58 protein-coding genes and 2 pseudogenes (2 of these 60 cut by a window edge) are annotated in these 55,669 nt (G+C 70.5%); 10 read left to right on the forward strand and 50 right to left on the reverse strand.

Features of this window, described 5'->3' with window-relative positions:
- The 5 genes from Q9Q40_06745 to hisS form a co-directional block, all read right to left on the reverse strand.
- Positions 1-792 carry the 5' portion of a hemolysin family protein gene (locus tag Q9Q40_06745; protein MDQ7006913.1) on the reverse strand. The gene continues 498 nt to the left of window position 1, outside the view, so only the first 792 of its 1,290 coding nucleotides appear in the window; the start codon lies at positions 790-792; its stop codon lies beyond the left edge, outside the window.
- Positions 789-1,232, reverse strand: a complete 444-nt coding sequence (gene ybeY / locus Q9Q40_06750) for an rRNA maturation RNase YbeY (GenBank protein ID MDQ7006914.1) — start codon at positions 1,230-1,232, stop codon at positions 789-791. The genes Q9Q40_06745 and ybeY overlap by 4 nt, the downstream gene beginning before the upstream one ends.
- Positions 1,229-2,263: a PhoH family protein gene (locus Q9Q40_06755; GenBank protein ID MDQ7006915.1), complete on the reverse strand. Its 1,035-nt coding sequence runs from the start codon at positions 2,261-2,263 to the stop codon at positions 1,229-1,231. Before Q9Q40_06755 ends, ybeY begins: the two co-directional genes overlap by 4 nt.
- A 91-nt stretch (positions 2,264-2,354) precedes the next feature.
- Positions 2,355-4,130: an aspartate--tRNA ligase gene (gene aspS / locus Q9Q40_06760; protein ID MDQ7006916.1), complete on the reverse strand. Its 1,776-nt coding sequence runs from the start codon at positions 4,128-4,130 to the stop codon at positions 2,355-2,357.
- 1 nt (position 4,131) lies between these two features.
- Entirely contained in the window at positions 4,132-5,403 is a 1,272-nt protein-coding gene (gene hisS, locus Q9Q40_06765; GenBank protein MDQ7006917.1) for a histidine--tRNA ligase, read from the reverse strand.
- Positions 5,404-5,498: 95 nt separating this feature from the next.
- Between hisS and Q9Q40_06770 the strand changes: the two genes are divergently transcribed.
- Positions 5,499-6,680: a PQQ-binding-like beta-propeller repeat protein gene (locus Q9Q40_06770; protein MDQ7006918.1), complete on the forward strand. Its 1,182-nt coding sequence runs from the start codon at positions 5,499-5,501 to the stop codon at positions 6,678-6,680.
- 694 nt (positions 6,681-7,374) lie between these two features.
- Here the strand turns inward: Q9Q40_06770 and Q9Q40_06775 are convergent.
- From Q9Q40_06775 to Q9Q40_06870, 20 genes and pseudogenes are all read right to left on the reverse strand, one after another.
- Positions 7,375-7,623 (reverse strand): hypothetical protein, encoded by a 249-nt coding sequence (locus Q9Q40_06775; protein MDQ7006919.1) that lies wholly within the window; start codon positions 7,621-7,623, stop codon positions 7,375-7,377.
- A 498-nt stretch (positions 7,624-8,121) separates the two neighbouring features.
- The gene (locus Q9Q40_06780) at positions 8,122-9,513 is read right to left on the reverse strand and encodes a DHH family phosphoesterase (GenBank protein MDQ7006920.1); all 1,392 of its coding nucleotides are present in this window, start codon (positions 9,511-9,513) and stop codon (positions 8,122-8,124) included.
- Positions 9,514-9,518: 5 nt separating this feature from the next.
- A complete protein-coding gene (locus Q9Q40_06785) occupies positions 9,519-9,896 on the reverse strand; it encodes a VanZ family protein (protein MDQ7006921.1) in 378 nt (125 codons plus the stop codon).
- A 36-nt stretch (positions 9,897-9,932) separates the two neighbouring features.
- On the reverse strand, positions 9,933-10,097 hold the full coding sequence (locus Q9Q40_06790) for a hypothetical protein (protein MDQ7006922.1): 165 nt from the start codon (positions 10,095-10,097) through the stop codon (positions 9,933-9,935).
- Between the two features lie 9 nt (positions 10,098-10,106).
- The gene (locus tag Q9Q40_06795; GenBank protein MDQ7006923.1) at positions 10,107-10,610 is read right to left on the reverse strand and encodes a hypothetical protein; all 504 of its coding nucleotides are present in this window, start codon (positions 10,608-10,610) and stop codon (positions 10,107-10,109) included.
- Between the two features lie 22 nt (positions 10,611-10,632).
- Positions 10,633-11,097, reverse strand: coding sequence for a 50S ribosomal protein L9 (gene rplI, locus Q9Q40_06800; protein ID MDQ7006924.1), 465 nt, complete (start codon positions 11,095-11,097; stop codon positions 10,633-10,635).
- A 14-nt stretch (positions 11,098-11,111) separates the two neighbouring features.
- Positions 11,112-11,357 carry a 30S ribosomal protein S18 gene (rpsR, locus tag Q9Q40_06805; GenBank protein MDQ7006925.1) on the reverse strand — a complete coding sequence of 82 codons (246 nt, stop codon included), beginning with the start codon at positions 11,355-11,357 and terminating at the stop codon, positions 11,112-11,114.
- On the reverse strand, positions 11,354-11,902 hold the full coding sequence (gene rpsF / locus Q9Q40_06810) for a 30S ribosomal protein S6 (protein ID MDQ7006926.1): 549 nt from the start codon (positions 11,900-11,902) through the stop codon (positions 11,354-11,356). Before rpsF ends, rpsR begins: the two co-directional genes overlap by 4 nt.
- Positions 11,903-12,044: 142 nt before the next feature.
- A complete protein-coding gene (locus Q9Q40_06815; protein MDQ7006927.1) occupies positions 12,045-14,156 on the reverse strand; it encodes a sodium-translocating pyrophosphatase in 2,112 nt (703 codons plus the stop codon).
- Positions 14,157-14,216: 60 nt separating this feature from the next.
- The gene (pth, locus tag Q9Q40_06820; protein ID MDQ7006928.1) at positions 14,217-14,804 is read right to left on the reverse strand and encodes an aminoacyl-tRNA hydrolase; all 588 of its coding nucleotides are present in this window, start codon (positions 14,802-14,804) and stop codon (positions 14,217-14,219) included.
- Between the two features lie 21 nt (positions 14,805-14,825).
- Entirely contained in the window at positions 14,826-15,482 is a 657-nt protein-coding gene (locus tag Q9Q40_06825; protein ID MDQ7006929.1) for a 50S ribosomal protein L25, read from the reverse strand.
- Between the two features lie 58 nt (positions 15,483-15,540).
- Positions 15,541-16,500 (reverse strand): ribose-phosphate pyrophosphokinase, encoded by a 960-nt coding sequence (locus Q9Q40_06830; GenBank protein ID MDQ7006930.1) that lies wholly within the window; start codon positions 16,498-16,500, stop codon positions 15,541-15,543.
- A gap of 177 nt (positions 16,501-16,677) precedes the next feature.
- Positions 16,678-16,935: pseudogene (gene spoVG, locus Q9Q40_06835) on the reverse strand (septation regulator SpoVG).
- A gap of 6 nt (positions 16,936-16,941) precedes the next feature.
- Positions 16,942-17,868 carry a 4-(cytidine 5'-diphospho)-2-C-methyl-D-erythritol kinase gene (gene ispE, locus Q9Q40_06840; GenBank protein ID MDQ7006931.1) on the reverse strand — a complete coding sequence of 309 codons (927 nt, stop codon included), beginning with the start codon at positions 17,866-17,868 and terminating at the stop codon, positions 16,942-16,944.
- A complete protein-coding gene (locus Q9Q40_06845) occupies positions 17,865-18,455 on the reverse strand; it encodes a hypothetical protein (protein ID MDQ7006932.1) in 591 nt (196 codons plus the stop codon). Before Q9Q40_06845 ends, ispE begins: the two co-directional genes overlap by 4 nt.
- Positions 18,452-20,386 carry a tetratricopeptide repeat protein gene (locus Q9Q40_06850; protein ID MDQ7006933.1) on the reverse strand — a complete coding sequence of 645 codons (1,935 nt, stop codon included), beginning with the start codon at positions 20,384-20,386 and terminating at the stop codon, positions 18,452-18,454. The genes Q9Q40_06845 and Q9Q40_06850 overlap by 4 nt, the downstream gene beginning before the upstream one ends.
- Positions 20,387-20,404: 18 nt before the next feature.
- Entirely contained in the window at positions 20,405-22,009 is a 1,605-nt protein-coding gene (locus Q9Q40_06855; GenBank protein MDQ7006934.1) for a protein kinase, read from the reverse strand.
- Between the two features lie 133 nt (positions 22,010-22,142).
- Positions 22,143-23,267: a S41 family peptidase gene (locus Q9Q40_06860; GenBank protein MDQ7006935.1), complete on the reverse strand. Its 1,125-nt coding sequence runs from the start codon at positions 23,265-23,267 to the stop codon at positions 22,143-22,145.
- 162 nt (positions 23,268-23,429) lie between these two features.
- Entirely contained in the window at positions 23,430-23,867 is a 438-nt protein-coding gene (locus Q9Q40_06865) for a universal stress protein (GenBank protein MDQ7006936.1), read from the reverse strand.
- A 6-nt stretch (positions 23,868-23,873) separates the two neighbouring features.
- Entirely contained in the window at positions 23,874-24,410 is a 537-nt protein-coding gene (locus Q9Q40_06870) for a CBS domain-containing protein (GenBank protein ID MDQ7006937.1), read from the reverse strand.
- Positions 24,411-24,545: 135 nt separating this feature from the next.
- Here Q9Q40_06870 and Q9Q40_06875 point away from each other — a divergent pair, with 135 nt between their 5' ends.
- Positions 24,546-25,889, forward strand: coding sequence for a glycosyltransferase (locus Q9Q40_06875; protein MDQ7006938.1), 1,344 nt, complete (start codon positions 24,546-24,548; stop codon positions 25,887-25,889).
- A gap of 16 nt (positions 25,890-25,905) precedes the next feature.
- Here the strand turns inward: Q9Q40_06875 and greA are convergent, their stop codons facing one another.
- The 3 genes from greA to Q9Q40_06890 form a co-directional block, all read right to left on the reverse strand.
- Positions 25,906-26,391, reverse strand: a complete 486-nt coding sequence (gene greA, locus Q9Q40_06880) for a transcription elongation factor GreA (GenBank protein ID MDQ7006939.1) — start codon at positions 26,389-26,391, stop codon at positions 25,906-25,908.
- Between the two features lie 209 nt (positions 26,392-26,600).
- Positions 26,601-27,332, reverse strand: coding sequence for a hypothetical protein (locus Q9Q40_06885; GenBank protein ID MDQ7006940.1), 732 nt, complete (start codon positions 27,330-27,332; stop codon positions 26,601-26,603).
- Positions 27,329-27,964: a TlpA disulfide reductase family protein gene (locus Q9Q40_06890; GenBank protein MDQ7006941.1), complete on the reverse strand. Its 636-nt coding sequence runs from the start codon at positions 27,962-27,964 to the stop codon at positions 27,329-27,331. The genes Q9Q40_06885 and Q9Q40_06890 overlap by 4 nt, the downstream gene beginning before the upstream one ends.
- Positions 27,965-28,150: 186 nt before the next feature.
- Between Q9Q40_06890 and lepB the strand changes: the two genes are divergently transcribed.
- Complete coding sequence (gene lepB, locus Q9Q40_06895; protein MDQ7006942.1) at positions 28,151-28,867, forward strand: signal peptidase I; 717 nt, start codon at positions 28,151-28,153, stop codon at positions 28,865-28,867.
- A gap of 48 nt (positions 28,868-28,915) precedes the next feature.
- On the opposite strand, the gene nadB is transcribed toward lepB, so the two are convergent.
- A complete protein-coding gene (gene nadB / locus Q9Q40_06900) occupies positions 28,916-30,493 on the reverse strand; it encodes an L-aspartate oxidase (GenBank protein ID MDQ7006943.1) in 1,578 nt (525 codons plus the stop codon).
- A 180-nt stretch (positions 30,494-30,673) separates the two neighbouring features.
- Between nadB and Q9Q40_06905 the strand changes: the two genes are divergently transcribed.
- The 3 genes from Q9Q40_06905 to Q9Q40_06915 are packed head-to-tail and all read left to right on the forward strand — an operon-like array spanning position 30,674 to position 34,429.
- Complete coding sequence (locus tag Q9Q40_06905; GenBank protein ID MDQ7006944.1) at positions 30,674-31,561, forward strand: hypothetical protein; 888 nt, start codon at positions 30,674-30,676, stop codon at positions 31,559-31,561.
- A 58-nt stretch (positions 31,562-31,619) separates the two neighbouring features.
- A complete protein-coding gene (locus tag Q9Q40_06910; GenBank protein ID MDQ7006945.1) occupies positions 31,620-33,026 on the forward strand; it encodes a tetratricopeptide repeat protein in 1,407 nt (468 codons plus the stop codon).
- Positions 32,996-34,429, forward strand: coding sequence for a DnaJ domain-containing protein (locus Q9Q40_06915; GenBank protein MDQ7006946.1), 1,434 nt, complete (start codon positions 32,996-32,998; stop codon positions 34,427-34,429). Before Q9Q40_06910 ends, Q9Q40_06915 begins: the two co-directional genes overlap by 31 nt.
- Positions 34,430-34,473: 44 nt before the next feature.
- Here Q9Q40_06915 and Q9Q40_06920 read toward each other — a convergent pair whose 3' ends face one another.
- The 3 genes from Q9Q40_06920 to Q9Q40_06930 are packed head-to-tail and all read right to left on the reverse strand — an operon-like array spanning position 34,474 to position 38,379.
- Positions 34,474-35,367, reverse strand: coding sequence for an alpha/beta fold hydrolase (locus Q9Q40_06920; protein MDQ7006947.1), 894 nt, complete (start codon positions 35,365-35,367; stop codon positions 34,474-34,476).
- Positions 35,364-37,766 carry a Smr/MutS family protein gene (locus Q9Q40_06925; protein ID MDQ7006948.1) on the reverse strand — a complete coding sequence of 801 codons (2,403 nt, stop codon included), beginning with the start codon at positions 37,764-37,766 and terminating at the stop codon, positions 35,364-35,366. The genes Q9Q40_06920 and Q9Q40_06925 overlap by 4 nt, the downstream gene beginning before the upstream one ends.
- The gene (locus Q9Q40_06930) at positions 37,756-38,379 is read right to left on the reverse strand and encodes a CDP-alcohol phosphatidyltransferase family protein (GenBank protein ID MDQ7006949.1); all 624 of its coding nucleotides are present in this window, start codon (positions 38,377-38,379) and stop codon (positions 37,756-37,758) included. Before Q9Q40_06930 ends, Q9Q40_06925 begins: the two co-directional genes overlap by 11 nt.
- Positions 38,380-38,482: 103 nt before the next feature.
- Here Q9Q40_06930 and Q9Q40_06935 point away from each other — a divergent pair, with 103 nt between their 5' ends.
- On the forward strand, positions 38,483-39,958 hold the full coding sequence (locus tag Q9Q40_06935; protein MDQ7006950.1) for a PilT/PilU family type 4a pilus ATPase: 1,476 nt from the start codon (positions 38,483-38,485) through the stop codon (positions 39,956-39,958).
- Between the two features lies 1 nt (position 39,959).
- On the opposite strand, the gene hfq is transcribed toward Q9Q40_06935, so the two are convergent.
- The 8 genes from hfq to folB all read right to left on the reverse strand — a co-directional run bounded on the left by hfq (position 39,960) and on the right by folB (position 45,528).
- Positions 39,960-40,190, reverse strand: a complete 231-nt coding sequence (gene hfq / locus Q9Q40_06940; protein MDQ7006951.1) for an RNA chaperone Hfq — start codon at positions 40,188-40,190, stop codon at positions 39,960-39,962.
- A 32-nt stretch (positions 40,191-40,222) separates the two neighbouring features.
- Positions 40,223-41,173: a tRNA (adenosine(37)-N6)-dimethylallyltransferase MiaA gene (gene miaA, locus Q9Q40_06945; protein MDQ7006952.1), complete on the reverse strand. Its 951-nt coding sequence runs from the start codon at positions 41,171-41,173 to the stop codon at positions 40,223-40,225.
- A gap of 3 nt (positions 41,174-41,176) precedes the next feature.
- Complete coding sequence (locus Q9Q40_06950) at positions 41,177-43,426, reverse strand: SpoIID/LytB domain-containing protein (GenBank protein MDQ7006953.1); 2,250 nt, start codon at positions 43,424-43,426, stop codon at positions 41,177-41,179.
- 19 nt (positions 43,427-43,445) lie between these two features.
- Positions 43,446-43,784 (reverse strand): STAS domain-containing protein, encoded by a 339-nt coding sequence (locus Q9Q40_06955; GenBank protein MDQ7006954.1) that lies wholly within the window; start codon positions 43,782-43,784, stop codon positions 43,446-43,448.
- Between the two features lie 43 nt (positions 43,785-43,827).
- Entirely contained in the window at positions 43,828-44,166 is a 339-nt protein-coding gene (locus tag Q9Q40_06960; GenBank protein ID MDQ7006955.1) for an STAS domain-containing protein, read from the reverse strand.
- A gap of 86 nt (positions 44,167-44,252) precedes the next feature.
- Positions 44,253-44,795, reverse strand: a complete 543-nt coding sequence (locus tag Q9Q40_06965; GenBank protein ID MDQ7006956.1) for a GTP cyclohydrolase I — start codon at positions 44,793-44,795, stop codon at positions 44,253-44,255.
- Entirely contained in the window at positions 44,792-45,154 is a 363-nt protein-coding gene (gene queD / locus Q9Q40_06970) for a 6-carboxytetrahydropterin synthase QueD (protein ID MDQ7006957.1), read from the reverse strand. The genes Q9Q40_06965 and queD overlap by 4 nt, the downstream gene beginning before the upstream one ends.
- Positions 45,151-45,528 (reverse strand): dihydroneopterin aldolase, encoded by a 378-nt coding sequence (gene folB, locus Q9Q40_06975; protein ID MDQ7006958.1) that lies wholly within the window; start codon positions 45,526-45,528, stop codon positions 45,151-45,153. Before folB ends, queD begins: the two co-directional genes overlap by 4 nt.
- Before the next feature lie 178 nt (positions 45,529-45,706).
- Here folB and trpS point away from each other — a divergent pair, with 178 nt between their 5' ends.
- Entirely contained in the window at positions 45,707-46,723 is a 1,017-nt protein-coding gene (gene trpS, locus Q9Q40_06980; protein ID MDQ7006959.1) for a tryptophan--tRNA ligase, read from the forward strand.
- Here the strand turns inward: trpS and Q9Q40_06985 are convergent.
- From Q9Q40_06985 to rpmG, 10 genes and pseudogenes are all read right to left on the reverse strand, one after another.
- The gene (locus Q9Q40_06985) at positions 46,706-48,229 is read right to left on the reverse strand and encodes a hypothetical protein (GenBank protein ID MDQ7006960.1); all 1,524 of its coding nucleotides are present in this window, start codon (positions 48,227-48,229) and stop codon (positions 46,706-46,708) included. The two genes, trpS and Q9Q40_06985, sit on opposite strands and share 18 nt — an antisense overlap.
- Positions 48,226-48,591 (reverse strand): hypothetical protein, encoded by a 366-nt coding sequence (locus tag Q9Q40_06990; protein MDQ7006961.1) that lies wholly within the window; start codon positions 48,589-48,591, stop codon positions 48,226-48,228. The genes Q9Q40_06985 and Q9Q40_06990 overlap by 4 nt, the downstream gene beginning before the upstream one ends.
- 8 nt (positions 48,592-48,599) lie before the next feature.
- Positions 48,600-49,868, reverse strand: coding sequence for a DUF362 domain-containing protein (locus tag Q9Q40_06995; GenBank protein MDQ7006962.1), 1,269 nt, complete (start codon positions 49,866-49,868; stop codon positions 48,600-48,602).
- Positions 49,869-49,945: 77 nt separating this feature from the next.
- Positions 49,946-50,521: a YkgJ family cysteine cluster protein gene (locus Q9Q40_07000; protein ID MDQ7006963.1), complete on the reverse strand. Its 576-nt coding sequence runs from the start codon at positions 50,519-50,521 to the stop codon at positions 49,946-49,948.
- A 29-nt stretch (positions 50,522-50,550) separates the two neighbouring features.
- Positions 50,551-50,832: pseudogene (locus tag Q9Q40_07005) on the reverse strand (DUF134 domain-containing protein).
- A gap of 126 nt (positions 50,833-50,958) precedes the next feature.
- Positions 50,959-51,189 (reverse strand): hypothetical protein, encoded by a 231-nt coding sequence (locus tag Q9Q40_07010; protein MDQ7006964.1) that lies wholly within the window; start codon positions 51,187-51,189, stop codon positions 50,959-50,961.
- A gap of 129 nt (positions 51,190-51,318) precedes the next feature.
- The gene (locus tag Q9Q40_07015; protein ID MDQ7006965.1) at positions 51,319-52,584 is read right to left on the reverse strand and encodes an arginine deiminase family protein; all 1,266 of its coding nucleotides are present in this window, start codon (positions 52,582-52,584) and stop codon (positions 51,319-51,321) included.
- An 82-nt stretch (positions 52,585-52,666) separates the two neighbouring features.
- Positions 52,667-53,086, reverse strand: coding sequence for an HIT family protein (locus Q9Q40_07020; GenBank protein MDQ7006966.1), 420 nt, complete (start codon positions 53,084-53,086; stop codon positions 52,667-52,669).
- A 7-nt stretch (positions 53,087-53,093) separates the two neighbouring features.
- Positions 53,094-54,719, reverse strand: coding sequence for an apolipoprotein N-acyltransferase (gene lnt / locus Q9Q40_07025; protein ID MDQ7006967.1), 1,626 nt, complete (start codon positions 54,717-54,719; stop codon positions 53,094-53,096).
- 213 nt (positions 54,720-54,932) lie between these two features.
- Positions 54,933-55,112: a 50S ribosomal protein L33 gene (gene rpmG / locus Q9Q40_07030; protein ID MDQ7006968.1), complete on the reverse strand. Its 180-nt coding sequence runs from the start codon at positions 55,110-55,112 to the stop codon at positions 54,933-54,935.
- A 198-nt stretch (positions 55,113-55,310) separates the two neighbouring features.
- Between rpmG and Q9Q40_07035 the strand changes: the two genes are divergently transcribed.
- Both Q9Q40_07035 and Q9Q40_07040 read left to right on the forward strand, forming a co-directional pair.
- Positions 55,311-55,568, forward strand: coding sequence for a MoaD/ThiS family protein (locus tag Q9Q40_07035; GenBank protein MDQ7006969.1), 258 nt, complete (start codon positions 55,311-55,313; stop codon positions 55,566-55,568).
- Positions 55,569-55,571: 3 nt separating this feature from the next.
- On the forward strand, positions 55,572-55,669 hold the start of the coding sequence (locus tag Q9Q40_07040) for a molybdenum cofactor biosynthesis protein MoaE (protein ID MDQ7006970.1). 361 nt of this gene lie beyond the right edge of the window; 98 of the gene's 459 nt are visible here — the first part of the coding sequence; the start codon lies at positions 55,572-55,574; its stop codon lies off the right edge, out of view.

A 55,669-nucleotide genomic window follows, 5' to 3' on the forward strand; every position in this document is an offset into this window, starting at 1 on the left:
CCCGCCGCCGGCGGAGGCCGGCACGAACCCCATCAGATCGCGGACACTGACCACGCCGACGATACGGTCGAGGCTGCCCTCGTAGACCGGCAACCGGGAGTGGCGGGACTCGACGAAGGTGCGCACCAGCTCTTCGAGGGGCGCATCGGCGCCGACCGCGTCGATCTCGGTGCGGGGGGTCATCACCTCCCGGGCGACGGCGTCGCCCACGTCGGCGATCTCCCGCATCAGCTCGGTCTGCTCGGCCTCGATCAGCCCCTCTTCCTCGGCGTCCCGGATCACTTCCTCGAATTGCTCTTCACGGGCGTCCTCGTCCTCGCTGGCGCGATGCCGGCGGTGGCGGGCCGCCAGGCTTTCATGGGTCCGCGCCAGGGGCATCAACAGGGCGCCGACGGTGCGGTCCAGCAAAGCCAGGGCCGGCACCGCCATCCTCAACAGCCCTTCCGGCGCCCGGGGAACGATCAGGGCGACGAGAACCCTTCCGAGGAGGATCAGCAACACCCCCACGCCGGTAGCGGGGAGGAAGCCGGGCTGGTGCCAGGGCCCGAACACCGCGGCGGCCCCGGAGGCCACCAGGGCCATGTGACGCACGAACTCCATCGCGCTCCAGGCCCGGGAATCGAAATCCAGCCCCTCGGGCAGACCCGACTCGTCCTCCAGGCGCTCGGCAGCCAGGCGGGAGACCGCCAGGCGCGCTCCCGCCACCAGGGAAAGCAACAGGTACACGGCCGCGGCGCCGCTGAAGACGATCACCGGGCCCACGGCGGAAACCGACCAAGCCAGCGAAGTCACGACCGCCCCCTCCCGGGCAGGGTTTCTCTCCGCAACCGCCGTTCGAGACGTTCCATGGTGCCGTCGTCGGTCTCGTGGTCGTAGCCCAGCACGTGGAGCAACCCGTGCAGGGCCAGCAGGGCGAGTTCCCGCTCGAGGCTGTGGCGCCGGCGGACGGCCTGGCGGCGCGCTACGTCGAGACAGATCGCCACGTCGCCCAGATGCGGTGGCGCACCGGGTTCGAGGGGCTCGCCGCCGGGAAAAGAGAGCACGTCGGTGGGACTGTCCCGCCGGCGGAAGCGATGGTTGAGCCGGCGCATCGCCTCTCCGTCCACGATGCGCAGAGCCAGGTCGCCGGGGCCCACTTCGAGCCGGCGGGAGGCTTCCCGCAGGGTGGCGCGCACGACCTGCTTGGCATCCGGCGGCACTTCGCCGGTAGCGTCGATGAGCAGGGTTCTCACCGCCCCCCCCCGTCTGCCGGGCCGGGTTCGTCCGCGCCCTGGGCGCGCAGCTTGTCGGCCACGGTCTTGCCCCGGCTCTCGTAGGCCCGCACGATGCGCTGCACCAGCTCGTGACGCACCACGTCGTGACGGTCGAAATGGATCATGGCGATACCGCTGAGCCCGTCGACCACGTCCCGGGCGTGACACAGCCCCGAGACCTTGCCCGGCGCCAGGTCCGTCTGGGTGATGTCCCCGGTGACGATGGCCTTCGAGCCCTCGCCGATGCGCGTGAGGAACATCTTCATCTGCTCGGGGGTGGTGTTCTGGGCCTCGTCGAGAATGATGAAGCTGTGGTTGAGAGTCCGGCCCCGCATGAAGGCCAGGGGGGCGACCTCCACCACGCCGCTGTCGATCATTTTCTGGGCCTTGTCGGCAGGCCACAGGTCGAAGAGGGCGTCGTAGAGCGGCCGCAGGTAGGGATCGATCTTCTGACTCAGATCCCCGGGAAGAAAGCCCAGGCGTTCGCCGGCCTCCACCGCGGGGCGGCAGAGGACCAGGCGTCGCACCGTCTCCTCGGCCAGGGCCTGCACGGCCGCGGCCACAGCCAGGTAGGTCTTGCCCGTTCCCGCGGGGCCGATGGCGAAGATCACGTCCCGGGCTCGAATCGCCTCGAGGTATTCCCGCTGCCGCGCCGTGCGCGGTACGACGCGCCGTCCCCCGCGACCGCCCACGCCGCTGCGCAGGAAATGCTCCACCAGCGACACGCCGGGATCTTCCCGGGCCAGGCGGCAGGCCAGTTCCACGTCCCGGGCCCGGAGCCGGAAGCCCTGCTCGAGCAGTTCGCGCACCTGCAGGAGGAAGCGATGGCAGGCGGCGACCGGGGCCGCCTCGCCCTGCGCCCGCACCTGCCCCCCCCGGGCCCAGATCCGAACGCCGAAGGTTTTCTCGATCCGTCGCAGGTTGGCGTCGCACTCGCCGAGCAGGGCGCGAAACCCCTCGGGGGGGAAATCGACCCGGGGCCCCTCGGGCTCGGCCCGGGAACCGCTCACCAGCGCGAGGGGGGCCGCCGGTCGCCACCGGCAGCGTGATCAGGCAGCATCTTGGTCATCGTCGGCAAGCTATCACCGGCCTTCCGAAGCGTCAATCCGTCTTCGCTTGCCGCAGCGCCAGGCCGAGCTGGCGCAACTGGACGGCGTCGATGGGGGACGGCGCCCGGGTCAACGGGCAGGAGGCGGAGGTGGTCTTGGGGAAGGCGATCACGTCCCGGATCGATTCCCTCCCGCAGAGCAGGGCCACCAGGCGATCGAGGCCCAGCGCGATGCCCCCGTGGGGCGGCGCACCGTAGTGCAACGCCTCGAGCAGGAAGCCGAAGCGCTCGCGGGCCTCCGCGGGGTCGATACCGAGGGCCGAGAAAACCTTCTGCTGCACGTCGGGACGGTGAATTCGAATGCTGCCCCCACCGATCTCCACCCCGTCGAGGACGATGTCGTAGGCCCGGGCCCGGACCGCCCCCGGGTCGCTTTGGAGCAGATCGATCTGTTCGGGCTCGGGCGAGGTGAAAGGATGATGGCAGGCGAACCAGCGCTGCTCGTCTTCGTCCCACTCGAGGAGGGGGAAGTCGGTCACCCAGCACAGGGCGTGAACGCCCTCAGGCACAAGGCCATGGTCCGCCGCGATTTCCGTGCGCAGCGTGCCCAGCACCCGGCGGGTCGTCTCGAGAGGACCGGCCACCACCAGGGCCAGGTCGTTTTCGCCGGCGCCGATCGCGTCGCAGAAGGCCGCCGCGCTCTCGGCGCCCAGAGCCTTGACCGCCGGGCCGCTGACCCCGTCGACCTTGACCTTGAACCAGACCAGCCCCGCCGCACCCAGGTCCCGGGCGCGAGCCGTGAGAGCGTCGAGCACCTTGCGGCTGAAGGCCGCCCCGCCGGGCACGGCCAGTCCGCGCACCACCCCGCCCTCCTCCACCGCCTTGCGGAAGACGACGAACTCCGACGCTGCGGCACGCTCGCTGACGTCGGCGATCTTCAGGCCGTAGCGCAGGTCGGGCCGATCCACGCCGTACGTGTCCATGGCCTCGAGCCAGGTCATGCGCTCGAAGGGCGCCTCGAGTTGCCAGCCCACCAGGGCCCCGACACGCACCAGCAGGCCCTCGACGACCCCCATCACGTCGTCCGGCTCGACGAAGGACATCTCGATGTCCACCTGGGTGAACTCCGGCTGCCGGTCAGCCCGCAGGTCCTCGTCGCGGAAGCAGCGGGCGATCTGGTAGTAACGTTCGACACCGGCGACCATCAGCAGCTGTTTGAAGAGCTGGGGCGACTGGGGCAGGGCGTAGAACTCGCCGGGATGGACCCGGGAGGGCACCAGGTAGTCCCGGGCGCCTTCCGGGGTGGAACGGGTGAGGATCGGCGTTTCCACGTCCCAGAAACCCTCTCCGTGCAGGTGATCCCGGACCAGGCGCACGACTTCCGACCGCAGGGCCAGAGCCTCGCGCATGGGAGCCCGGCGCAGATCGAGAAAACGCCAGCGCAGGCGGGTCTCTTCCTGGGGCAGCTGCGTACCCGCCGGCTGCAGGGGCAGGTCGTCGCACTCGGCCAGGATCGTCACCGCCTCGGCCCGCACTTCCACTTCGCCCGTAGGCATCTCCGGGTTGACGGCGTCGTCGCCCCGCGGCTGGACCTCGCCGAGCACTTCGATCACGGTTTCGGGGCGCAGGCCGGCGGCCCGGCGATGAAGTTCTTCAGCCTGGGGATAGAACACCACCTGCACGATGCCGCTGCGGTCGCGCAGGTCGACGAAGACCACACCGCCCAGGTCCCGCCGCCGGTGCACCCAGCCGCAGAGCCGGACCCGCCGGCCGACGCTGGCGGCCCGCAACTCGCCGGCGGCCGACCGCGGCGTTTTCTGATCGCTCATTTCAGCTCTGCTCCTCGCGGCGGCGGCGCAGCCACGCCGCCAGTTCACCGGGCTCCAGGGGCGCCTGGCTCTGCGCCCCGCTGGCCAGGTCCTTGACCGAGACCAGACCCCGCTCCAACTCATCGTCGCCCACCAGCACGGCAAAACGCGCCCCCGAGCGACCCGCCCGCTTCATCTGGCCCCCCAGGCCATGGCCCGCCGTATCCCAACCCACCCGGAGCTTCTCGGCGCGCAGATTCTGGGCCAGCAGCAGGGCGCCCTCCCGGGCCCGGGGCCCCAGGGTGACCAGGTAAACGTCGAGCAGTTCCCGGGAAGCGGCCGGATCCGCCCCGGCGGCCAGCAGCAGCCGCTCGATGCCCGCCGCCCAGCCGATGCCCGGCACCTGGCGGCCGCCGAGCTGGGCCACCAGCCCGTCGTAGCGCCCGCCCCCGAGCACCGTGTTCTGGGCCCCGAGTCCCTCGGCCTGGATCTCGAAGGTGGTGTGCACGTAATAGTCCAGGCCGCGCACCAGGCGGGGGTCCACTTCGTAGGCGATGCCCAGTTTCCCGAGCCCCTCCCGCACCGCGTCGAAGTGCCGCCGGGCATCCTCCGACAGGTGCTCGTCGATCCTCGGCGCGGCGGCGGTCAGCTCCCGGCAGGTCTCCACCTTGCAGTCGAGTACCCGCAGAGGATTGCGTTCGAGACGCGTGCGGCAGTCCCCGCAAAGCTGGTCCCGCACTGCCGCGAGGGACTCGACGAGAATCTTTTTATAGGCCGCCCGGGAGTCGGGATCGCCGATGGAGTTGAGCAGCAGGCGCGAGCCTTCCACGCCGGCAGCTGCGAGCGTCTCCAGACCGACGGCGATGACCTCCACGTCGGTCTCCGGAGCCGATTCGCCGAAGACCTCCACGCCCACCTGGTGGAACTGGCGCAGGCGCCCCTTCTGGGGCCGCTCCTTGCGGAAGGCGGGACCGATGTAGTAGAGGCGGCTGAGCCCTCGCCGGTCGAGGCCGTGCTCGATGTAGGCCCGGCAGACCTGGGCGGTCAGCTCCGGCCGCAGGGAGACCGAGTCGCCGCTGACCTCGAAGGTGAACATCTCCTTCCCGACGATGTCGGTGCCCTCTCCCACCGAGCGGGTGAAGAGCTCGGTCTTCTCCAGATGAGGCGGACGGATTTCACGAAAGCCATAGCGGGCCAGGGCCCGGCGGGCTTCGTCCTCGAAGGCCTGCCACAGCTCCGTCTCCCCGGGGAGCAGGTCGGAAAAACCCCTGAGGGACTGGTAGCGAACACCCAAATCGAGGCCCTCCTCGCGGGGCGCGACCCGCGGGCGACATGCGCGCCGGGCATTCTGCCACGTCCGCGCCCTTTGGGGTATTCTCCTCGGCGCCCATGAGCCGATCTCTCCTCACGTCGACCTCGCTCGTCACCCTGCTGGTCCTGCTGTCGGCCGCGACGCCCGGCCCGGCCTCCAAGGGCACCGCCACGTTCGCTCCGAGCGCGGCCTGGCAGGTCGTCCTCGATCAAGCACCTGCGCGCGCGCCCACCGAAGTGCTGTTGGGCAGCCGGTTGGCCACGCTCCTGGCAGGGCCCGGCGGCGTCGAAGTCCGGGCCCTGGACAGTGGCGCGCAACTCTGGAAAAGGAACGACATCGGTGCGGCGGGCCTGCAGACCGTACCGCCGGTGGGGGCTGACTCACTCCCCGTGGCCGGTTGGACCGGCCAGGACTCGGGCGGACATCCAACGCTGCGGGTGATCCACCTGGGCTCCGGCAAAGACCTGCTGACCCACCGACTCGCCCGACCGGCGCTGGCACCGCCCCTGCCCCGCCCCACCTCCGGCGGTCTGCCCCGCTGGAGCCTGCTGCTGGCCGGCGACGAGATCGTCACCCTCGACCGGGATGGCCGCCGCCTCGCCGGACAGGTCCTCGACGACCCCGTGTACCCGCGGCTCTGGAGCCTGCTGAGCCACCCCGCCACCCTGGGCCGGGAAAGCGGCCGCCTGCTGCTGCCCTTTCTGGCGGCACAGAAGCTGCGCCCCCGAGACCTGGAGGCGGAGACCCTCTCCTTCGACGGGCGCTGGCTGCTGGCCGCCGGGAAACGCTCCTTTGCCGCCTGGCGCTGCCGGGAGACGCGCCGCGGCCGGATCCGCTGCAGCCGCCAATGGCGCCAGCACCTGGGAGGCACCGTCACCGCTCCGGCCCGGGTGGCCGGCGAGACGATCCTCGTCTCCTGCCGGGATACCTTCCTCTACGCCTTCCGCCGGGACAACGGCCACCTGCTCTGGCGTCGCGCCACCGGCCGCCGCCTGGCGCTGACCGCCCTGGTGGCCGGCAAGCTGGTGATCACCGCCGTGGGCGACGCCGAGGTGCAGGCCTTCCACCTGGATACCGGCCAGCCCGCCGGCGCCCTCACCCTGCCCGCCGGCGAGCACCTCGCCGCCCCCCCGGGCCTGGCCGGCGGCTACCTGCTCGTCGCCACCCGCACCGTGCCCGAAAGCGTCGTACGGCTGCGGGCCTACGCTCTGAGCGCCAAGCAAGAACCCGGTGCCGAGAAAGAAAGCGCCCGCCGCTGATCGCGGTGAGAACAAGCCTCAAGCCGATTCTGGGAATGTGCAATCCGCCGAAGCTCGAAAAACCGCCTCTCTTCCACTTCTTGTCGGTCAGAACGGCCGGGTTTCTGGGCTCCACCTCACAGTGCGATCGCGATCCGCAGAAACCCGGCTAGTCGGCAACTGAGTATAGAAACCACCGATCTCCCAGCGTCTTTAGACGCTCGCGAACGCCCTCTTTCGAGCCCAATGGCAGGTTGTCGTCCACCGCACACGAACCCATCTTGCCCGCTATTGCAGCACACGGACCGCGAACGTCGCCCACGAACAAGTAGCCCTCGCGATACCTCGAATGGTAGCCCACGCTAGAAGCCTCAAGAAGAAACGCGCCACCAGGCAATGGCACAATTCTCATTACGCCTGTCTCATTGAGAAGCGTCTCGAATAAATCCTCCCTATCGCCTAGCAGGTCCTCCCCACTCTGCGTAGTGGCCCCTTGCCATCAGCTCGCCAAACCCGTCCAACTCTCCCCACAGCCAATTGGCTTGGGAGATTCCCTGCCTCCACGATCAGCCGATCAAACGCTCCGCGATGCGCAAGCCATCGGGATCGCATTGCAGACTCGCTAGCCCAGAAGTTGCCGCGGCAACTAGACGCAGAAAGGTTCATGCACACACTGAATACGAGAGCAAGCCTCGAGACCCTCACGACATCGCCCCTATCTTGAGTAGGGCCCGGTGACCTCCGAAAGCTGACCCAAATCGGTGTAGCTGTAGCGGGTGATCCAGCGGGCCCACCCCGCAGGATCGGCCGGATCCGCGGTCAAGGTCCAGTCGATCCACTGCTCGCGCATGGACAGCCGGCCCCTGAGGCCCCGGTAGACATAGCGCGTGATGGCGAAGACCCGGCCATCGTGACAGCTCTCCATGGTGGTCAGTTTGTCCTTGGAGCGGTCCGCACTCAACACCGCGTCACTGCATGAGGCATCGACCGCGCCGGACTCGCAGTGGGTCTCGCTGTAGTGCCAGAGCAGCCGCCACGATCAGGGCCTTGACGGCCCCGGCGAGAAGCAGCCGCGCCCATCTACCCGGTCGCCGGTCGCCGGTCGCCGGTCGCCGAAAAGCAAACCACGACCGGCGCGAGAAAGCGACACTCCCCTGCCCCTATCGTAAACCCTCGGCCAGTTCTCCATCTTGCCCCCCATCCCGCACCCGGAGCCAACAAGGCGCGACAACACTCTGCATCCCATGTCCTCCCCATTGGTGGGAATGACATTCAGCTTCTGCCACAGCCCGCTGGCGGGAGTCAAGACCCTGTTGACAGCGATCCATCTCGGGTTGCGTCCACAGGAAAGCAGTTGGCTGCTCCGCGAAGACAGCTTGCAGCGGCGGCTTCGGGCACCGCAACAGGACACAGGAAAGCGACGAGTGGCGAAAGGACGGCAGGACCTCGGCCGGGAGCCCCGCTAGCCCGCCCCCCGCAGCGCCTCGAGGAAGAGGTCCTCGATGTGGCGGTAAGTCTTGTCCGTGGGCAGGCTCTTGCGGCAGTGGGGGAGCTTGCCGAGGGGGATGATCGCCTTGGCCATCGAGCGGTGGCCGCCGGCGGCACCGAGCTTGCCGAAGGCGGCCTTGACCACCGTGCCGGCGGCCTGGACGAAGCCCACGTTGCGCAGGGACATCACCAACTCCCCGCCGATCACCCCCGAGACCGCCGACCAGTCCACCCCTTCCACTTGCAGGCAGAAGTCGGCGAGCTGGGGAATGATGTCTTCCCGGCTGACCTCGCCGAGGTGGGAGAAGATCACCTTGTCCTCGATGCGGGCGCGGCGCAGACCCTCGGCGAAGGAGGTCAGGGTCTCCCGGGGCAGGGCCGGGCGCTCGATGCGGCGGATCCAGTTGGTGTTGGCCCGGGGAAAGAGCCAGGTGAAGGCCTCCACGTCGGCGGGGGTGACCGGGCGGTCGAGCATCTGGGTATCGGTGCGCACGGCGTAGAGCAGGGCCGTGGCCAGACGCTCGTTGACCCGCACACCTTCACAGCGCAGGTACTCGACGAGAATCGAGGCCGTCGCGCCGTAGGAATTGCGCACGTCCTTGAAGCGGGCCTCGTAGCTGGTCTGCACCGGGTGATGATCGATCACCACGTCGACCTGGGGCAGCGGGTAGCGCAGGTGGGGGGGCTGGGTGTCGAGCATCACGATGCGGTCGTAGTGCTCGAGGTCCTCGGCGGTGATCAGCAGGGGCTCGAGGTCGAGCACCTTGCACATTTCGATGTTCTCCGGCCGGGTCACCGCGCCGAACGACCCCATCGGCATGCTGACCCGATTGCGGCCGAGCAGGGTGCGCAGGGCCAGGGCGCAGGCCAGACCATCGGGGTCGGGGTCGTCCTGCAGCAGCACCAGCACGTTCTTGGCGTCGTCGAGGGTCTCCCGCAGGCGCCGCACCTTGATCTTCGAACGTGAGAGGCGAATGTCCGAGCGCAGGGTGGTGGCGAAGCGCTCACCGACGGGAATGAAATGGGCCCAGGGGTAGTCCGCGGGGTCTACAGGGAGCTGATCGACGGGCCCGAGGGCCAGCACCAGCACGGGGGTGTCGCCGCGCTCCCGGCGCACGGCCTCGAGGACGGTGCGGAAACGGCGGCGGTCCTTGAGGGAGATCAGCAGCAGGTCGGCGGGCAGCAGGGCGCGGTAGAGGGCGCGGTCGCGAAAACGACCCCGCACCACCTCGCAGCCGTCGCGCTTGAGGGCCCGCTCGAGGGCCACCGCCTCGACGGCGAAGGCGGTCTCCTCGCTGCGGGCACCGAGGGACTCCCGCAACAGGTCGGCGTGGGAGCGACTCTGGCAGATGATTGCGTAGCGCATGGCTTTCAGCTCTCCGCCGGGTCCGCCGCCCGGCTGGCGACCCGCCAGCTCAGCAGGCCCACCACCAGCACGGCGCCGCCCAGGTCGGCCAGGGCATCGAGGGCCGAGGCCGTGCGTCCCGGCACGAACGCCTGGTGGATCTCGTCCAGCACGCCCCAGGCGGTGGTCACGCAGATCGCCAGCATGGCCCGCCCCCAAAGACCGCCTTGCCAACCGTCCAGCGCCCGCATCCAGAGGGCCGCCAGCAGGCCGAAGACCACGGCGTGGATGATCTTGTCCGATCCCCCGGTAGCCCCCACGGGCAAGTTGATGTGCGAGAGCGCGAAGATCGCCGCCATCAGCAGCAGGGCGGGCCAGGCCCGGCCAACGAAACCCCAACTCACGGCGCGCATCCCCTTCCCGGTCGAGTCATGACGGACCTAGCTGAACGGGTACATCAGCAGCGAGACGAGGATGCCCCCCCCGCCCAGCGCCGCCCAGAGGATCAACCCGTAGCGCAGCCGCCGCCCCGGCCTCCCCGCGATCAGGGCGAAGAAGGCACTGATCAATCCCGAGAAAAGGAGCATGTGGGCCATGTGAAACACGGGGGCGGGCTACTCCTTCCTGCCAATACCGATATCCCAGGCATCGAAAATCAGCAAGATGTTCATCAGGCCGGCGGCCAGCAGGTAGGACGAGCCGTAGAGGCTCCAGGGGCGCAGGGAGCGCTGGCGACGCTGCTCGAGGGCCGGCGGCAGTCTCGTGCTTCCCGGCCGAGGATTGCGATAGACCAGCTCGCCGTAGATCGCCTTGCGGGTCAGCGGCTCGATCGGTCCCAGGGAGAGATCGGCCAACACCTGCAGCTTGGTCAGCACCGGCGCCCGCAGATCGTCCACCACCGCGAGGTTACCGCCACAGGCCAGACCGACCCCGAAGGCCGCGCCCACCAGGACCAAAAAAGCCAACGCCCGCCGGCGCCGACCCAGGTACCAGTGCCCGAGACCGGGCAGCAACCAGGTCAGCGCTCCCGCGAGCAGGCCCCGCCCCATGGCGGCGGCGTCCAGGGGCGGCGGCTGGGGCGTCTTCTCGGCAGGCTGTTTTTTCGCGTCCCTGTTCATCGGGATGGAGAGGCGGGCCCCCTCAGGAGCCGGCGCTCTCCTCCTCGGGCTCCACCTCCACCGCGAGGGTGACATCGGTCTCGCGATAGACGTGGATCAGTACGTGGTGGGTGCCGATCCGCCGGATCGGCTCCTCGAGCCGAACGTTGCGACGATCGACCTCGATCCCGCGAGCCGCGAGTTCTTCCGCGATGTCCACGTTGGTCACCGAGCCGTAGAGGGAACCCGACTCACCGGCCTTGCGGCGGAAGCGGATCACCTGCAAGTCGCCGATCTTCGCCGCGATGCGGCCGGCCTGTTCGGCTTCCCGCGCTTCCCGCGCGGCCTTGGCCCGGGACTCGGTTTCCACCTGGCGGCGGACGCCTTCCGTCAGCCGGTAAGCGAGCTGCTTGGGAATCAGGAAGTTGCGGGCGAAGCCATCGGCCACCCGCACCACGTCCCCCCGCTGCCCGAGGTCCTTGACGTTCTCTCGAAGTATGACTTCCATCGCCTCGATCCCCTTCAGTCTGCCGTGTAGGGCAAGAGGGCCAGGTAGCGGGCTCTCTTGATCGCGGTGGAGAGCTGGCGCTGGTGCTTGGCGCAGGTCCCGGAAACCCGGCGGGGAAGGATCTTGCCCCGCTCAGGGATGTAGTTCTGCAAGGTGCGCAGGTCCTTGTAGTCGATGGTATCGACCTTGGCCTCGCAGAACTTGCAGTACTTCTGCCGGCGGAAGAGAAAGCGTCGGCCCCGACGTCTCGGTGTGCTCATCGATCTTCCTCCTCGGTGTCCTCGGCCGGCGCGGTCGGAGCCGCCTCGGATGGGTCAGCGGGCGTCTCCACTGGAGCCTCCGGCACGGTCTCGTCGGCCGCCTCGCTCTCCACGGGCGCGGCTTCCTCCTCAGGGGCGGCCGCAACGGCCGGCGCCGCAGCCTCGGCCTCGAGTTGAGCGGCCCGCTCCGCGGCGCGGCGCAGGTGCTCGCGCCGGGCCTCCACCAGGGCCTGCTTCTCCTCCTCGGTGGGCGGCTGCTGATGGTCCGCCCGCACGGTGAAGAAGCGCAGCCAGTGATCGGAGAGCTTGATCCGGCGCACCATCTCCCGCTCGAGTTCCGGCGGGGCGTCGAAGAGGAGCACCGTGTAGTTGCCTTCCAGGTGCTTGCGAATCGGATAGGCCAGCTTCCGCCGTCCCCAGCGGTCCACCTTGTGGACCACACCCTGACCTTCGCTGATCATCGTCTCGAACCCGGTGATCAGCCGGTCGTGGGCATCCTCGGGAATGGTCGGATCGGCCACGAGGACCATCTCGTAGCGTCGCATGTTGTTGTCCCTCCCGGACTGTTGGCCCCGACGTGCGCCGGGGCGAGGGTTGTGGTCTCGGCTCCCCGGGGAGCCGGACAGGGCAGCGCATGGTAGCACCGCCCCCCCGGCCCCGCCAGAGCCCCTGGAGGCTGGCCTCGACCTAGAGCAGCGGGGCGATGACCAGGGCCACCACGCTCATCAGCTTGATCAGGATGTTCAGCGAGGGACCCGCGGTGTCCTTGAACGGATCTCCCACCGTGTCACCGATCACCGCGGCGTGGTGGGCGTCCGAGCCCTTGCCGCCATGGTGACCTTCCTCGATGTACTTCTTGGCGTTGTCCCAGGCGCCCCCGGCATTGGCCATGAAAATCGCCATCAGCACGCCGGAGGCGGTGGTGCCCGCCAGCAGCCCGCCGAGGGCCGCCGGCGAGCCGAACATCCACTTGGAGCCGAAACCCACCACCACCGGGGAGAGCACGGCCAGCAGGCCCGGCACCACCATCCGGCGGATCGCCGCGGCCGTGGAGATATCCACGCAGCGGGCGTAGTCGGCCCGGGCCTTGCCTTCCATCAGCCCCGGAATGCTGCGGAACTGGCGGCGCACCTCCTCGATCATCTCGAAGGCGGCGGCGCCGACGGCCTTCATGGCCATCGCGGAGAAGACGAAGGGCAGCATGGCTCCCAGCAACAGACCGGCGATGATCTCCGGCTGGGCCAGGTCCATGCTCAGGCGCTCACCCCCCCGGGAGACCTGTGTCTGGAAGGCGCTGAACAGGGCCAGGGCGGTCAGCGCCGCCGAGCCGATGGCAAAACCCTTGCCGATGGCCGCAGTGGTGTTGCCCACCGCGTCGAGGTTGTCGGTGCGCTGCCGGACTTCCGGGGGCAGTCCGCTCATCTCGGCGATGCCCCCGGCGTTGTCCGCGATGGGACCGTAGGCATCCACGGCGAGTTGGATGCCGGTGGTCGAGAGCATGCCCAGGGCGGCGACGGCGATGCCGTAGAGCCCCGCCAGGCGGTGGGCCAGGAGAATCGCCATCACGATCCAGATCACCGGCAGGGCGCAGGAGGCCATGCCCACCCCGAGGCCGGAGATGATGTTGGTCGCCGCGCCGGTGACCGAGTCCTTGGCGATGCCCTGCGCCGGGGACCGATCCTTGGAGGTGTAGTACTCGGTGGTCAGCCCCACCAGGGCGCCGGCGATCAGGCCGCCGACAGTAGCTGCGAAGATGCCGCCCCAGCCCACCGGGTCCGCGCCCTCTCGGAAGACGATGCCCTCCTCGGGAACCAGGCCGCGAATCACGAAGTAAGCGGCAAGCACCATCAGGCCGCCGGAGACGAACATGCCGGTGTTCAGGGCCTTCTGGGGATTGCCCCCCTCTTTGACCCGGACGAAGAAGGTGCCGATGATCGAGGCGACGATGCCGACACCCGCCAGTCCCAGGGGCAGCATTGTCGCCTCCTTGAAGCCCACGGTGGCCGCCGCGCCGATCACCATCGAGCCGACGATGGCGCCCACGTAGGATTCGAAGAGGTCGGCCCCCATGCCGGCCACGTCGCCCACGTTGTCGCCCACGTTGTCCGCGACCACCGCCGGGTTGCGCGGATCGTCTTCAGGGATACCGGCTTCCACCTTGCCCACCAGGTCGGCTCCCACGTCCGCCGCCTTGGTGTAGATCCCGCCTCCCACACGAGCGAAGAGGGCGATCGAGGAGGCACCGAGGGAGAAGCCCGCGAGAATCGTCACCACGTCGGGCAGGCTGCGCCCGGCCATCGGCTCGACCCCGAGGATCGGCGTCGCCCAGTAGAGGACGAACAGGCCGCCGAGGCCCGCCACACCGAGACCCACCACCGAAAGGCCCATCACCGAGCCGCCGGTGAAGGCCACCGAAAGGGCGTCGTTGAGACTGCTGCGCGCGGCCTGGGTGGTGCGCACGTTGGCCGCCGTGGCGACCCGCATGCCGAAGTAGCCCGCCGCAGCCGAGCAGAGGGCCCCGACGACGAAGGACAGGGCGATCAGCGGGTGCCGGAAGTTGCCATCGCTGCTGCCGCCCAGGTTCCCCAGGACCAGCAGCACGCCCACTGCCACCACGAAGATCGCCAGCACCTTGTACTCGCGAGCCAGGAAGGCCATGGCGCCCTCGCGGATGGCAGCGGCGATCTCCGCCATCTTGCTGTCGCCCGCATCGGCGCGGTTGACTTTCAGGGTTCGCAGCCAAGCGAAAACCAGGGTCACCACGCCCAGGATCGGTACACCGTAGAGAATCACGTCCATTCTCGTCAAACCTCCCTCATCGAGCCGCCGCGGACCCTCCCGGTCACGACCTGCCGGGGCTCAATCCCCGGCCGGCTCGCTGGTCTTCTTCCTGTTGAACCGACCCATGGCCGCTTCCACGCCTTCGGCGAGAATCGCTTCCACGGCCGCCGCGCCGGTCTCCACCGCCTCGGCCAGCGCCGCTGCTTCCTCGGCGGAAGGCCGGCTGAGCACGTGGCGAGCCAGCTTCGCGCCGCCACCGGGCGGTCGTCCTATGCCCAGGCGCACCCGCAGGAAATCCCGGGTTCCCAGGTGCGCCGCAATGGAGGTCAGGCCGTTGTGACCGGCGAGCCCTCCGCCCGCCTTGATGCGCACCACGCCGGGAGCCAGGTCGGCCTCGTCGTGGACCACCACCAGGTCGGCGGGCTCCAACCCGTGGTAGGCGAGAAGCGGCCGGGCCGCCTCGCCGGAGAGATTCATGAAGGTCAAGGGCTCGGCCAGGATCACCGGAGTCTTCCCGATCCGGCCCTTGCCGTAACGTGCCCGGTGGCGCTGGCGGTCGATTTCGACGCCGTGCCGCCGGGCCAGTTCTTCGATCACGGCATAGCCCACGTTGTGACGGGTCCCGGCATACTCCGGTCCGGGATTTCCCAGCCCGAGAATCAACATGCCGGCCGCGTCACCCCGCCGCTATTCTTCCGCGGTCTCGGCCTCGGCGGCGGCGGCAGCCTCGGCTTCGGCCTCGGCGGCGGCGGCCGCTTCGGCTTCTTCCTCCTCGGAGGCCGACTTGCCGGCACACACGCAGATCGTCTCGGTCGGCGGTGTGACCAGTTCGACCTTCTCGGGCAGGGGCAGATCCTTGGCTTCCAGGTGCTGCCCCACGTGCAGGTCGCTGATGTCCACCGGCAGGTTGTCCGGGATCAGGCCCGGCAGGGTCTTGACCTGCACCTGGCGGTTGACGAAGTCGATCAGGCCGCCCTCGGTCTTGACGCCCACCGGGGTTCCGGTCAACTCCACCGGCACGCTGACCACGATCAGCTCGTCGAGTTCGACCCGGACGAAATCGGCGTGGAGCAGGGCCTCGGTGGCCGGATGCCGCTGGACGTCGCGCAGCATCACCATCCGCTTGAGTTCCCGGTCACCGACCTTGAGCTGGATCAGCGTGTTCCAGCCGCGAGGCGATTCGAGCACCGCCTCGATGGGGCGGGGATCGACCTGGACGCTGACGGGGTCCCGACCACCGCCGTAGACCACGGCAGGAATCTTCCCCGCCTTCCGCAGCCGACGCGAGGCGTTTTTGCCCGCCTCGTCCCTCTCGATGACTTCGATGTGGAGTTCCTGGCTCATGGTCAAAGCCCTTCCTCGAAACATGGCCGTCCCACCGTTCGTCCCGCGCCCCGGGGCCCTAGACGAACAGGGAACTGATCGATGAGTGCGTGTGGGTCCTCTTGATCGCCTCGGCCAGCAGCCAGGCCACCGAGAGAACCTTGATCTTTCCGCCCTCGCGCCGCCCCTCCCCGGGTGGGTAGGTGTTGGTCACGGCGATCTCGGCGACGGGGCATTCTGCCAGCCGCTCCATGGCTTTGCCAGAAAGAACCGCGTGGGTGAAGCAACCCCGGACCGAGCGGGCCCCGTTGTCCAGCAGGGAACGGGTGGCGCCGACCATGGTCCCGGCAGTGTCGATGATGTCGTCGACGATGATGCAGTCCCGTCCGGCCACTTCCCCGATCAGGTGGATCGACTCGGCCACGTTCGGCCCCGTCCGCCGCTTGTCGACGATGGCCAGCTCGGCCCCCAGGCGCTTGGCGTAGAAGCGGGCCCGCTCCACGCCCCCCGCGTCCGGCGAGACGATGGTGGGCGATTCGAGGGGCAGTTCCGACAGGTAGTCCACGAAGACCGGGGCGGCGTAGAGGTGGTCGACGGGAATGCTGAAAAAGCCCTGTATGGCCGGTGCGTGCAGGTCCATCGCCAGCACCCGGTCGGCTCCCGCCGATTGAATCAGGTCGGCCACCAGCTTGGCGCTGATCGGCACCCGGGGCTTGTCCTTGCGCTCCTGGCGGGCGTAGCCGTAGTAGGGCACCACCGCCGTGACCCGCGCCGCCGAGGAACGTTTGAAGGCGTCGAGCATCAGCAGCAGTTCGAGCAGGTTGTCCGCCGGGGGCGAGATGGGCTGGATCAGGAAGACGTCGGCCCCCCGCACGTTCTCCATCACCTGGCAGTGAATCTCGCCGTCGCTGAAGCGTCCGAGTTCGATCCGGCCCTCGGGCAGCCCCAGCACCTGGCAGATCTCCTGCGTCAGGGCCGGGTGCGCTGTTCCCCCGAAGACCTTCATGGTACCGAAGGCCGCGCTGTTGACCGTTTCCATCACTGAGTCTTTCCTTGGCGCCCGCGACTGGTGGGGCGCGATGAGTTAGATCCCCGGAATCCCGGGCCTCCCGCCGCTGCCGGTCGGCGCCTCCGGCAGGGGCCGGGAGGGGCCGGCCTGCGGCGCACCCAGGGGAGCGGTGGCCTCTTTCGGCCGGCGAATCCGCCGCGCGGCGCTTCCCGCCGCCAGAACCTCTTCGTACTTCGCCAGTACCCTCTCTTCGATCATCCGCCGGGTTTCACTGTTCAGCGGATGGGCCACGTCCCGGAAAGCGCCGTTCTTCCGCCGCTTGGAGGGCATGGAAATGAACAGCCCGCTCTGCCCGGCGATCACCTTGATGTCGGACACCATGAAACAGCGATCGAAGACGATCGTCACGTAGGCCTTGAGCTTTTCTTCGTCGACCGGGAAGACGCGTACGTCGGTAATCTCCATCGGAGCCTACTCCTCCCCCACCGGACTGTCAGTCACCCGCAGACGCTCCACCTCGGCACGTCGGAGCGTGCGGGAAATCTCGATCCAGCTTGCTTGACCACCCTCCTCCACCAGGTGCCCCGCAGCCTCGCGGGCGGAAGCCTCCGTGGGAAAGACTCCATAGACCACCGACCCGCTGCCGGTCATCGTGGCCCTCGCCCCTTCCTCCTCCAGCCGGCGCACCAACCCGCCAATTTCGGGGTCGAGCGCCATCGCCGCCGGCAGCAGTTGATTGCCGACCGGCGGCGGGCCCTGGGCCCCTTCCTGCAGGTAGCGCAGGAACCGCTGGATGTTAGGGGCTTTGCCCGCGGCCGTCAATCCCCTCCGGGCGCGCTCGAAAACGGTCGCCGTCGCCAGCCCCGCCCCCCCGGCCACCAGCACGAGAAACAGAGTGGCAGGTTCGTCCAGGGGACGCAGGCGGTCTCCCCGGCCCTCTCCGAGAGCCGTGCCGCCCTCGATCAGGAAGGGCACGTCCGCCCCCAACGCGGCCCCCAGCCTCGACAACCGAGCGGCCCCCAAGGGTCGGCCCGCCAGGCGGTCGAGGCCGTCGAGCACCGCCGCCGCATCGGCGCTGCCGCCCCCCAACCCCGCCTGGGCAGGAATCCTCTTGTCGAGGACGATCTCCACCGCCTCCGAACGTCCTGTCTCGGCCAGCCAGGCCCGGGCCGCGCGCAGCGCCAGGTTCCGCTCCGGGGCCACGTCCAGGGGCCGGCCCGCGAGACGCAGCGCCACCGACGGCTCCTCGGCGTCCCGCAGGCCCAGGATCACCCGGTCCGCCAGGTCGATAGTCTGGAAAACCGTGGCGATTTCGGTGTAGCCGTCGTCCCGGGGGCCGAGCAGATCGAGAACCCAATTGATCTTGGCGAAGGCCCGGACCTCGATCCGCCGCCTCATGCCCCCCCCTCCCCGGAGGACGCGGCGGCCCCGTCATCCAGCAGGCGCCATCCCGCAGGCACCGCCGGCCAGCGGAAGCCCTGTCCGGAGGGTCTTTGGCGCGTCTTCCACAGACGCAGCCGCCCGCCGGCTTGGGAGAGCACCTCCAGGTCGGCCTCGCTCTCCGGCACCCGGCGCCAGGTCCCGAGGGTCTCCGGCTCCCGTCCCCGCAGCAGATCCTCGAGCAGGGCCGCGGTCAGGGGCAGGCCGGTCCAGCGTTTCCAGGTCGCCTCCGTGTCGGCTCCGTCGACCACGACGCGCCGCCGGGGGAAGAGCAGCCGCAGGCGCCCCCCACCGGCGGCCCCCGCCAGCACGGCCCCGGCCACCCGGCCGCGCACCTCGAAGACGATGCCCCCGGACGGGCAGTGGCGCAGGGCGATGCGGGCGGTGGCGGATCGCTCCCCGGGGGGAGCCTCCCAGCGGGCCCGCAGGCGGTAGTCGATGCAGCCCCCGGTCTCGGGCGGGGTCGCAGCCCGGCGCGCTCCCGCACAACCGACGGCCCCCCCCAGCAGCAGCAGGACCCACAGTCCCGCCGCCCGTCGGCTCACGGTTCCTCCGGCGCCTGTTCCAGCGCTCGACGGATCCTGGCCCTCAGGCTCTCCCCGTCGGCGTCGGACAGGCCGAGCGCGGCCTTCCACTCGGCGACGGCCCGCTCCACCTGGCCCAGGGCCAGGAAGACCTCCCCCAGGTGCTCGCGCATCACGGGATCCGTGTTGTCGCCGCTGCCGTAGACCGCCCGGGACAGAACGTCGAGCGCCTCCCGGCTGCGGCCCGCACGATGCAGCGCCCAGCCCAGGGAATCGAGATAGGCCGGTTCTTCGGGACGAAGAGCCACGGCCCGCTCGCAAAGGTTCACCGCCTCGTCCAGGTTCCGACCCTGTTCGGCCAGCAGATAGCCCAGGTCGTTGAGCGCCGAATCGTCGGACGGCGCGGCCTCGAGCAGTCGCCTGTAAGCCTGCTCGGCCTCCTCGAAACGCCCGTCGGCGTAGGCCACGGCGGCCACCGCCCGCCACCATTCCGGTCCCGGAGCGCTGGTCGGCTCCACCCCGCCCAGCATTTCGTTGGCCAGGGCCGTGTGCCGCCAGCCGGCCAGAATGCGGGCCACGTCCGCCGTGGCCAGGTCGGTTGCGCCCTCGAGCAGCCGACGGGCCAGGGCCAGCGCCGCGGAAGCGCCCTCCCGCCGTTGCCGCCACTCGATGCGCGCCGCGAGCAGGAAGGGATCGGCCTGGGCGCTGGCCGCCACTTTTTCGAGCAGGGCGTCGGCCTCGTCCAGGCGCGCGAGCTCGTCGAGGGCCTCGAGCCGCAGCCGAATACCCAGGGCGGGATCACCGATCCGGTCGAGCTGGGCCAGGCAGCGCTCCGGCTCGCCGGCGGCGAGTCGATTCCGCGCCGCGCGCAGCCGCAGCGCGGGGCCGAAGGACTGGAGTGGTTCGCTGCCGAGGCGCTCGAGCAGGGCCTCGATCTGTTCCGCCGCCCGGGCGGCGCGGCCGGAGAGTTCCGCGGCCCGGGCACGCAGCAGCAACAGGCGGGGTGAAGCCAGGGAGGCGGGCACACCCTCGAGCAGGTCCCAGGCTTCCGCGCCCTGCCCGAGGGCGACCAGGGCCGCCCCCAGGTCCACCCGGAGCCGGGGGTCCCCCGGCCGCAGCGACCTGGCGTGACTCAGCACCTGCCGGGCGCCCCAGGGATCGGCGAGGTCCATCCGCACCAGCCCCAGCCGCCGGGCCAGTTCCGCTCGATCGGGCCGCAGCTCGAGCAGTTTCTCGAGAGCCGCGGCCTCGCCGGCCTTGTCCCCGGTCTGGGCCCTGAGGTCCGCCAGCAACTCGTAGATCGGCCCCGCCCCCGGACCTTCCACGCCCGCCCGGCTCAACACCTCGGCCGCCTCGGCCCGCCTGCCGAGACTCAGGAGTTGCCGGGCCAGGGAGAGCCAGGAGAGGGCCGGATCGAGCCCCGGAGTGCCGGAGGCCCGGCGAGCCACGGCCACGGCCTCGTCCGTGCGGTTTTCGGTGACCAGCAGCCGCACCCAGATCGACCAGGCCCAGCCATCGGCCGGCTCGATCCGCGTCGCCTCCTCCAGGTGGGCGAGCGCCGTCTCCAGCAGGGCCGCGTCATGACTTCCGCCGTATTGCCCGAGGGCCAGGCTGGCCAGCACCCGGTGAGCCTCCGCGTCGGCATCGGAAGCGGCCAGGGCGCGTCGCGCCTCGGCCTGAGCGCAGGCGTGGTCGGACTCCCGCAGGCACAGGCGCGCCAGGGCGGAGTGGACCGGGGCCGCTTCCGGATCCAACGCCAGGACCTCCTCCAGCTTTTTCCGTGCGGCGGCGAGCCGGCCGTCCCGGGCCAGGGCGGTGCCCTCGAGGAAAAGCCGGTAGGCCCGGGCGCGGGGGGGCGCCTCGGTGGGGCGGGGCCTCTCGCCCAGGACGCTGCCCATCAGCAGCGACAGGACGATGCACCCCGACGACAGGGTCTCGATTCTCGTGATCACACCGGGCATTCTACGGGCTCAGGGCGCGACAAGCTTCCAGCCTCCATCGCCGGCCACCAGGCGCAGGCGGCGCGGGTGGAATCCCCCCTCCCGGGAAGAGGTGTCCCACACCCGCTCGACCTCCACCCCCGCGCTGGCCGACAACAGGCGCAACTCGAAGTGGTGGCGGCCCGCAGCGACCTCGTAGGGGATCAGCACGGGCTCGGCAGGGCCGAAGGTCTCGCCCACTCCGATCCGGACCAACGCCCGGCGGCGGCCGTCGATACGCAGTTCCACCAGCCCTTCCCCGAGCGCATGGGAGACTTCCACCACACCCCGCAGGAGGAGCGGATCGGCGCCATCTCCGGAGGGCGGGAGGCTTTCCGGCGGACGCTCCCACCGGGCCGCGGCGGGTTCGGGTGCCGGCTTGTCGGGCGCCGCAACCCGGGGGACCGGCCGGGGGCCGGCCGCGGCGGCGCGGGCTTCCTCGGAAGGGGCCGACTTCCGCCCGTCACGGGCCGCGTAGCGCTCGAGCACCGCCCTGGGAGGCATCCGTGCCGGTCGCCAAGCCCGCTCCTCGCGGACGCCCCCCCTCTCACCGGCGCCCTGCGGCCGGTTCGGAAGGGCCGGAACCGGGGACCGGCTGACCGCCGCCGGGGGCGCGGCGACGCGGACTCCGTCGCCCCGGGGAGGCCGCCGCCCGGGAGCCACCAGCAGGAGTACGCCCGCGGCCAGGGCCGCGGCCAGCCACCAGGCCCGGCCGCCGGAACGCCGCCCCGGGCGGGGCAGCCGCTGCCAGGTCTGTTCGAGGGGACCCGCCGCGGCGGCCGGCTGCCCTCCCCGGCCGCATTCCAGGTTCTCGAGCACCACCTCCTCCAGGGCGTGGGCCACTTCCTCGCCGCCGGCGAAGCGCTCGGCGGGATCGCGGGCCAGCAGGCGGGCACAGATCCGGTCGAGACCGGCCGGCAGGCCCGGACGCAGGCGGGAGGGAGGTGGAGCCGGGCGGAACAGCGTGTTGCGGGCCAGTTCCTGCACGGTGGATCCCTGGTGAGGCCGCTGTCCGGTGAGCATCCGGAAAAACACCACGCCCAGGGCGTAGAGGTCGGAACGCGGATCGGCGGGAACGCCCCGCCAGCGCTCCGGGGCGACGTAGGCCGGCGTACCGAGGAACTCTCCTCCCTCGCCATCGTCCCGGCTGCACAGGGCAACCCCGAAGTCGGCGATCTTCAGGCCTCCGTCGGCCGTCAGCAGCAAATTGGCGGGTTTGATGTCCCGGTGGATCACCCCCTGGCGGTGGATCGCCGCCAGGGCCCGGGCGGCCTGGCAGGTCAGAGCGACCGCCTGCTCCACGTCCAGGGTGCCCTTCCTTGCGAGCAGCGCCTCGAGGGATTCACCGTCGACTCTTTCCATGACGATGAAGCTCCGTCCGGCCTGGCGAAACGTGTCGAGGACCCGGAGCACGCCCGGATGGCGCAGACGCCCGAGCACCTCGCCCTCGACGGTGCCCCGACAGGCCGCGGAACTCTCCCGCACCTCCTTGATGGCCACCTCGCACCCATCGATCAGGTCGCGTCCGGCGTAGACCACGCCGCTCCCTCCCCGGCCCAGCTCGGAGAGGATCTCGTAGCGGCCGACTCGTCTCATCCCGCTCTCCCGGCGAAGCACAGCTTCCCCGGAACTTCAATATAGGCAGCCGGGGACCGGGAATCGTCCGCTGCCAAAGGGACGGACGGGGACAAAACAACTTGGGCGTCAATGGCCGGACCGCAGACCGGCTTCAGGCGGCCTCGGCGGTCTCCGCCTCGACTCCCGAGAGGATCCACCGGCGGGCGGCGTCGAGCAGCGGGTCGGCCCCAGCTTCGTCCTCTCCCACGGGAAGGGGCAGCACCCGCTCGGGCTCGATCCCCTCACCGCTCCAGGCCGTCCCGCCGGGCGTGCGCATCTCCTGGGTGGTCAGCAGCACGCTGCCGCCCGCCTGGAGCCGGATCAACTCGGGAACGCCCGCCAGGCCGTAGGTCTTCCTGCCGCAGCTCCTGGCGCGGCGCGTTTCCACCAGCAGCGCGGCCAGCGCCTCCCCCACCCCGGCGGTGCTGGAATCGGTGAGCACGAAGAGCGCCTCGGGCAGGTCCACCACCGGTGCGGCGCCGGCGACGATGCGCTGGTCGGCCCCGCTCCGCCCGACGAGCTTCAGGCTCGCGCCGGCCGGCAGCAACCAGCCTCCGAAGCGCTGCACCAGGGCGGGATCCACGGCCACCACGCCCCGCAGATCGACGAGCAGCGGCGCGCCGGGATGAGCCTCGAGGGTGCGGGCCAGCAGGCCCCCGTCCCGGACGGGATCGACGCGGTCGAGGTCATGCAGTCGCAAGTGAATCACCCCGCCGTCGAGCCTTTCCAACTCGACCGCCGGTGGGGCGGTGGAGGCGCTCAGCGCCAGGCTGACCTCTTGCAGCTTGAAGGTGGACCCGTCGAGGATCTCCAGCTCGAGGGTCTGACCTTCGTCCCCGGACAGCAGGCGGGTCAGCAGGGACCAGGGCAGCGTGCGCGTGGGCCGCCCGTCGATGCGCCAGATCTGGTCGCCCCGGGAGAGCCCCGCCGCCTCGGCCGGCGAGCCGGGATCCACACGCACCACCACGGGGATCCCGCCGGACTGGAGAACCTGCAGGCCCGCGCGGGCCTTGCCGGGGGGGGCGGCGATCCGCTGCTCGTCCCCCGGGGAGAGGTAGCCGCTGGCGCTGTCGAGAGAAGCGAGCATCCCCCGGTAGGCGCCGTCGAGGAGTCGTGCCTGGTCGACCGGTTCGACATAGTTGGCCACCGTCAGGGACCAGACCTCCTGGAAGACGCTGAGATAGCGGTAGGCGCCGCGCTGATGGAAGCCCGCGGCCAGCGCCAGGGATGCCGCCACCACGACGACGAACAGAAAGGTAAGGACCGACCCGCGGCTGCGAAGGACTCTTGGAATGGGATTCACCATGACAGGGACAAGGATAAGGCCCGAATCCCCCCCCGGCCACGCCCCCGCGCCTGGCCAAGCCGCCCCCGGCCCCGCCCCCCGCGCCTGTACGCCCTACTTGAGCACCAGAACGGGACAGTGCGCGTGACGCACGACCTTCTCGGTGACCGAGCCGATCAGCAGGTGCATCGCGCCGGTGCGGCCGTGGGTCGGCATGACGATCAGGTCGACCCCCTCATCGGCGGCCACCCGGACGATCTCGGCGTGGGGAATGCCGAACTCCGTGCGGCAGCGCAGGTCGACATCCCGACCTTCGTCCTCCCCCAGCAACGCCGGCAGACTCTCCGCCGCCCGCGCCCGCAACGCCTCGACCATCTCGTCGTAGCGAAAGCCCGCCACGTCGGGCAGGAGCGCGGGCGGCGCATCCACCACCACGTGGAGCAGAACCAGGCGCGCCCGGTGCCGGCGCGCCAGGTCGCAGGCCACCTGCAGGCCCCGTCGAGAGTGATCGGAGAAATCCGTCGGGAAGAGGATGGTCTTCCACTCGCGCATGGCCGCTCAGCTCACCACGGTCCGGGCGGTGGACTCGACCCCGGGAATCAGCCGCAGCAGGTCCATGGCACTGACGATGCCCAACACGCGCAGCTCGCCGTTGACCACCACCAGCCGGTGGATGCCGTGCCGCAGCATCCGCGCCGCAGCCTCGATGGCGGAGTTTTCTTCGCGAATGGCGTGCACCAGGGGCGTCATTACTTCCTCCACCCTGGCGGTCCTGATGTCGGACAGGGGCAGGGTCTCCCTCTCCCGCTCTTCGCGCTCTTCCTGCTCGAGCGTGGGGTTCTCCTCGTCTTCGACTTCTCTCGGCGGCTGAAGCTGCGGCAGGTCGTAGAAACCGGCCCCGTCGATCCCGAGCTGGTAATGCCAGCTCACCAGGTCGGTCTGACTGACGACACCAACCAGGCGGTCGTTCTCGTCGACGACGGGAAGCCCATGGACGCGGTGTTCGATAAAGAGTTTCTCCAGTTCATGCACGTCCGCATCCCGGCGAACGGTCACGACCTCGGTAGTCATGAAATCCTTGACGGGCCGTCTCATCGTCTCGCTGTCCTGCGCGCTCGACGGGTTCGCACCCGCAGCGCTTCGTCCGGACCCTCCCCAAGTGTCGGGCCCTGGCCTATTCTAGCCCCAGGGCGAGGGGCGCGACACGCCCTCCCCGAGGAGTGAAGCCAAGTGAGTCCCCGGCCACCGGAACTGACGCTGTGCATGATCGTTCGCGACGAGGAGCGCTTCCTTCCCGCTTGCCTGGCCTCGGCCACGCCCCTGGTGGACGAGATCGTCGTGGTCGATACGGGCTCCAGCGACCGCAGCGTCGAGGTGGCCCGGGCCGCCGGGGCCCGGGTGATCGAAGAGCCCTGGCGCGACGACTTCTCCCGGGCCCGCAACGCCAGCCTCGAAGCCGCCCGGGGACGCTGGGTACTGGTGCTCGACGCGGACGAACGGCTCGAGCCCTGCACCCGCGCCCGCCTCGACGAGGCGATCGCCGCCTGCGGCTCCGTCGAGGCCCTGACGGTGGAGATCCGTTCCGACCTGGCGGGAGGGGCCAGCCAGTCGACCCACATCCTGCGCCTGTTCAGCCGGCGCCCCGAGCACCGCTACGAAGGCCGGATCCACGAACAGATCGCCGCCTCCATCGCCCGCCGCTGCGGCCTGCCCGCCATCAGCCCCCGGCGGTCGCCCCTGGTCGCCCGACACCTGGGCTACCGCCCCGATCTGCTCGCCGCCCGCAACAAGAAGCAGCGCAACGAGACCCTGCTCAGGGCCCAGGTGCGGGATGCGCCGGACGACCCCGCCGGATGGTACCTCCTGGGCCGCGAGCTGATGACGGCCGCTGGTGGCGATCTGCTGGCGTGCCCCGCCAATCGCGAGGCCCTCGCGGCCCTCGCGCGCGCCCGCCGCCTGGCCGGTGACGCCGAGCTGGCCCACCACCTGGACCGGGACCTGCGCGCCGCACGCCTCCACCTGCTGGCCGGCGACGCCGCCGCCGCCCGGAGCCTGCTCGACGCGCTGCCCCGGGAGGCCCGGGCGACCCTGCCGGCCCTGGCGGCGCGCGGCGAGTGGGAACTGGAGGCCGGCTCGAAGGCCCGCGGGCTGGAACTTTTCCAGCGCTGCCTGGAGGCGAGTCCGGAAGCCGGCCCCCTGGGCGACGTGGATCCGCGCTGGGCCGGAAGCTGGGCCCACGAACGGATCGGGCGCGCCCACCTGCGTGCCGGCCGGGTCGCCGCCGCCGCCGAAGCCGCCGCCCGGGCCCGGCGGACCGGCCCCACCGAAGCCGGCCCCGCTCTGCTCGAGGCCCGCATCGCGCACCGGGAAGGCGACTCCCGCGGGGCCCTGGCGACCCTCGTCCAGGCGGCGCGCCAGGCGCCCCACGACCCCCGGCCCCACCTGGCGATGGCCGAGATTCTCTTCGCCCTGCACATGAGCGACCCGGCGCGCACCGCGGCCCGAACGGCGCTGAAGATCGCCCCGGGCTGGGAGAGCCCCCGGGCCCTGCTCGAGCGCCATGGAGGCGGATGACAGCAGGCCCGGGGCCCTAGTCGTCGTCGATGTCCCGCTGATGCAGGGTGGTCAGCTCGAGGATCTCGAAGACCCGCTCGCCTCCCGGGGTGCGCACCGTCACCTCGTCACCCGGCACCCGACCCACCAGGGAGCGGCCGATGGGCGACGAGATGGAGATCTTCCCCGTGGCCGGATCTCCGTCGTCCCCGATGACCAGCTCGAAGGTCTTCTCCTCGCCGGTGTCCAGATCTTCCACCTTGAGAATCGAGCCGAAAGCCGCCCGGTCGGTGGGAATCGAGGAGATCCGAATGGTGGAGAGTTGGGAGAGACGCTGCTGGAGCTGCCCCACCCGCGCCTGGAGGTAGCGCTGACGCTCGAGGGCGGCGTGGTATTCGGCGTTCTCCCGCAGGTCACCGAGGGCCGTGGCCCGCTCGATCTCCCGGGGCAGTTCCACCCGCAGCTCCCGCTCGAGTTCCCGCAGTTCCTGTTCAACTCTTGACGTGATGCGTTTGAGCGGCACCGTGATCGATCTCCATCGGACTGTGAAACAAGTCGGACCGACAGGTTAGGGCCAGAACTCTTTTTTCTCCAACTCCGGAGGAAAACCCGTCCGGTGGCCGGATTCCGAGGACAAGAAGAACGGGGAGACCGGCAACCGAGCCGATCTCCCCGTGAGCAAGGGGGGTCATGAAGCGTCCACGGGAGAATCTAGGCCCCTGGCCCCGGGGGTCAAGTCTCCTTCTTCTTCGTTTTCTCCCGGGCCGGCGGGGCCGTGTCGAAGTAGCGGAAATCCACCGCTTCGATCCGCTCCCGGTGCTCTTCGAGCCAGCGCCGGGTCGCCGGATCGATGCGTTCGAGCACCCGCTTCTTGAACGCCTCGTCCATGTTGTAGGGGCGCAGGAAGCGCAACTGGTGCCTGACCGCGAGAAGGCGCTGTTCGAGTCGCTCGAGATCGCCCGCCTTCTCCGGAGGATTGTTGGCCAGGTGTCGCTCGAGGCCCACCTCCAGTTCCTGCAGCGCGCGGATCACGTCCACCTCGGGAGGCGGCCCTTCCCGGACGGCGCGCAGCCAGCGGCCGTAGACCAGGATCGTCATGCGCAGGAAGTCGCTCATGGTCAGGCCCCGCTCGGCCAGTCGCTGGTCGGTTTCACGACGCATGGACAACACGCCGAAGAGCGCGGGGCCGAAACTGGGCATGGTCCCCGCCTCCCGCAGGGCCCACTGCTGAATGCCGATCTGGTAGCGCCGATCGAAAACCAGGTGGGAGATGCTCTCCCGCACCTCGAGGAAGTGCTCCAGGCGCTCCGGCGTCTCGGGGCCCCAGGCCTGCGCCAGCAGCGCCAGGTGCATCTCGACGGGGGTTTCCCCCGACGCCTGCAAAGACGGCAGCAGGCACAGGCCGCCCAGCAACACCAGTCCGGCCCTCACGCCGCCCCGCAGCATCGTGCGCCCCGGCATCATCGGCTGGATACGGGAGCGGCGGACTCGGCCTCGCCCTCCGGCGTGGCGGTCTCCGCCCCGGTCGGATCGCCGGCGGCGGCCAGAACGCTCTCGATCTTCTCCGCGATCCGCTCGGTGCCGACGGTGCCCGACCAGGTCTCGATCACCGTACCCTCGGGATCGACCAGAATGACCAGCGGGTAGCCCATCACCGGCCCCCAGGCGCAGGCCATGGCCTCGCTGCCGTCATCCAGCAGCATCGGGTAGCTGACGCCCTTGTCCTTGAAGCCGTCGGCGCCGAGGGTGGTGGCGTTGCTGTCGGACATCACACCGACCACCACGAAGCCCCTGTCCCTGTACTTCTCGTAGAGTTCCTGCAAGTGGGGCATCGCCGCCACGCAGGGCGCGCACCAGGTGGCCCAGAGATCGACGAGAGCCACCTTGCCCTCGATCAGCGCATGGAGGGGTTGCGGCTTGCCGTCCAGGCCCACCAGGGTCACCTCGGGCGCCTTCTCGCCGGCCGTCACGAAGGTCGGCCGACAGTGCGATTCGGCCCCTCCCCCGCCGCAACCCGCCAGCGCCAGCAACAGCGCGACCATCACCACCGCTCCCGGCCGCCCCCGGACGACCCTTGCGACACTCTGCTCGTTCATCGTCTTTGGTCTCCCTCCGGCCGCCGCCCCCGCCGATCCCGGGGCGCCGCCGGCAGGGCATCATACCGGCCCCGCCCCCCCCGGGCACACCACGCTCGCCGCCGGCCGGAGATGCGGCGGCTGCCGACCTGGAGTACTTTCGGGGCGCAACCGCCTGCCCCGCAGGGGCGGGAAAGCGGAGAAACCATGGACGACACCCACGTTGCCGCGGCCTCCGGCGGCACCGCTCCCGCAGCCCTGGCCGGGCCCTGCCCCCGACCCAAGAGCGTGGTCCGCGAGTACGCGGAAACCATCGTCATCTGCGTACTGCTGGTGATGTTCCTCCAGGGCTTCGTGGTCATGCGCTCGAAGGTTCCCACGGGGTCGATGCTCAACACGCTCCTGATCGGCGACTACATCCTGATCAACCGCAACCTCTACGGCAGCCCGGGCCAGGAGCCGGCCCGGTGGCTCGGCCAGCGCAAGATCCGCCGGGGGGACGTGATCGTCTTCCAGAGCAAGGAAGATCCGGAGATCGACCTGGTCAAGCGGGTCATCGGTCTGCCGGGCGAGACCATCGAACTGCGCCGGGGGCGGATCTTCATCGACGGCCGGCTTCTCGACGAGCCCTACGTGCTCCCCGAGCACAACCTGGCCTTGCCCTCCATGGCGCCGCGGCTGATTCCCCACGACTCCTATTTCATGATGGGCGACAACCGGGACAACTCGCGGGACTCCCGCTACTGGGGGGCGGTGCCCCGCTCCCTGGTCAAGGGACGCGCCTTCCTGATCTGGTGGTCCTACGAAGAACAGCGCAACGACCACCTCAACACCGGCTTCAAGCGCCTGGTGTCCATCGCCCGCAAGATTCCCCACCTGGTCTCCAAGACCCGTTGGTCGCGGCTGTTTTCCCGCATCGAGTAACGGATCTCCGCCAGAACGCCCCCCCCGGCCCGTTCCTCCCAGGCTCCCTCACTCGGCCTGGAAGTCCACCGGCGCGGAGGTCACCTCACCGGCCAGGTCGACGCGGGAGTGGACACGAAAGCGCTCTTCGTCGGCGGCCGGGAAGTCTTCCCTCCGGTGAGCCCCCCGGCTCTCTTCCCGCCACAGGGCGCTGCGGGCCAGCGCCGAAAGCACGAGAACCATGTTGGCCACCTCCCGCGAGGGGCGCGGATCGCCCTCCTCGGCGTGACGATCGTTCTGCACGATGGACTCCAGCTCTTCGAGCACCCGCTCGAGCCCGGCCCGCGAGCGCACGATACCCAGGGAAAGCTCCGCCAATTCCTGGACCTGGGCCCGTCGCCCCGGATAGAGACGGGGAGAAGGGGGAGCGACGGGCGCCCGTGCCGGCACGGGCGGCCCGGCATCGCCGAGCATCGCCCGCGCCGCCCGGGCGCCGAAGACCAGCCCCTCGAGCAGGGAGTTGCTGGCCAGGCGGTTGGCCCCGTGCACACCGGTGGAGGCCACCTCCCCCGCGGCGTAGAGGCCGGGAAGGGTGGTGCGCCCCCACAGATCGGTGACCACGCCGCCCATGGCGTAATGCGCCGCCGGACGCACGGGGATCGGCGTCCGCAACGGGTCGAGACCGTAGCTGCGGCAGGCCGCCAGCACACCCGGAAAGCGCCGCTCGACGAAGCCTTCCTCGAGGCCCCCGAGATCGAGCAGGACCGGCCTTCCCTTCTGTCGGAGAATCTCCCGGGCGATGCCGCGGGCCACCACGTCCCGCGGTGCCAGTTCTCCCCGCGGATCGAAGCGACCGAGAAAGCGCTCGCCCTCTTCGTTCCGGATCACCCCTCCCTCCCCGCGCAGGGCCTCGGTCAGCAGGAAAGGGGGCGCGCCGGGCAGGGCCAGGGAAGTGGGGTGGAACTGGACGAATTCCAGGTCTCCCGCCAGGCAGCCCGCCCGCAGAGCCAGGGCCAGGCCGTCGCCGGTGGCCTCGGGGGGATTGCTGGTCACCGCCCAGCAGCAGCCCATCCCACCGGTCGCCAACAGGACCGCCCGCGCCAGCACGTCGAGGGGCTGTCCGTCGAGCAGGCGCAGGCGCGCTCCCACGGCGCGCCCGTCCTCCACCAGGATCGCGGTGGCCATCGCCCCGGGCAGCCGTTCGATCTTCTCTTCGGCCCGCACCCGACCCACCAGGGTGCGGATGATCTCCCGCCCGGTGGCGTCCCCGCCGGCGTGGAGAATACGGGCCGTGGAATGGGCCGCCTCGCGGGTCAGGTGATAGCGGTTGTCCTCCCGGTCGAAACGCGCCCCCCAGTCGATCAACCGGCGCACCTCCTCGCCCCCGTCGCGCACCAGCACCCTCACGGCGGTCCGATCACAGAGCCCGGCGCCGGCGCCGAAGGTGTCCTCTTCGTGGAGCACCAGGTCCTGTTCCTCACCGCTGAGGACCACGGCGATCCCGCCCTTGGCCTTCCCGGTGCTCGAATCCTCGGGTCGGTCCTTGGTGGCCACGCCGACCCGGGCCCCGGCCCGGGCCGCGGCGAGCGCCGCCCGCAGGCCGGCGACGCCGGCACCAATGACGAGGATGTCGAACCTGGCCTCCATCAGCAGCTCCCGCCGCGCAGTCCGCGCGGCACAAGCCTAGCAGCCCCCGGCGACCCGGCCGACACGGCCGCCCCCCCGGCGGCTTGCGCGCGGGCGGGGGGAGTTTTGTCCTATAATCGCCACGGAGCGTGAGTACGCGGTCCCTGGGGACGCACTGAGACGCACTGAGGAGGGTTCACCATGACTGACGATCAGCACAAGAGCGACGGCAAGCAGCACGACCCCCTCGACTCGGTCAGTGATGGCCAGCCGGCGGAAGAGCTGCGTTACGACGGACCGATCACCTTCGACGACGACGGCTTCGACGACGAAGACGACGCCCCCGCCCGGCGCACGTTTCTGACCACGGCCATCATCTTCGCCGCGGTGGTGGTGATCGTCGGGTCGGCGCTCTGGCTCCGTTCCCGCTCGTCGGACACCGCCGACGCCCTCGCCGGGCTGCATGGCATGACTCCGCCTCCGGCCGCCACCGACGGCCCGGACCCCGCCGGTGACCCCCTCGCCGCGCCGCGCGAAGAACCTCCGGCCCCCACTCCCGAGGCGGGCGAGACCGAGGCCGCGAACCTGGACTACCGGGCGGTGCCCGACATTCCCCAGGAAGTCGAACCGACCTTCGAAGCGCCGGTGGAAAGTCCGCCGCCGCCGGCTCCGGTCCCTCCCGCCATCGAGCGGCCGGCTCCCCGCCCCGCGGCCCTGACCGGGACCGGGGACGCGCCGGCGGGCGCCACGGCCGACCCCGCCGAGATGGCTCGCCTGGCCCGGGACGGCCGGGTGCCGGAGGCCGCCGCCATGGGGACGACCCTGGCTCGCTCCGGCAACCCGACCCAGTGGACCCTGCAGGTCTTGCTGGCCTGCCGACCCGAGACGGTCTCCCGCGCCTTCCAGAAGGTGCGGGACCCGGACCTTCGGGTCTACCCCACCACCTTCCGGGGAAAGAACTGCTACCGCCTCTGCTGGGGCCGCTTCGCCAGCGAGGCGAGCGCCCGCGACGCCATCGCCTCGGTACCCGCCTACTTCCGCGGCGCCGGCAAACCCCGGGCGATTTCGAACGCCCAGCTCATGCGCTGAGTTCGCCTCCCGACCGCGCTTCTGGCGGACCGCCCCCCCCGGCGGCATATTCGACGGCGTGACCTTTCTCCTGCGCCTCCTCGCCGCCCTGGCGGTGCTGGTCCCCGTCGGCATCGCCCGGACCGACGTCCTGCACCTGGTCGGGGGCGGAACCCTGCGGGTGGGCCAGTGGTGGGAGGAGGACGGCACTCTCTACTACCAGACCGACGCCGGCGTGATCGGCATTCCCCGGCGCGACGTGGTGCGCATCGAGGCCGATGCCTCCGACACCGATCCCAGCCTGCGGGCCGACGCAAACCCGCCGCCGGAACCCAGCGCCGCTTCTTCCCGCCGCGATCCCGCCCCTTCCGCAAAGGCTCCCGCCCCCAAGAGCCGTGAGCAGCTCAGCACGGCCATCGAACGGCTGGAGACCGAGCTGCTCCGGGCGGGCAGCACCGAACTCTCCGGGCGCATCGAAAGAGGCCTCGCCGATCTCCACGTGCTGCGCGCCCGGACTTACTCTCGCAGCGGCGACGTGGACCGCGCCATCGCGGACTACGAAGCCGCGCTCGCCCGGGTGGTTCAGCATCGGCCGGCCCGCATCGAACTGGGCTGGCTGCTGCTCCGGCAAGGCGATGTCCACGGAGCGCGGCGGGTGGTGGAAACGGGGCTGGCCGCCTACCCATCCGACAGCCACCTGCTCGAGCTGCAGGCGGAACTGCTCTATCGGGACAACCGGCTGGCCGACGCCCTCGAACGCTACCGGCAGGCGCTCGCCGCCCGCGGGAGCGATCCCCGCCTGGCCCGACGGATCGAAAAGATCCAGCGGGAAGCGGACTCCGAGCGCGGCTACCTGCGAGCGGACTCCCAGCACTTCGTGCTGCGCTACGACGGTGAGCGGGACGAACGCCTCGGACGCCTCTTGCTGGACGTGCTCGAGGAGAGCCTGCGCGAGTTGGGCGACGAGGTGGGGAGCTGGCCCGTCGAGCCGATCACCGTGATCCTCTACACCCGCCAGCAGTTTCACGAAACGACCCGCACCGGTCCCGAGGTGGCCGGCCTCTTCGACGGTAAGATCCGCCTGCCGGTGGGTGGCGTCACGACGATCACCGCCGGTCTGCGCCGGGTCGCCCGCCACGAGCTGGTCCACGCGCTGGTGCATCACCGGGGCCGCGGGCGGGTGCCGCGCTGGCTGCACGAGGGCCTGGCCCAATGGCTCGAGCCCCGCGCCCTGACGACGGTGCGTCCGGCCCTGGCGCTGGCCGTCGAGCGGGGGCGTGCCGTGGGCATCGAGCCCTTCGCGTATCCGACGGCCCTGGTCTTCACCGCCTTCCTCGACCAGCGCTACTCCCGCACGCGCCTGCTCTGGCTGATCGATCTACTGGCCGAAGGCCGCCCCGAGAACGATGCTTTCCTGGAAGCCTTCGGTGCACCCCGGGAGGAGTTGATCGAAGAATGGCGACGCTGGTTGAGCGACCGCAGCTGAAGCTCCGCTCCGAGGGTGAGTTGCGTCGGGACTCGTTGCCCGCGCTGCTGGCGGCCCTCGGCGTACTGCGGGCCACCGGCATGCTCGAGCTGACCCTCCAGCGGCTGGTCCGCCGCTTCGTCATCCAACAGGGCGAGTTGCAACTGTCGATCTCCAACGCCCGCGAGGACCGGCTGCTCGAGTGGCTGGTCGCCGACGAGCAGTGGCAGCCGGAAGATCCCACGCTCCTGGAGGCCACCGTCGCCCGGGCCGCCGACCATCCCCTGACCGGCGCCTGCCTCGGCGCCTCCGGGCTCGTCCCCGCAGACGCGGTCCCCGGCCTGCTCAAACGCCACCTCCGCGCCCTGCTCGGGGAGTGCGCCGGCTGGAAGGGCGCTCGCTACCGCATCCTGCCCGGCAAGGTCGACCTCGGACTCGAACCCGTGGCCCGGTGGCCCGCCCTGGCCGCCGCCCTCGACCTCGATGAGAAGACCGCGACCACCACGCCGCTGCCGGCCTGGCTCGTCGCCCGCCGGATCCCTCCCGAGGGACTCGAGGGACTCGACGCCGGGGGACGCCGGCTCTTCGATCGCCTGGCCCAACCCGTCTCCACCGCCGAACTCGAGGCTTCCGAGCGGCAATGGGCCGCGCGCTTCCTGCGCCTGGACCTGCTGGTCCCCGGCCAGGCCCCGGAAAAACCCGAAGCGGAAGACAGGGCCCTCGACCGAGAGGAGCTCGAGCGCTGGCTCGCCTGCGCCCGCCGGGAAGACCTGGCGGGCCTGCTCGGCGTCGAGCCCTCTTCCCCCGCGGAGCAGGTGCGCCGGGCCTACTACCGAGTCGTGCGACGGTTCCATCCCGATCGCTTCCGCCAGGGCCCGCTGGCTTCTTTCCACGAGCAGGTGGAAACCGCCTTCGCCCTGGTCCCTCAGGCCCTGGCCGTGCTCACCGACCCCGAAGCGCGCCGGGCCTGGGAAAACCGGCGCGCCCGTCCCGCCGCGGCGGACACCGGCAAGATGGCCGCCGACCTCGACGCCCGCGCCCGCCGCGCCGCCGCCCAGGGCCGCCGAGGCGACGCGGTCTCCCTGCTCGAGCAGGCCCTGGCCCTCGACGAGGACTTCGCCCTTCCGCGCTACCACCTGGCGCTGTTGCTCGCGGGAAACCCCCGACGCCGCAAGGAAGCCCTGACCATGCTGGAGACGCTGCACCAGGCGAATCCCACCGAGCCCGACTACCTGGCCGCCCTCGCCCTGGCCCTGTTGAGGGCCTCCCAGCCGACCCGGGCCCGGAAGCTGCTGGCCGAGGCGCGCACCCTGGCCCCCGACTCGCCCCTGGTGCAAGCGTTGGCGGGCTCCGCCCCCGCCCGGCGGAAACTCGAGCGCGATCCCTTCCTCGCTCCCCTGTTACGGGGCTTGTCGATCGACTGACCCACCCCGGGCGACGGGGCGACGACGGCGCGCCCTCCGTCGGGCTAATCGTCTTCGATGAAGTCCGCGATGGCGGTGGCCACGGCCTGGGGATCTTCCCAGACCACCATGTGGCCGGCGTGGGGAACGACGACGCAAGGGGCGCCGAGTTCGGCGGCCATTTCCCGCCCGGTCTCGAGGGGGATCAGCCGGTCACCTTCGCCCCAGATCACCAGGGCCGGGGGAACCATCGCGCCGAGCAGGCCCTCGAGCAGGTAGCGCCCGTCCGCGGCGGAGCGCAGCAGGTCCAGGCTGGTGCGGATCTCACGCCGGGAGGCGACCCAGAGAATCGGTCCCGGCACCCAGGGGGGATCGTCGAAGAGAAGCGGCAGTCCCCGCCGGGCCTCGTCCGTCGTGCGGGGCAGCAGCAGGGGGTAGGAAGGCGGCTCGAAGATGAATCCCGCCGCGCTGATCAGCACCACCCGCGAGTAGCGCTCGGGGTGTTCGAGGGCGGCGAGGGCCACGATCCAGCCTCCCATGGAGTGGCCGACGAGAGCCGGCCGCCGGGTACCGGGGACCAGTTCCTGCGTGGCCCGCGCCACCAGTTCCGCAGCCCGGCCGATGTCGAAACCCGGGGCGGGACGGGGCGAGCGGCCGTGGCCGGGCAGATCGATCGCGATCACCCGGTAGCCGCGTTCGACCAACCCCCGCGCCATGGCGAGCAGCACCGTGCTCTCCCCCCGCAGGCCGTGAACCAGGATCAGCGGCTCGCCCCCGGGAGGGCCCAACTGGATCCAGGCCAGTTCCTGGTCATCGACGACCAGGCTTCCCGACCGGGCCCCCGCGCGCAGGAACTCGGCCTGCCGCCAGAGAGTGACCGCCGCGCCGGGCCGCAGGCCCACAAGCACCACCAGCAGAAGCAGCAGGGCGCCCCCGCACCCCAGGCGCCACCGGCTCACTCTTCCTCCATGCGTACGACGGTGGCCCCCGCCCCGCCCTGCCGGGCGGACGCCTGCCGCCAGCTCAGGGAGGGGTAGTGCCGGTCGAGGTGTTTCCGCACCGCCTGCCGCAGCCGGCCGGTTCCCATGCCGTGCACGATCCGCACCTCCCGGTAGCCCGCCAGGGCGACATCGTCGAGATACTTGTCCAGCGCGGAGAGAGCCTCATCGACCCGAAAGCCCAGCAGGTGCAACTCGAGCGGCACGACCTTCTCCGACAGTTCAGCCTGCACCGCCGAAGCGAGCCGGGGCCGGCGCCGCACCGGCGCCGGGTCCGGGGAAGGTTCTCCGCCGGGAGCCTCGGACCCCAGGGGCCGCAGGTCGGACCGGGAAACGGTGAAGCGGGCCTGGCCGAGCTGCACCTCGGCCCGATGGCCCGAACAGTCCCGCACGACGCCTTCCCGTCCCAGGCTCACGACCCAGATCTTCTCACCGGGGGCGGGCTCCCACGCGGCGGGAGCCGGCTCCACCGAGCGGGCCACCCGACTGTCTTCCTCGAAGCGCCGGCGCAGCTCCCGCTCCCGGCGTGCCTGCTCCCGCTCGAGGCGCCGCCGCTCCCTGGCGTCTTCGAGGCGGGCGATCATCTCCCGCGCCTGCTTGCGATACGAGCGCGCCAGCTCGTCCAGTCGCCGGGACCACTCCCGCCGGCGGGCTTCCTCGCGCTTCTCCCACTTCTCCCTCTCGGCCCGTGCCTGCTCGTCGAGCTCCCGCCGGCGGCGGGTGATCTCCGCCTCCCGGGCCGCCAGGCGGCCGGCCAGGGCCTGCACGTTCTCGAGGGCCCGCGCAGCCTCCGCGCCGCTGGGATCGAGGCGCCGCCGGGCCTCCTCCACCACTTCCGGGTCGAGACCGAGTTGGGCAGCCATGGTCAGGCCGATGGACGAACCCGCCACTCCGGGCACCAGGCGGTAGGTGGGGCGCAGGCTCCGCTCGTCGAACTCGCAGGCCGCGTTGGTCACCCCGTCCCTCCGGTAGGCCCAGGTCTTGACCGCCAGGTGGTGGGTGGTGGCCACCACGTGCACCCCTCGAGAGAGCAGGCGATCGAGCACGGCGGTACCCAGGGCCGCCCCTTCCGCCGGGTCGGTTCCGGTACCGATCTCGTCGATCAGCGCCAGCGCCGGGGCCTCGAGATCCTCGAGCATGCGGGCCAGGTTGCGCACATGGCTCGAAAAGGTGGAGACGCCCCCCTCGAGGGACTGCTCGTCTCCGATGTCGGCCATCAACGCGCCCAGCAGGGGGATCCGGGCACGACGGGCCGGCAGGGGCATCCCCGCGTGCGCCATCAGGGCCAGCAGGCCTACGGTCTTGAGCGCCACGGTCTTGCCCCCGGCGTTGGGCCCGGAAATCACCAGGCCCCGCAGTTCGCGGGGCAGGTCCAGGTCCAGCGGCACCAGGGTCTCGCCCCGCCCGGCCAGGCTGTCTTCGAGCAGGGGGTGACGGGCCTGTTCGAGCACCAGGCCGCAGCCGGGGTCCATCTCGGGCCGGCAGGCGCCGGTGTCTTCGGCCCACGCCGCGATCCCCGCCAGCAGGTCGATTTCGCCCAGCACCTCGGCGGTGACGGCGATGTCTTCCCGCCGGGAACGCAGCAGGGCCGTGAAGCGGGCCAAAATGCGCTCGATCTCGCGGGCCTCCTCCTCCTTGAGGGCCACCAGGCGGTTGTTGATCTCCACCGTTTCCATCGGCTCGACGAAGAGGGTCTTTTCCGTTGCGGACGAGCCGTGAACGATGCCGTGGAACCGGCGCGGGGTGTCCGTGCGCACGGGCAGCACGTAACGGTCGTTGCGTACGGTGATGTACCGGTCGCGCAGAACGGGAGCGGTCCACTCGGCCTGGATCAGCTTTTCCAGCACCGAGGTCAGCCGATCCCCCAGGGCGCGAATCTCTTCCCGCAGCCGGGCCAGTTCGGGACTGGCGTGATCTTCCAACTCGCCGGTGGAGCCGATCCTGCCCTCGATGGCCCCGATCACCGCCTCCAGGTCGGGAAAACGCGCCCATTCGCCGGAGAGGGCCGGGTAGTCCTCCGGATCCAGCTGACGCAGCGCGCCGGCCACCTCCCGCCCCACGATCAGCAGGCGGGTCATGGCGTAGATTTCCTCGCCCTGCAGGCTCCTGCCCTCCACCTGCAGCATCTCGAGCAAGGGTCCCGGGTCGGTCACCTCGGCCAGGGGCAGCGAACCGAAGCGGGCCTGCCGCAGGCGCATGGCCTCCACCCGCCGCTGAACCGCCAGTACCTGGTCGGTGGCTTCCAGCGGGGCCAGCCGGCCCGCGCGGCGGCGGCCCATGGGCGTACGCATCCGGCGCGCGACGATCGTGGTCAGCTCGCCCCACTCGAGCCGATCGAGACTCTCCCGGTCAACCCGCATCGCCCCTCCCCTCCCCCTCGGCCCGCAGGCGGCGAGCGATCAGCAGCAGATACTGCAGGCCCGAGGCCACCACGATGGCCCCGGTGGCCGCCGCCACGAAGGTCAGCAGCCAGGGCGGCACCAGGGCGACCACGTTGGCCAGCAGGAAGACCCCCGCGGTGACAAGCTCGAAGCCCGTGGTCCACTTGCCCAGCCGGGTGGGTGGAAAACTGGCCACGTCGGCGTGGAGGTACATGCCCGCGGAAACCAGCACGATCATCACGTCCCGGGTGACCACGAGAAAGGTCAGCCAGGCCGGCGCGTGGTGGGCCAGGAAGAAGTCCGGAAAAGGACGGGGCTGATCCGGCATCGCCAGCACCACGTAGACCACCAGCATCAGCAGCTTGTCGGCGGCCGGATCGAGAAAGGCCCCGAGGGCGGTCTGCTGGCCGAAGCGCCGGGCCGCCATGCCGTCGAGACGGTCGGTGATGCCCGCGGCGATGAAGATCCCCAGGGCCAGGCCCACCCGGCCGTAGAGCAGGGCCAGGGCGAGGACCGGGACCGCCACCAGGCGCAGCAGGGTGAGCTGATTGGCCAGGGTCAGCTGGCGCAGAAGGTTGTCGGGAAACGGCATGGCGCGGCGGTTGGCCTCCGGGTGGCGTGAAACCTAGATTCTACGGGAGCCCGGCCGGTGGGCGAAAGCCGGCCGGCCGCAACCGATCACCCCGGGAGATGACGTGACGACCAGCGAGAGCCCGGCTGCGACCGTCTACCAGCTCGACGATCTGCTGCGCTTCATGGTGCAGAAAGAAGCCTCGGACCTGCACCTCAAGCCCATGCGCCCCCCCCTGCTTCGGCTCAATGGCCGGCTGATCCCCCTCAAGGGAGCCCCCCTGGCTCCCGAGCACCTCGAAGGACTGTTGCGGGGCCTGCTCACCGAGCGCCAGCTCGCCGCCCTGGAGGAGAACCTGGCGGTGGAGTTCGGCTACTCCCTCAAGGGCGTCTCCCGCTTCCGCGGGACCGTCTTCTACCAGCGCGGCACCCTCGGCGCCTGCTTCCGGCGGGTGCCCTTCGTGTTCCCCTCCCTCGACGAGTGGGGCCTGCCCGATGTGCTCAAGGAGTTCATCAACCTCAAGCAGGGGCTGGTGCTGATCACCGGGCCGACGGGGTCGGGCAAGTCTTCCACCCTCGCCGCCCTCCTGCGGCTGATCCTCGAAACCCGGCTGGTCCACATCGTCACCATCGAGGATCCCATCGAATTCCTGCTCAGCGACGGCAAGGGGGCGGTGACCCAGCGGGAGGTGGGCGCGGATACACCCACCTTCGCCATGGCCCTGCGCAACGCCCTGCGCCAGGATCCCGACGTGATCATGGTCGGTGAGAACCGCGACCTGGAGACCATGGCGACCACCCTCACCGCCGCGGAAACCGGCCACCTGGTCTTGACCACCCTGCACACGAACAACGCGGCCCAGACCATCGATCGGATCATCGACATGTTTCCCTCCGGCCAGCACGCCCAGGTGCGCCAGCAACTGAGCGAGGTGCTGCGGGGCGTGGTCAGCCTGCAACTCGTCGAACGCGCCGACGGCCGGGGGCGAGTAGCGGCGGTGGAGATCCTTCGCGACTCGCCGCGCATCCGCAAGCTGATCAAGGAGGGCAACATCACGGAAGTGCACGAAGAGATGGAGAAATCGGTTTCCTACTACTCCATGCAGTCCATGAACCAGTCCCTGGCGGCCCTGGTGATCAACGGCGTGATCCGCAAGGAAACGGCCCTCGAGATCTCCGCCAGCCCGTCGGACCTGGACCTGATGATGCGCAAGTTCTTCTTCAGCGCCGGCGCGGGTGACGCGCCGGGGAGCGAGGGTGACATGCCTTCCGATGCCGACTATTCCCGGATCCACCGCCTGCTCGAGATCGAGCGTCACTACGAGGATCTCCAAGCCCGCCACGACCAGGAGGTGCAGGAGCGGGAGCAGCAGATCCGGCAATTGCAGGAAGAACTCCGGCAGCAACGGGAAGCCGCCGGTTCGTGGGAGGCCAAGCTGCAAGCCGGCGAGGAGGAGCGCAAGAAACTCGCCCGGACGGTGGAAGCCCTGCGTACGGAATACGAGACCAAGATCGAGCGACTCCAATCGCGCATCCGCGAGCTGTCGTCGGAGGGTGCCGGTACGGGAACGTCTCGAGGGGGGCTGTTCCGCCGCTCCTGAGTCAGGCCGGCGTGCTGGGCGCCACGCGCTCCCGGTAGGGCGAGATGGCGGCCATGGCGTGCTTGAAGATCAGCTGCTCGCTGCCTCCCAGGTCGAGAAGCACGGTGAAACGATCGTGCCCCTTGACTCGCCCCACCAGGCGTTTGCCGGAGACGAGCCACACCGCCACCCGCTGCCCTTCCCGGCGCAGTCGGTTCAGATACGCGTTTTGCAGATCCTGTTCGTCCGTCATTTGCGGGAGTATAGACCAAAGGTCCCGGGCGGTCAGGCCGGCGCACCGGCTTTCGCGTGCCGGTCGACCAGCTCCACCAGGCGATCGAGGGCGCCCGGCCAACGGGGATCGAGCCACAGGGCGCGGGGGCGGCCCCGAAACCAGGTCAGCTGGCGGCGGGCCAGCCGTCGCGTATGGCGCTGGATCCGGTGACAGAGGGCTGACTCCCCGCCGCGGCGACCGTCACGCAACCACTCCACCGTCTCCCGGTAGCCGATGGCGCGCAGGGCGTGGTTCTCCGGGGCCAGCCCCCGGGTCTCGAGCAGCCACCGCACCTCGGCCACCAGTCCCCGCCGCAGGAAGCGTTCGACCCGCCGGTCGATCCGCCGATCCATCACCGGCCTTGGCAGACCGACGCCCACCTCGAGCACACGGTAACTCCGCGCCCCGCCTCCCGTGTGGAAGGCGAGCAGGCTGCGGCCCGTGCTGACCCGCACTTCCAGCGCCCGGATCACCCGCGGCAGGTCCGCCGGCGCCAGGCGCCGGGCGGCCTCCGGGTCGAGGCGTCCGAGGATCCGGTGCAGAAAACCCCGGCCGCGGACCTCGGCCAGCCGTCGCAGGCGGCGGCGCAGACCCTCCTGCCGCCCGGGCGCCGGGCTGAGCCCCTCGACCAGAGCCCGCAGGTAGAGCCCCGATCCTCCCGCCACCACCGGCAGCCGGCCGGCCCGGACGGCCCAGCGGATCTCGGCGGCGGCCGCCGCCAGCCAGCGCGCCACGTCGACCGGATCGGTGGGTTCGAGCCAGCCCGTCAGGGCCCAGGGATGACGGGTCTCGCCCCCCCGGGGGCGAGCCGTGCCCGCACCCAGGTCCCGGTAGACCTGCACCGCATCGCCATTGATCAGGTGCACACGGCGGCGGTCGGCCAGCGCCAGGGCCAGGTCCGTCTTGCCGCAGGCGGTGGGCCCGAAGAGAGCCAGCACCGGCAACGGGGGGCCGTCCCCCATCGCTCAGCGGCTCCGAATCCTGGCCCGGACGATCTTCACGTCGTGGTAGTAGTGGTGCAGGATCTCCCGCCAGTCCCGTCCTCGCATCGCCATCCCGTAGGCCCCGACCTGGCACAGCCCCACGCCGTGGCCCCATCCCCGACCCGAGAAGATCGCCCGTCGCAGACTGCCGTCCGCGTCGTGCTGCACCTCGAGGGAAAAGAGCGTCTCGGGCAGGTCCAGGGCGCGGCGGATGCGGAACCCCTCCACCTGCGCGGTGCCGCCGGTCCCCTCGACCTCGATCATCGCCACCCGACCCGAGACGCCGCGAGCCAGAATGCGCAGATCCAGCAAACGGCCGACGGGAGCCACCTTCCCGAGGGTCTTTTCCAGTTCCTCCCGGCTGCGGCTCTTCTCCCAGCGATAACGCCGCGAGAAACGGTCGTCCGAAGCGCTCTTGCGCGCCTCCACGGCCAGCACCAGGAGCCGCCCCCGGGCATCGCCGACGAAGCGCACGCGATCCCCGGGAAGCAGTTCGACCCTCTCCGCCAGGTGCCAGCGCCCGCCGGTACGCGCCAGCAAGTAGGGCCGCGGGTCGAGGCTCCAGGCCCGCGCCGAGCGACGCTGGCGAATCACCAGCCTGCCCCGCTGGAGCCGGCGCACGCTCCCCCGGGCCAGGGGCGCCACCTGGTAGCGCTCGGCGAGGGCGACGATCCAGGCCAGCGCCTCGCCGCGGGTCACCCGGCCCCGGGGATCGAAACGCCCCCCCGGACCGGGGTGGATCAGTTCCCGCACCACCAGTTCGGCCACCGACGCCCGGTCCTCGGCAGCCAGCGCTTCCAGGCCGGTGACCCCACCGAGCACCCAGCGTTCGTCCCCGGGAGCCAGTTCTCCCCGACCGGGCGCGCAGGCCACCACGGCGCACAGACGTCGCCAGGCCTCCAGGCGCGTCGGAGGGGAGTCCAGGGCGGCCGGCGCGGGACGCCCCGCGCGCTGCGCGAGGCCCGCCAGCCAGGAGTCGAACTCGGCCGCCGTCACCGGGGCGGCGCGAAAGGCCGGGTCCAGCACCTGGGGGGGGACGACCTGCGCGGCCACCAGGCGCACCAGTCCCAGGCTGTCGCCGCCACCGTGTTCAGCGGCGGACGCGAGGGCCGGCAGGGCCGGTCCCTCCACCGGCATCACCAGGCGGCGGAGCGTCCGCGGGGAGGGCACCGTGGGCACGCCTTTGAGGTACGGCCCCACCAGGTCGGGGAACACCGCCTCCACGTCTTCGGTGTGTCCACCGCAGGTGGAGGTGTACATGGCGTTGATCGGCCGGCCCTGGTAGACCAGGATCCGGCCCGCGGTCTCCCGCACGGCCCGGTCGGTCATCGGGTGTTCGCTGGCCGCGCCCCCATAGACCTGGCAACGCGGAGTGTCGCAGATGTCGTAGCCCTCGGCGGCATACTGCCCGAGGTTGGCCAGCACGTAGGTTCGGGCGGCCACCGCCTGGGCCTTGAGCGCCTCCGGCTCGGGCCACACCGCGGGACCCAGTTCCTCGGGCACCACGCCGCGCAGGTAGAGTTCGAGGTTGATCTCGTTGATCACGCGGAGCCGACCCTGGGGCGTGGAGACCACCTCGATCATGCCGCGATAGGGCCGACCATCGACGGTCAGCAGGCCGCCGCCGCGGGCGATGAAGACCAGCGACTCGCTCCGGGTCGGATGCATCGCCCAGGTCCGGTCCAGCAGCCCCAGGTGGACGTCCGCACGCAGCTCGAGTTCCTGCTCGACCACCCAGGCATCCTTGTAACCGCCGGCCCGCAGGCGGGCGAGCACGTCTTCCAGGTCTTGCCGGCGAGGCTGGCGACCGACCCAGACACGCCACACGCCCCGGGCCGGCTGCCACACCGCCTCGGCGGGTACGCCGAACTCGGCCTCCAGGCGACGGGCGAGGTCCTGCGCCGCCGGTTCGGCGCGGAAGGAACCCACCTGCACCCGGTAGTCCACCCGACGGCCCGCCACGCGGCCCCCGGCGGGAACCACCAGCAGGTCGCCCGCCCGGTGTCCGGGCCAGGCCTCCCGGCCGTCGTGGCCGTCGAGCACTGCCAGGGTGCCCCCGGTGACGCCGACCGAGACCTTGTCCCGAAGCCCGCCCAGGCCGATGCGCACCGCGGGCGGGTCGACGGGAATCCCCGGATCGATGCGCGCCCTGAGGGAAGGCGCCGCACCGGAAAGCGTGACCGTCTCGGCGGCCGTCGGCCCCGCGCCCCCCAGCAGCAGAGCGACCGCCAACCACCCGAGTCGGGACAGATCAGACGAAGGCCGCAATGGCCTCTTCCCTGCTGGCATGGATTTCGAGGATCTCCACCAGGCCGAGCAACAGCAGCGTGTCGGAAACCCGCTGGGAGACGGCCGCGTACTTGATGTCGCCGCCCGCCTCCCGGACCTTCTTGAGGGAGGCCACCAGCTCGCCGACGCCCGCCGAATCGATGTAGGGAACGCCGGCCATGTCGAGCACGAAGCGCCGCTGCCCGTTTTCGACTTCTTCGCGGAACACGTCGCGCAAACCGCGGCCGCCTTCAGGATGGACGATCTGTCCCTGGGGCTCGAGCACGCAGACCCTGTCGAGGTGGTGCACGCCGATCTTCATCGCAGCCCCTTCCTGGTCTTCAGCGAAAGCCGCCGGGCCACCCTCAGACGAAGGCGGCGATGGCGGAACTCTGGTCCGGATAGATGTCGAGCACCCTGACGAGCTGGGTCACCGTCAGGGCGTCGGAGATGCGCTGGTTGACGTGGGCGATCTTCAGCTCGCCCCCCGCCTCGCGCACCCGCTTGAGGGAAGCGACCAACTCTCCCAGCCCCGCGCTGTCCATGAAGCGAACGTGTGACAGATCGAGTACCAGAAACCGCTTGCCTTCCGCCAGCTGCTCCTGGATCTTCCGCCGCACGGCCACGTCGCCCTCGCCGACCTTGATGTCGCCTTCGGGACTGAGGACCACGACCTTGCCATGCTCCACGACCGCGATGTTCATGCCGATGCTCTCCTGGGCTCGGGGGCTTCCCGCCCGTGACGCCTATTAAACCTCATTCTGCCCCTGAAACAAGGGCGGCGACGGGCTCAGAGCAGAAGAGCGTCGAGTTCGGCGGAGGGCGAACCCCGGCGCTCGAGCGTACGGAATCGGTGGCCGGTCTTGCGAGCCCCCCGCACGGACAGGCAAAGGTGCTCGGCCTCCACCAGCACCACGACGGCCTCGGGCTCCAGGGCCTGGTTGAGATGGTCGGCGATCTCCGCGGTCAGGGTCTCCTGCAGGCAGAGCCGCCGGGCCAGCGAGTCGATCATCCGCGCGATGCCGCCGAGCCCCACGTGGGCCTCCCGCGGCAGGAATCCCACGCTCGCCTCGCCCCGGAAGGGCAGCAGATGATGGGCGCAGAGCGAGGTGAAGCGAACGCCCCGCAGCACCACCGGCCCCCGGGCCCTTTCGACCTGGATCGGTTCGAGGAACGACCGTGGATCTTCGCCATATCCCGCCGCCAGGTCCTCGGCCCAGGCCCGCGCCACACGCCGGGGCGTGGCGTCGAGCACCTCCGGGTTCGCCCCGCGACCGTCGAGCACCCCGTCGAGAAAGAGCCGGATGCCCTGCTCCATCTTCTCGCGGTTCATGACGCGCTCTCCAACTCGCCCCGGTAGAGCGCCGAAGCGCTCTCCACTTCGAAGAGTTCCACCGAGCGCAGCCCCGGCACTTCCTCCCGCAACTGGCGGTAGATCCAGACGGCGATCCACTCGGCGGTGGGATTTTCGATCAGGTCGTTGATGTGCCGGTGATCGAGCCGCTGGAGAATCCGCCGATCGACGATCTCGTCGAGATCGAAGAAATCGATCACCATGCCCTGCACGGGATCGATCTCCCCTTCCACCTCGACGATGAAACGGTAGCTGTGCCCGTGGAGCCGCCGACACTTGCCCGGGTGCCGGGGAAGCTGGTGACTGGCCTCGAAGGTGTAGCTGCGGCGGACGATCATGCGTCCATCTCCTCCCGGCTCATGCGCAGCTCGACACCCACGGTATCGACCATGCCGTCGAGCACCGGCGTCTCCTTGCGCACGCTGACCTCCACTTCGCGGCAAGCGGGAAAGGTTTCGAGCAGCTCCCGGCACAGGCGCACCACCAGGGTCTCGATCAGGTGGAAGGAATTCTGGCGCCCGACCCGCACCACCAGGTCGTGGACCTCCCGGTAATCGATGGTGTCCTCGATGCGATCGGACTCCGCCGCACGGGCGACGTCGGAGGTCATCCACACGTCCACCCGGTGGCGAACGCCGACTTTTCTTTCGAGACGGGTCAGGCCGTGAAACGCGTGAAAGCGGATCCCGGCCACCGAGATCCGACCAAGCATCGCAGGGGCTCCTCTCGCTCCAGGTGGGTCCGTCCGCGGCACCGCCGCAGCGAACCCTCAGGCTACAGTCACCCCCCACCCCCGGCAAGGCCCCGCGGGGCGGGCGGCCCGGCGGGCTATAATCCCGCCCTTCAACGGCCCGCCCGCGGGAGCCGGCGCACGGCCAAGGGGAGCGAAGATGAGCTTCAAACGGGTATTGTCGGGGGTCCAGCCCACAGGGACCCTCCACCTGGGCAACTACTTCGGCGCGATCCAGCAGCACATCCAGCTCCAGGAGGAGACCTCCGGACCGGAAGGCGCCTTCTACTTCATCGCCAACTACCATGCCCTGACCACGATCCAGGACGCCGCGCGGCTCCGCCGACTGACCCGGGAGGTGGCCATCGACTACCTGGCCCTGGGCCTCGATCCTCACAAGGCCACGTTCTTTCGCCAGAGCGACGTGCCGGAGGTCACCGAGTGCACCTGGCTGCTGAGCTGCTGCACGGGGATGGGCCTGCTCGAGCGGGCCCACAGCTACAAGGACAAGGTGGCCCGGGGCGTCAAGCCGAGCATGGGCCTGTTCTGCTACCCGGTCCTGATGGCCTCGGACATTCTGATCTACCGCTCGACGGTGGTCCCCGTGGGCAAGGATCAACAGCAGCACGTGGAGATGGCCCAGGACATGGCCCAGAGCTTCAACGCCGCCTTCTCCTGCGAGGTCTTCGTGCGTCCCGAATGGCGTTTCGGAGCCGGTCGCAAGGTCCCCGGCCTGGACGGGGAGAAGATGAGCAAGAGCTACGACAACACCATCCCCATCTTCATGCCCGACGAACTGACCGAGAAGAAGGTCTTCAAGACCTACTTCGCCCGCATCGTCACCGACTCGAAGGGCGTGGACGATCCGAAGGATCCCGACGACACCCTGATGCAGCTCTACCGCCTGCTGGACCCCCGGGAGGCCGAGGCCATCGGCCCCGACTACGTCAAGGGCGGCATCGGCTACGGCGAGATGAAAAAACGGCTGCACGCGGCCTACAACCGCACCTTCGAGCCGCTGCGCCAGCGAAGGCGGGAGATCGCCGCCGACGAGGCCTACGTCGAAGGGGTGCTCGAACAGGGCGCGGCCCGCGCCCGGGAGGTGGCCCGGGAGGTGATGGCCGCTGCCCGCGAGGCCACCGGCCTGAGCACCGCGGCCTCAACCCACCGGCGCTGACGGCTCCGGCGGCCCGGGATCGGCTCCCGGCCCCAGCGCGGCGGCCACCACCAGCACCGCCAGGGAGGCCGCCAGGGCGACGGCACCGGGGACGGTGCCCGCCGGCAGGCCCCAGCGGGCCAGCCCGTCGACGCCTCCCAGGCGCGCGGCGGTCTCCAGGCCCACGGCGAGCACCAGACCGGTGCCCATGGACAGGCAAGCCGCCCGGGCCCCCACCCGCCTCCAGCCCAGGCCCAGGGCCATCACCGGCGCGAGAGAAGCGGCGAAGACGCCGAAGGCGAAGGTCCCCACCAGGGCCACCAGATCGCCCACCAGCCCCGCCAGCACGCCCGCCGCCACCATCAGGCCCACGGTCACCAGCCGCCCCCGCACCAGCACCCGTCGAGGCCGGCGCCCCACCAGCCGGGGCAGGTCCCAGACCAGGGCCGCCGTCCCCAGGTTGACCAGGGAGTCCGCCGAAGACATCACCGCGGCCAGGACCCCGGCCAGCGCCAGTCCCGCCATCCACGGGGGCGTGAAGCCGGCAAGGAAGGCGGGCGCGGCGGCATCCGGGTCCGTCGGCAGGGCCATCGCTCCGCCGGCCACCAGGGCGGCCACTCCCAGGCCCACCGCCATCCACACCACCACGCAGAGGGACTGGCTCAGGCCCACGGTCAGGGGCATCCAGCGCAGATCGCGAGCCTGGCGCAGCATGAAGAACTTGTGCAGCAAGTGAGGCTGGCCCAGGGTGCCGACTCCGAACAGGAAGAAAAAGCCAAAGGCCGTCTGCGCCCGGTGACCGCCGAGGGGGTCGAGAAAGTCCTTGCCGAATCGGGCCGAGGCCTCGATGGCGCCGAGGGCCGGCCCCACGCCTCCCGTGGCTCGCAGGGCGAAGACGGTGACCCCCGCCGCCGTGACGAGCATCAGCAGTCCCTGGATCACATCCGTGGCCACCGCGGCGCGCATCCCCCCCGCGGCGGCGTAGAACCCCACCACGGCCACTCCCAGGGCGAGGGCGGCCGGCCGGGCCCAGGGGCCGAAATACCGGTCGAAGGCGAAGATGTTTTCCGCCACCACGCCCAGGGCCAGCACCTGGGCCGCCAGGTAGGCCACGGAGCCGAGCAGTACCGCCGTCGCCGCCCAGGCTCCGGCCGCCCGGGAAGCGAAACGCCGCTCGACGACCTGGGGCAGGCTGAGCACGCCGCCGCCCTCGGCCATCGCCCGCAACCGTCCCCCGCAGGTCCAGCACAAAGCCGCGGCGGTGAAACCGAGGGGGGCGAGGATCATCAGCGACGTGGTACCCAACCGCAGGGTCAGCCCGGGTCCCCCGATGAAGACGAAACCGCTGAACGCCGAAGCCATGGTGGCCAGCGAAATCGTCCACAAGCCCGGCCGCTGCCCGGCGAGGAAAAAGTCCCGGGGATCGCGGGTGCGCCCGAGGGACCAGATGCCCACTCCCAGCATCAGCGCCAGGTAGATGCCGGCGCTGACCAGGGCCGCCCCCCCCACCTGCCATCCCTCGTTCATCGAGCGCAGGAGCGGGAGTGGACCCAGGCGTAGCCGAGAGAAGTCAGCAGAAGCGGCAGCCCCCACAGGCCGACCAACATCACCAGCAAACGCAGCACGGGATCCGCAAGCAGCAGCATCAGCCCCGCGGCTCCCGCCAGAAGACCGGCCAGGGCCACGGCGAGGGCGGTGACGACCCGGACCGCCCCCCTCCTGCCCTGCGCGACGGCGACGATCACCGCCGGAGGCAACAGAGCCGCGCCCAGGGCCAGGGCCGCCACGCCGACGGCCCCTCCCGCCACCAGGCCCGCCAGCGCCAGCAGGGCCACGCATCCGGTCACCCAGCGGGCCACCCCCGCCCCACCCTGCGCCGCGCGGGACACGGAGGCCCTCAGGTCTTCCGGCGCCTGCGGCGCTGCAACACTTCGGGCGCCTCCTTCACACAGGTCGCCAGCACGCCCAGGGAAGTCCCCAGGGCCCGCAGGCCCGTGCGTCGCAACCGGGCCGGCCGTTCGGCGAAGGCGGGAAAACCCCGGGCGTCCCGCTCGGCGTTCTCCCAGTCACGAAAGAGCCGGCCCCACTCGCTGTCGAGCACCTGCTGCATCATCCGACGGGCCTTGAGGGGGTACCAGAAGCTGTCGTGGTAGATCACGCTGGCCACGTAGGCCCACGGCGCGAGAACGGTCTTGAGCGACCACTCGATGGGCTTTTTGAGCGGGCCCCAGTAGATCTTGTGCTGCATCCGGGAAGCGAAGGTCATCTTGCGGAAGGGACCGTCGAAGTTCCAGCGTTGGGCGGCCGCCTCCTGGTCACCGGCGATCTCGATCTCCCGCGGATCCCCCACTCCCAGACCCCGGTCGTGAGCCAGTCGGATGAACTTGATCTGCAGCGGATCGAAACCCATCATCCGCGCCGCCACCGCATCGATGGCCACCTGATCGGCGGAGGCCAGCAGCACGTTCTTGACGTGGGGCACCATGCAGCGCGGCCCGGGTCCGTCACCGGCGAAGGTGCCGTCCATCACCGCGAAGACTCCGCTGTGGATCTTCTTCTGGATCATCAGCAGGTCGACGAGGGTCTCGTGGATCACCGGGTGGGTCCAGTGACGCCGCTCGTTGAGCAGGCCGCCGAAGGCGTTTTTCATCGCCCCGGTGGTCGTGGTGAAGACGTGGGTCTTGATCGTCGGCAGGTGAATGATGTTCTCGCCGATGAAGCGGCGGGGGATGTTGAAACCGTCGGGATAGACCTCGTTGAGGCAGAGGAAGTCGTTGGCCAACTCGCCCACCGCGTCGCGGACGTTGATCCAGGGTTCGCCTTCGTAGAGATGCACGTTGCGCAAGCCATGGCGCTCGATCACGTCGAGATGCTTGTTCTCGCGCTCGCCCAGGTGGGCGTCGATCACCACCGTGCGGTTGTGACAGCCGTGGATCAGCGCCGGGTCGTAGCCATCCTGCTTGAGCGCGGAGATCACACCATCGAGCTGCCAGGGAGTGGTGGAACTGGAGGGGTAGAAGAAATGCCACGAGATGTTGATCTTCAGCGCCGTATCCACCGAAGGGTCGATCACCTCCCGGTAGTCCGCCAGGTTCATCAGGCGGTGGTAGTCCTCGAGTACGGTCGCCGGCGCCGTACGCAGGACGGCCACCTTGCTCTTGCCCATCGATCGATCCTCCGCTACCGCTCTGCGGCGCGCTCAAGGCGGGTGTGCGGCCGGTCCAGCCGCTACAGCCTTCGGCGTCACGCTCCTCCGGCCTCTTCCTCGCCGGGCCCGCTTCCGGCCGTGCCGAGCAGCCGCTGCCGCAGCCGGGAGTCGAACAGGGCCCTGAGTGCCACCCGTTCGGCGGCCGGATCCCAGCGGCGCTCGATTTCCACCAGTTTCCCCTCGGCCGGGCCGATCCGCCACAGGGCCTCGGCAGGCAGCGCCTCCACCCTCAGTCCCTTCTCGTTGATCGGGCAGATGTCCCGCCACTCCACGAGCCCTTCGGGCCCCTCCTCGATCCAGCCCAGGGCCAGTCCCTGGGTGCGGCAGACATAGGGACGGGAAGCGTAGACCCGGCAGAGTCCCCGATCATCGAGCAGGGCGCACTTCCCGGGCGGATGGGGCTCCCAGTTTTCGAAGTGGCCGGCGAAGTCGACACAGATGCGCAGAGCCTCGACGGAATAGACCGTCAGTCCGTCGCGACAGCAATCCGAGCAGCCGGGAGCGCAGCGCCAGTGGTCACCGAGGGCCCGGGACCGCTTCCCGGCCGCCCCGTCGATCTGAGCATGCCAGGCAGCGAGACGTTCGAGGATCCGGCTCCGTCCCTCGCTCACGAAGCCGGTCCGCCCCGGCAACAGCGCCGCACGGGCCCCCCACCGATCACCAGCGCCTGTCTTTCCACCAGTGCCCGGGCCACCCGGGCGCGCGCCTCGGTGAGGATCCGTGCGAAGGTGGCCCGGGAAACGCCCATGCGTTCGGCGGCTTGCTCCTGGTAGAGATTCTCGAGGTCGGCCAGTCGCAGGGCCTCGAGCCCGTCGAGGGTCAACTGCACCGGCTCGAGTTGACCGGCGGGCACGCCCTGGGGCTTGAACACGCCCCCCTGAAGCTTCTCGTGGACATTGCGCAGCCGCGGTGGTCGCGCCATGGCTTCTCCTCGCCGCCGATCCTCCTCGGCGCCCACCCATTGTCGCGGAAAAGCGTCGACGCGACCACGGTCCGCGCAGGGGCCGCTTTCGAGCGGCGGCTCCCGCCACACCGGCTTTTCGTGGATTCAGGAACCCGGGCGCCCGGAATCTACCGCGCTCTTGAAAGCGCGGTAGTAGATGCAGCCCGAACGTACGCAGCTGTCTTCTTTTCTTCCCGGCAGAACCGCCCTGACCAGGGCGATGCCGTGGTGGTTGCACAGCGTGCCCTCGACCTCCCAGCAGGGTCTTGCGGTCGCGGCCCCATGCATCACACAGTCGGTCTTGTCACAACCCAGGTATTCATGACAGGTTTCCACAACCCACTCCGCCGCTTCCATCGACCCGAGACCCCAGCGGGCCGGCGGGCCGAACGCCCCGCCGAATCAGCCTGCGGAGACCAATCTAACCAGGCCGTGAATATTGTCAACGCGACGGGGGCACTCCCGTCAGCCGGGCAGCGCGTCCCGCAGCAGGGGATGGGTCAGGCAGCGGGGCCCCCCGCGGGCGCGGGAAATCTCGTGGCTGGGCAGCAGCAGGCAGGCCCGCTCGGCGCCATCGAGATCCACCTCGGCGCGGCCGAGGAGCAGGTCTTCGGCACCGATGACGCGCAGGCCATGCCGGTCGAGCTGCTCGGCGGTACGGCGGTTGCGCTCGTAGAGGGTGATCACGCCGGGGGCCAGGGCCAGGCAATTGGCGCCATCGGTCCACTGCTCGCGCTGCTGATCGACAGGATCCTCACCCCCGCAGGGAATCGCCTGCAGATCGAGCCCCCGCCGGGCCAGGGCACCGAGCAGACTGTCCACGGGCCGGGGGCCGAGGTCCTTGGCGTGGAGATCGATCTCCGCCACGGCGGCGGTCTCCCGACCCTGCCCCAGGATCACCGGGGCGTGCACCAGGCAGAGGTCACGATCGATCATGGTGAAGAGGGTATCGAGATGCATGTAGGCCCGCCGCCGGGGCAGCCGCACCACCAGCATGTAGCGCGGCCCGTCCTCCCGGCGGGCCAGGGCTCGGGCCAGGCGGTGCAGACCCACGTGGTTGCTGCGCTCCGACTCCCCGACCAGCAAGACCTGCTCGGAGAGCACCAGGATGTCGCCGCCTTCCAGGCGCGGCCGGTGCAGGCCGAGGAAGAGGGGGTCCGCCGCGTCCACCCGCAGGGGGTCGAAGAGCACCTCCACGGCCTCCAGGTCGGGGTGAAAATGGAACAGGGTCCTGGCCAGCAGGGCCTCCCGATAGCGGGCCGGCGTGGCCATGGCGGAGAAGATCACCCCTCCACCGACGATGACCTGGGGGTCCCGCTGAAAGCACCAGTTGGGCAGGGGCGGCAGATCGAAGAGCCGGCCGGAGGGATCGTCCCGATCGGCGCGCACGCCCTCCACCAGCATCCGGGCCAGCTCTTCGGGACCGGCGGCCTGCATCGGCTCCCGCAGACGGTGGGGCAGATCGTCACAGATCACCTCCACCAGCCACTCCCGCGCCTGTTCCTGCTCGAGGGCCTCGGCCAGCAGCCGTCCGGCGTCCACCGGCTCGATGCCCAGCAGGCGCATCACCCGCCGCAGCCGCGCGTGTTCCTCCCGTGCCCGATCGCCGAACAGGATGTCGTCGAAGAGCAGTTCCCCCATCATCGAGGGCACCATCCGGTCCACTTCGGGCCCCGGCTCGTGGAGCAACACCCGGCGCAAACGACCGATCTCGGAATTGACCCGCACCATGGCGCATCTCCCGTCGCGCCCGTACCGGGCCGCGACACGTCGAACAGGAAAAACAGGTGGAGTCCGGGGCGCCGCCGCCGGCTCAGTCTTCCATGGCCCGGGCCAGGCGCCGCGCCAGGTCCTGCCCCGCGGCCGCGTCCAGGGAGGCCGCATCCCAGCCGATTCCCAGCCCCCGTCCGTCGGGATAGCGGGGAATCACGTGGAAATGGACGTGAAAGACGGCCTGGTGCGCTGCACGGCCATTGTTCTGCAGCACGTTGTAGGCGCTGACCCCGGTCACCTCCCGCACCGCCCGGCACAGCCGGGGCAGCACACGCCCCAGGGCCGCACCCGCCTCGTCGGAGAGCTGGTCGAGCGTCTCCGCCGGCTCCTTGGGAATCAGCAGGGCGTGCCCCGGACTGAGGGGGTTGACGTCGAGGAAGGCGAGGACGTGGTCGTCCTCGTAGACCCGGTGACAGGGGATTTCACCCCGGATGATCTTGCTGAAAACCGTCTCGGCCATGGCCCTCTTATAGCACAGGAGTGTCGGTCGCCGGCCGCCCCCGCGAACCGAGCCGCGCGCACAGTCCCGCTCCGATGGCCAGGACCCAGGCCAGCAGCCAGAAGGGATCGAGCAGGTCACCCCAACGGGAGTAGAAAGGCAGGCCGCCGGAGGCCACGTTGACCCTTTCGACAAGCACTCCCCGGTCCAGGTAGAGGCGGCCCCTGCGGCCGACGAGGAAGCTCTCCGCCCGCCCGTCCGGCCCGATGAAGCAGGAGACTCCCGTGTTGCCCACCCGGGCCACACCGACCCTGTTTTCCACCGCCCGCAGCACGTTGGCGGCCATCTGGTTGTGGGCGATGCCCCAGCCGTTCCAGCCTTCGGAGGTCAGGTTGACGAAGAAGCGCGCGCCCCGGCGGGCCGCGTCGCGGGCGTAACCGGCGAAGCAACTGTCGTAACACAGGGGCGTCCAGAAACGCCAGGTCTCTCCCGCGACCTCCAGGGAGAGCAGAGCCACTTCCTCACCGGCCCGCCCGTCCGCCGCCGAGCCCCAGGCCTGGCGGGTCAGATCGACGATCGCGTCGGAAGCCGCGGGCAGGACATGCTCGAGCCAGGGCAGGATTCGGCGCTCGGTGAAGGGGAAGAGCACCATCTTGCGGTAGCGACCGACGATTTCACCGTCCCCGTCGGCCAGCACGGCCAGCGCGGCCGGACGGCCCGAGCGGCCCACGTCCTGGGTACCGAAGAGCAGGGGCGCCTCCTTGGTGCGCACCAGCCAGCTCACCACGTCCTGGTAGGTCTGGGACAACTCGTAGGGGGTGAGAATGGCGTTCTCGGGCCAGACCAGCAGATCGGCGGCACCCGCGGGGACCATGGCGGCGGTCATCGACTGCTGCACCTGCACCACCCGGGGAGTCTCGTCGAAGCCGTGATCCTGGCTCGGCTGGACCAGGGCCAGGCGCGGACCGGGCCGCTTTTCGAGGGTTTCGAGCCGCCACACGCCGTAGCCGCAGACGCCGACCACGACCACCGCGGCCAGTACGCCGCCGATCATCACCCGCCGGGGCGAGGTGAATCCCGGGCCGTCGATGCCCCACCGCACCCACTCCACCAGGGCTCCGAGAAGCAGCGCGTAGAGCACCGTCAGGCCGAGAGCGCCGACGAACTCGGCGACCTGGATCACCACGGGCCACTGGTAGAGAAAGGTGCCCGTCTTGTACATGCTGTAGTGGCCCAGCCCCAGATGGGGCCGCAGCCACTCCTCGGCCCCCATGGCCAGCGGCAACACGAACCACGCCGGCCCGCGGGTCAGCAGCACCAGAGTCCGGGTCATCAGGGGCATCAGGACGTAGTGCCAGCCCAAAAGCGGAACCACCAGCAGGGGCGCGTACCACGCGAACTGGACCAGGGTGCCGTTGATCACCCAGGCGTAGAGCATCGCACCGGGGACGAAACCCCACAGGGGGGCGCGCCAGCGCTCCAACAGGGAGGGCATCAAGAGCAGGGTGAAACCCACGCCGATCAGCGGGCCGGTCGACTCGAAGCGGGCGCCGACCCACAAGGCCAGGGCCCCCAGAAGAGAGATGCCCACAGACTCCAGCCGGCGCCGCCAGGGGCCCGGCCGCCCCTCGAGGCCGCCCCTCGATCCTCCCATGCCCGCCTCCTCCCCGACCGGCGTTCCCCTCTCCCCGGGGAGCGCCGGCAACGCCTCGCGAGCTCCGCGAACTGGCGCCGAGCCCTTCGGACGTCGCCCAGCTTTTACGCCGCTGGAGACGCCGGAGCAAGGAGGAGTTCAGGACCCTCCGCCGGGAGAACGCACCCTGAGCCCACCGGCCGGCCGGTGAGGAGCAGGCGCCCCGGGAGGGAACTAGCGGATTTCCTTGTGCAGGGTGTGGCGACCGAGGGCCGGGTTGTACTTCTTGAGTTCCAGCCGTCCGGAGACGTTCTGCTTGTTCTTGGTCGTCACGTACCGGGAGGGGGACTTGCCCAGCTTGCGCGCCTCGGTGCACTCGAGGATCACGTTGACCCGGTGACCTTTCTTTGCCATGGCGGTTCACCTCTTCGCCCCGGCCACCGGGGCAAGACTGCGCGACGGAGCCCGCCGCCTGCGGCCCGTATCCTGCCTCAAAGCGGGCGGGGACACAAGTCCGGGATGCCGGCGCGCCGGTGCGGGCCTCCCCCCTGCCGGCGCGGCTGCTACAATCTGCCGCCGGGGTCCTGCGGCCCCGAGCGGAGACCCGACCCCATGGAACAGGCCACGATCCGCGTGCGCGTACGCTGCTTTTCCCACCTGCGCTACGAGCTGGGCACCGACGCTTTCGATCTGGACCTGCCCGCCGGCTGCACCCTCGGCGAGGCCTCCCGGCGCATTCTCGAAAAAGCGAAGGGTAAGCTCGAGGGCATGCCCTTCCGCATGGCCCTCAACGGCGCATTCGCCGAAGGCTCGGCCAAAGTCGCCGAAGGGGACGAACTGGCCCTGATTCCCCCGGTGCAAGGGGGCTGAAGAGTGATCCGCGTCGCCCTGCTCGAAGGCCCCCTGCCCCCTTTCGAAGAAGAAAGCACCGGAGCCGAGTGCGGCTCGGAGATCGTCTTCCACGGGCGGGT

This window comes from Acidobacteriota bacterium (genome assembly GCA_030949985.1).
Classification (GTDB): domain Bacteria; phylum Acidobacteriota; class Polarisedimenticolia; order J045; family J045; genus JALTMS01.

Coding starts and splice junctions, on each gene's coding strand:
- aspS (MDQ7006916.1), bottom strand. CDS start 4,130: ATGAGCGATCAGAAAACGCCGCGGTCGGCCGCCGGCGAGTTGCGGGCC.
- Q9Q40_06770 (MDQ7006918.1), top strand. CDS start 5,499: ATGAGCCGATCTCTCCTCACGTCGACCTCGCTCGTCACCCTGCTGGTC.
- Q9Q40_06780 (MDQ7006920.1), bottom strand. CDS start 9,513: ATGCGCTACGCAATCATCTGCCAGAGTCGCTCCCACGCCGACCTGTTG.
- Q9Q40_06795 (MDQ7006923.1), bottom strand. CDS start 10,610: ATGAACAGGGACGCGAAAAAACAGCCTGCCGAGAAGACGCCCCAGCCG.
- rplI (MDQ7006924.1), bottom strand. CDS start 11,097: ATGGAAGTCATACTTCGAGAGAACGTCAAGGACCTCGGGCAGCGGGGG.
- rpsR (MDQ7006925.1), bottom strand. CDS start 11,357: ATGAGCACACCGAGACGTCGGGGCCGACGCTTTCTCTTCCGCCGGCAG.
- rpsF (MDQ7006926.1), bottom strand. CDS start 11,902: ATGCGACGCTACGAGATGGTCCTCGTGGCCGATCCGACCATTCCCGAG.
- Q9Q40_06815 (MDQ7006927.1), bottom strand. CDS start 14,156: ATGGACGTGATTCTCTACGGTGTACCGATCCTGGGCGTGGTGACCCTG.
- pth (MDQ7006928.1), bottom strand. CDS start 14,804: ATGTTGATTCTCGGGCTGGGAAATCCCGGACCGGAGTATGCCGGGACC.
- Q9Q40_06825 (MDQ7006929.1), bottom strand. CDS start 15,482: ATGAGCCAGGAACTCCACATCGAAGTCATCGAGAGGGACGAGGCGGGC.
- Q9Q40_06830 (MDQ7006930.1), bottom strand. CDS start 16,500: ATGGAAACGGTCAACAGCGCGGCCTTCGGTACCATGAAGGTCTTCGGG.
- ispE (MDQ7006931.1), bottom strand. CDS start 17,868: ATGAGGCGGCGGATCGAGGTCCGGGCCTTCGCCAAGATCAATTGGGTT.
- Q9Q40_06855 (MDQ7006934.1), bottom strand. CDS start 22,009: ATGAGACGAGTCGGCCGCTACGAGATCCTCTCCGAGCTGGGCCGGGGA.
- Q9Q40_06865 (MDQ7006936.1), bottom strand. CDS start 23,867: ATGCGCGAGTGGAAGACCATCCTCTTCCCGACGGATTTCTCCGATCAC.
- Q9Q40_06870 (MDQ7006937.1), bottom strand. CDS start 24,410: ATGAGACGGCCCGTCAAGGATTTCATGACTACCGAGGTCGTGACCGTT.
- Q9Q40_06885 (MDQ7006940.1), bottom strand. CDS start 27,332: ATGATGCCGGGGCGCACGATGCTGCGGGGCGGCGTGAGGGCCGGACTG.
- Q9Q40_06890 (MDQ7006941.1), bottom strand. CDS start 27,964: ATGAACGAGCAGAGTGTCGCAAGGGTCGTCCGGGGGCGGCCGGGAGCG.
- lepB (MDQ7006942.1), top strand. CDS start 28,151: ATGGACGACACCCACGTTGCCGCGGCCTCCGGCGGCACCGCTCCCGCA.
- nadB (MDQ7006943.1), bottom strand. CDS start 30,493: ATGGAGGCCAGGTTCGACATCCTCGTCATTGGTGCCGGCGTCGCCGGC.
- Q9Q40_06905 (MDQ7006944.1), top strand. CDS start 30,674: ATGACTGACGATCAGCACAAGAGCGACGGCAAGCAGCACGACCCCCTC.
- Q9Q40_06915 (MDQ7006946.1), top strand. CDS start 32,996: ATGGCGACGCTGGTTGAGCGACCGCAGCTGAAGCTCCGCTCCGAGGGT.
- Q9Q40_06925 (MDQ7006948.1), bottom strand. CDS start 37,766: ATGCGGGTTGACCGGGAGAGTCTCGATCGGCTCGAGTGGGGCGAGCTG.
- Q9Q40_06930 (MDQ7006949.1), bottom strand. CDS start 38,379: ATGCCGTTTCCCGACAACCTTCTGCGCCAGCTGACCCTGGCCAATCAG.
- hfq (MDQ7006951.1), bottom strand. CDS start 40,190: ATGACGGACGAACAGGATCTGCAAAACGCGTATCTGAACCGACTGCGC.
- miaA (MDQ7006952.1), bottom strand. CDS start 41,173: ATGGGGGACGGCCCCCCGTTGCCGGTGCTGGCTCTCTTCGGGCCCACC.
- Q9Q40_06955 (MDQ7006954.1), bottom strand. CDS start 43,784: ATGAAGATCGGCGTGCACCACCTCGACAGGGTCTGCGTGCTCGAGCCC.
- Q9Q40_06960 (MDQ7006955.1), bottom strand. CDS start 44,166: ATGAACATCGCGGTCGTGGAGCATGGCAAGGTCGTGGTCCTCAGTCCC.
- Q9Q40_06965 (MDQ7006956.1), bottom strand. CDS start 44,795: ATGAACCGCGAGAAGATGGAGCAGGGCATCCGGCTCTTTCTCGACGGG.
- queD (MDQ7006957.1), bottom strand. CDS start 45,154: ATGATCGTCCGCCGCAGCTACACCTTCGAGGCCAGTCACCAGCTTCCC.
- folB (MDQ7006958.1), bottom strand. CDS start 45,528: ATGCTTGGTCGGATCTCGGTGGCCGGGATCCGCTTTCACGCGTTTCAC.
- trpS (MDQ7006959.1), top strand. CDS start 45,707: ATGAGCTTCAAACGGGTATTGTCGGGGGTCCAGCCCACAGGGACCCTC.
- Q9Q40_06985 (MDQ7006960.1), bottom strand. CDS start 48,229: ATGAACGAGGGATGGCAGGTGGGGGGGGCGGCCCTGGTCAGCGCCGGC.
- Q9Q40_06995 (MDQ7006962.1), bottom strand. CDS start 49,868: ATGGGCAAGAGCAAGGTGGCCGTCCTGCGTACGGCGCCGGCGACCGTA.
- Q9Q40_07015 (MDQ7006965.1), bottom strand. CDS start 52,584: ATGGTGCGGGTCAATTCCGAGATCGGTCGTTTGCGCCGGGTGTTGCTC.
- Q9Q40_07020 (MDQ7006966.1), bottom strand. CDS start 53,086: ATGGCCGAGACGGTTTTCAGCAAGATCATCCGGGGTGAAATCCCCTGT.
- lnt (MDQ7006967.1), bottom strand. CDS start 54,719: ATGGGAGGATCGAGGGGCGGCCTCGAGGGGCGGCCGGGCCCCTGGCGG.
- rpmG (MDQ7006968.1), bottom strand. CDS start 55,112: ATGGCAAAGAAAGGTCACCGGGTCAACGTGATCCTCGAGTGCACCGAG.
- Q9Q40_07035 (MDQ7006969.1), top strand. CDS start 55,311: ATGGAACAGGCCACGATCCGCGTGCGCGTACGCTGCTTTTCCCACCTG.